The sequence below is a fragment of the Leucobacter sp. OH1287 genome (assembly GCF_003859945.1).
GTDB lineage: Bacteria > Actinomycetota > Actinomycetes > Actinomycetales > Microbacteriaceae > Canibacter.
Window position 1 is genome coordinate 115343 of record NZ_RQYM01000001.1, and the last position, 57671, is coordinate 173013.

At 59.3% G+C, this 57671-nt stretch carries 49 protein-coding genes and 3 tRNA genes (2 of these 52 running past the window's edge); 42 read left to right on the forward strand and 10 right to left on the reverse strand.

What is annotated here, in order from left to right:
• A protein-coding gene (locus tag EII30_RS00500) for an ATP-dependent helicase (protein ID WP_158608621.1) crosses the window boundary here: on the forward strand, positions 1-365 show its 3' end. 1315 nt of this gene lie to the left of the window's left edge; 365 of the gene's 1680 nt are visible here — the last part of the coding sequence; its start codon lies beyond the left edge, outside the window; the stop codon is at positions 363-365.
• On the opposite strand, the gene EII30_RS00505 is transcribed toward EII30_RS00500, so the two are convergent.
• Positions 301-1311 (reverse strand): hypothetical protein, encoded by a 1011-nt coding sequence (locus EII30_RS00505; RefSeq protein ID WP_124885373.1) that lies wholly within the window; start codon positions 1309-1311, stop codon positions 301-303. The genes EII30_RS00500 and EII30_RS00505 overlap by 65 nt on opposite strands.
• Before the next feature lie 70 nt (positions 1312-1381).
• Positions 1382-2860: a zinc-dependent metalloprotease gene (locus EII30_RS00510; protein WP_124885374.1), complete on the reverse strand. Its 1479-nt coding sequence runs from the start codon at positions 2858-2860 to the stop codon at positions 1382-1384.
• A 75-nt stretch (positions 2861-2935) separates the two neighbouring features.
• Between EII30_RS00510 and EII30_RS00515 the strand changes: the two genes are divergently transcribed.
• The 26 genes from EII30_RS00515 (at position 2936) to EII30_RS00640 (ending at position 33641) form a co-directional block, all read left to right on the forward strand.
• The gene (locus EII30_RS00515; RefSeq protein ID WP_124885375.1) at positions 2936-4057 is read left to right on the forward strand and encodes a PDZ domain-containing protein; all 1122 of its coding nucleotides are present in this window, start codon (positions 2936-2938) and stop codon (positions 4055-4057) included.
• Between the two features lie 91 nt (positions 4058-4148).
• The gene (locus tag EII30_RS00520; protein WP_255409805.1) at positions 4149-7211 is read left to right on the forward strand and encodes a UPF0182 family protein; all 3063 of its coding nucleotides are present in this window, start codon (positions 4149-4151) and stop codon (positions 7209-7211) included.
• A gap of 45 nt (positions 7212-7256) precedes the next feature.
• Positions 7257-8351 (forward strand): peptidoglycan bridge formation glycyltransferase FemA/FemB family protein, encoded by a 1095-nt coding sequence (locus EII30_RS00525; RefSeq protein ID WP_124885376.1) that lies wholly within the window; start codon positions 7257-7259, stop codon positions 8349-8351.
• Between the two features lie 11 nt (positions 8352-8362).
• Positions 8363-9343, forward strand: a complete 981-nt coding sequence (gene holA, locus EII30_RS00530) for a DNA polymerase III subunit delta (RefSeq protein ID WP_124885377.1) — start codon at positions 8363-8365, stop codon at positions 9341-9343.
• A 182-nt stretch (positions 9344-9525) separates the two neighbouring features.
• Positions 9526-9786, forward strand: coding sequence for a 30S ribosomal protein S20 (rpsT, locus tag EII30_RS00535; protein ID WP_124885378.1), 261 nt, complete (start codon positions 9526-9528; stop codon positions 9784-9786).
• 95 nt (positions 9787-9881) lie between these two features.
• Positions 9882-11735, forward strand: a complete 1854-nt coding sequence (gene lepA / locus EII30_RS00540; RefSeq protein ID WP_124885379.1) for a translation elongation factor 4 — start codon at positions 9882-9884, stop codon at positions 11733-11735.
• Positions 11735-12337, forward strand: a complete 603-nt coding sequence (locus EII30_RS00545) for a DUF1990 family protein (RefSeq protein WP_124885380.1) — start codon at positions 11735-11737, stop codon at positions 12335-12337. Before lepA ends, EII30_RS00545 begins: the two co-directional genes overlap by 1 nt.
• On the forward strand, positions 12337-13563 hold the full coding sequence (hemW, locus tag EII30_RS00550; RefSeq protein WP_124885381.1) for a radical SAM family heme chaperone HemW: 1227 nt from the start codon (positions 12337-12339) through the stop codon (positions 13561-13563). Before EII30_RS00545 ends, hemW begins: the two co-directional genes overlap by 1 nt.
• A 54-nt stretch (positions 13564-13617) precedes the next feature.
• Positions 13618-14721 (forward strand): molecular chaperone DnaJ, encoded by a 1104-nt coding sequence (gene dnaJ / locus EII30_RS00555; protein WP_124885382.1) that lies wholly within the window; start codon positions 13618-13620, stop codon positions 14719-14721.
• On the forward strand, positions 14721-15485 hold the full coding sequence (locus tag EII30_RS00560; RefSeq protein ID WP_124885383.1) for a 16S rRNA (uracil(1498)-N(3))-methyltransferase: 765 nt from the start codon (positions 14721-14723) through the stop codon (positions 15483-15485). Before dnaJ ends, EII30_RS00560 begins: the two co-directional genes overlap by 1 nt.
• Before the next feature lie 14 nt (positions 15486-15499).
• A complete protein-coding gene (locus EII30_RS00565; protein WP_124885384.1) occupies positions 15500-16768 on the forward strand; it encodes a sensor histidine kinase in 1269 nt (422 codons plus the stop codon).
• Between the two features lie 14 nt (positions 16769-16782).
• Complete coding sequence (locus EII30_RS00570) at positions 16783-17463, forward strand: response regulator transcription factor (RefSeq protein WP_124885385.1); 681 nt, start codon at positions 16783-16785, stop codon at positions 17461-17463.
• Positions 17464-17582: 119 nt separating this feature from the next.
• A complete protein-coding gene (locus tag EII30_RS00575; protein WP_124885386.1) occupies positions 17583-18371 on the forward strand; it encodes an ABC transporter ATP-binding protein in 789 nt (262 codons plus the stop codon).
• Between the two features lie 8 nt (positions 18372-18379).
• Positions 18380-19786, forward strand: coding sequence for an ABC transporter permease (locus tag EII30_RS00580; protein WP_124885387.1), 1407 nt, complete (start codon positions 18380-18382; stop codon positions 19784-19786).
• Positions 19787-19885: 99 nt separating this feature from the next.
• The gene (locus EII30_RS00585; RefSeq protein ID WP_124885388.1) at positions 19886-20233 is read left to right on the forward strand and encodes an HIT domain-containing protein; all 348 of its coding nucleotides are present in this window, start codon (positions 19886-19888) and stop codon (positions 20231-20233) included.
• Complete coding sequence (locus tag EII30_RS00590; protein WP_124885389.1) at positions 20226-21170, forward strand: PhoH family protein; 945 nt, start codon at positions 20226-20228, stop codon at positions 21168-21170. The genes EII30_RS00585 and EII30_RS00590 overlap by 8 nt, the downstream gene beginning before the upstream one ends.
• 61 nt (positions 21171-21231) lie before the next feature.
• Positions 21232-21699: an rRNA maturation RNase YbeY gene (gene ybeY / locus EII30_RS00595; protein WP_124885390.1), complete on the forward strand. Its 468-nt coding sequence runs from the start codon at positions 21232-21234 to the stop codon at positions 21697-21699.
• A gap of 10 nt (positions 21700-21709) precedes the next feature.
• Positions 21710-23143 carry a hemolysin family protein gene (locus EII30_RS00600; protein WP_124885391.1) on the forward strand — a complete coding sequence of 478 codons (1434 nt, stop codon included), beginning with the start codon at positions 21710-21712 and terminating at the stop codon, positions 23141-23143.
• A complete protein-coding gene (era, locus tag EII30_RS00605; protein WP_124885392.1) occupies positions 23136-24059 on the forward strand; it encodes a GTPase Era in 924 nt (307 codons plus the stop codon). The genes EII30_RS00600 and era overlap by 8 nt, the downstream gene beginning before the upstream one ends.
• Positions 24060-24232: 173 nt before the next feature.
• On the forward strand, positions 24233-25972 hold the full coding sequence (leuA, locus tag EII30_RS00610) for a 2-isopropylmalate synthase (protein WP_124885393.1): 1740 nt from the start codon (positions 24233-24235) through the stop codon (positions 25970-25972).
• Between the two features lie 156 nt (positions 25973-26128).
• Complete coding sequence (gene ruvA, locus EII30_RS00615; RefSeq protein WP_124885394.1) at positions 26129-26752, forward strand: Holliday junction branch migration protein RuvA; 624 nt, start codon at positions 26129-26131, stop codon at positions 26750-26752.
• Between the two features lies 1 nt (position 26753).
• Complete coding sequence (gene ruvB / locus EII30_RS00620) at positions 26754-27752, forward strand: Holliday junction branch migration DNA helicase RuvB (RefSeq protein WP_124885395.1); 999 nt, start codon at positions 26754-26756, stop codon at positions 27750-27752.
• A gap of 50 nt (positions 27753-27802) precedes the next feature.
• A complete protein-coding gene (gene yajC, locus EII30_RS00625) occupies positions 27803-28225 on the forward strand; it encodes a preprotein translocase subunit YajC (protein ID WP_124885396.1) in 423 nt (140 codons plus the stop codon).
• Positions 28226-28259: 34 nt separating this feature from the next.
• Positions 28260-30197, forward strand: a complete 1938-nt coding sequence (gene secD, locus EII30_RS00630; RefSeq protein ID WP_124885397.1) for a protein translocase subunit SecD — start codon at positions 28260-28262, stop codon at positions 30195-30197.
• 2 nt (positions 30198-30199) lie between these two features.
• Entirely contained in the window at positions 30200-31228 is a 1029-nt protein-coding gene (secF, locus tag EII30_RS00635) for a protein translocase subunit SecF (RefSeq protein WP_124885398.1), read from the forward strand.
• 154 nt (positions 31229-31382) lie between these two features.
• A complete protein-coding gene (locus EII30_RS00640) occupies positions 31383-33641 on the forward strand; it encodes a bifunctional (p)ppGpp synthetase/guanosine-3',5'-bis(diphosphate) 3'-pyrophosphohydrolase (protein ID WP_124885399.1) in 2259 nt (752 codons plus the stop codon).
• A gap of 81 nt (positions 33642-33722) precedes the next feature.
• Here the strand turns inward: EII30_RS00640 and EII30_RS00645 are convergent, their stop codons facing one another.
• From EII30_RS00645 to EII30_RS00665, 5 genes are all read right to left on the reverse strand, one after another.
• Positions 33723-35936: a glycosyltransferase gene (locus tag EII30_RS00645; protein ID WP_124885400.1), complete on the reverse strand. Its 2214-nt coding sequence runs from the start codon at positions 35934-35936 to the stop codon at positions 33723-33725.
• Positions 35936-36610 (reverse strand): hypothetical protein, encoded by a 675-nt coding sequence (locus EII30_RS00650; protein ID WP_124885401.1) that lies wholly within the window; start codon positions 36608-36610, stop codon positions 35936-35938. Before EII30_RS00650 ends, EII30_RS00645 begins: the two co-directional genes overlap by 1 nt.
• Before the next feature lie 137 nt (positions 36611-36747).
• Positions 36748-38262, reverse strand: coding sequence for a glycerol kinase GlpK (gene glpK / locus EII30_RS00655; RefSeq protein WP_124885402.1), 1515 nt, complete (start codon positions 38260-38262; stop codon positions 36748-36750).
• Between the two features lie 76 nt (positions 38263-38338).
• Positions 38339-39094 carry an MIP/aquaporin family protein gene (locus EII30_RS00660; protein ID WP_124885403.1) on the reverse strand — a complete coding sequence of 252 codons (756 nt, stop codon included), beginning with the start codon at positions 39092-39094 and terminating at the stop codon, positions 38339-38341.
• 96 nt (positions 39095-39190) lie between these two features.
• Positions 39191-40894, reverse strand: coding sequence for a glycerol-3-phosphate dehydrogenase/oxidase (locus EII30_RS00665; RefSeq protein WP_124885404.1), 1704 nt, complete (start codon positions 40892-40894; stop codon positions 39191-39193).
• A gap of 144 nt (positions 40895-41038) precedes the next feature.
• Between EII30_RS00665 and EII30_RS00670 the strand changes: the two genes are divergently transcribed.
• The gene (locus EII30_RS00670) at positions 41039-42013 is read left to right on the forward strand and encodes a sugar-binding transcriptional regulator (protein ID WP_233569216.1); all 975 of its coding nucleotides are present in this window, start codon (positions 41039-41041) and stop codon (positions 42011-42013) included.
• A 22-nt stretch (positions 42014-42035) separates the two neighbouring features.
• Here the strand turns inward: EII30_RS00670 and EII30_RS00675 are convergent.
• A tRNA-Arg gene (locus tag EII30_RS00675) sits at positions 42036-42111 on the reverse strand.
• A 44-nt stretch (positions 42112-42155) separates the two neighbouring features.
• Positions 42156-42722: a peptide deformylase gene (def, locus tag EII30_RS00680; protein ID WP_124885405.1), complete on the reverse strand. Its 567-nt coding sequence runs from the start codon at positions 42720-42722 to the stop codon at positions 42156-42158.
• A 60-nt stretch (positions 42723-42782) separates the two neighbouring features.
• On the opposite strand from def, the gene orn reads away from it, so the two are divergent.
• From orn to EII30_RS00730, 10 genes are all read left to right on the forward strand, one after another.
• A complete protein-coding gene (orn, locus tag EII30_RS00685; protein WP_124885406.1) occupies positions 42783-43415 on the forward strand; it encodes an oligoribonuclease in 633 nt (210 codons plus the stop codon).
• Positions 43416-43483: 68 nt separating this feature from the next.
• Positions 43484-43559, forward strand: a tRNA-His gene (locus tag EII30_RS00690).
• A 249-nt stretch (positions 43560-43808) separates the two neighbouring features.
• Entirely contained in the window at positions 43809-44030 is a 222-nt protein-coding gene (locus EII30_RS00695) for a DUF6704 family protein (protein ID WP_124885407.1), read from the forward strand.
• 3 nt (positions 44031-44033) lie between these two features.
• On the forward strand, positions 44034-44810 hold the full coding sequence (trpC, locus tag EII30_RS00700) for an indole-3-glycerol phosphate synthase TrpC (protein WP_124885408.1): 777 nt from the start codon (positions 44034-44036) through the stop codon (positions 44808-44810).
• Between the two features lie 34 nt (positions 44811-44844).
• Positions 44845-46050 (forward strand): tryptophan synthase subunit beta, encoded by a 1206-nt coding sequence (trpB, locus tag EII30_RS00705; protein ID WP_124885409.1) that lies wholly within the window; start codon positions 44845-44847, stop codon positions 46048-46050.
• Positions 46043-46846 carry a tryptophan synthase subunit alpha gene (gene trpA, locus EII30_RS00710; RefSeq protein WP_124885410.1) on the forward strand — a complete coding sequence of 268 codons (804 nt, stop codon included), beginning with the start codon at positions 46043-46045 and terminating at the stop codon, positions 46844-46846. The genes trpB and trpA overlap by 8 nt, the downstream gene beginning before the upstream one ends.
• Positions 46847-46918: 72 nt before the next feature.
• A complete protein-coding gene (gene lgt / locus EII30_RS00715; protein ID WP_233569217.1) occupies positions 46919-47833 on the forward strand; it encodes a prolipoprotein diacylglyceryl transferase in 915 nt (304 codons plus the stop codon).
• A gap of 22 nt (positions 47834-47855) precedes the next feature.
• Entirely contained in the window at positions 47856-49331 is a 1476-nt protein-coding gene (gene pyk, locus EII30_RS00720) for a pyruvate kinase (RefSeq protein WP_124885412.1), read from the forward strand.
• A gap of 67 nt (positions 49332-49398) precedes the next feature.
• Positions 49399-49483: transfer RNA gene (locus EII30_RS00725), tRNA-Leu, on the forward strand.
• 125 nt (positions 49484-49608) lie between these two features.
• Positions 49609-50208, forward strand: coding sequence for an ANTAR domain-containing response regulator (locus EII30_RS00730; RefSeq protein WP_124885413.1), 600 nt, complete (start codon positions 49609-49611; stop codon positions 50206-50208).
• Positions 50209-50394: 186 nt separating this feature from the next.
• Here the strand turns inward: EII30_RS00730 and EII30_RS00735 are convergent, their stop codons facing one another.
• Positions 50395-50868, reverse strand: coding sequence for a hotdog fold thioesterase (locus tag EII30_RS00735; RefSeq protein ID WP_124885414.1), 474 nt, complete (start codon positions 50866-50868; stop codon positions 50395-50397).
• Between the two features lie 138 nt (positions 50869-51006).
• Here EII30_RS00735 and polA point away from each other — a divergent pair, with 138 nt between their 5' ends.
• From polA to EII30_RS00755, 4 genes are all read left to right on the forward strand, one after another.
• On the forward strand, positions 51007-53781 hold the full coding sequence (gene polA, locus EII30_RS00740) for a DNA polymerase I (RefSeq protein WP_233569226.1): 2775 nt from the start codon (positions 51007-51009) through the stop codon (positions 53779-53781).
• Positions 53782-53869: 88 nt separating this feature from the next.
• Positions 53870-54499 (forward strand): TetR/AcrR family transcriptional regulator, encoded by a 630-nt coding sequence (locus tag EII30_RS00745; RefSeq protein WP_124885416.1) that lies wholly within the window; start codon positions 53870-53872, stop codon positions 54497-54499.
• A gap of 44 nt (positions 54500-54543) precedes the next feature.
• Positions 54544-57171 carry an MMPL family transporter gene (locus tag EII30_RS00750; RefSeq protein ID WP_124885417.1) on the forward strand — a complete coding sequence of 876 codons (2628 nt, stop codon included), beginning with the start codon at positions 54544-54546 and terminating at the stop codon, positions 57169-57171.
• 112 nt (positions 57172-57283) lie between these two features.
• Positions 57284-57671, forward strand: the 5' portion of a protein-coding gene (locus tag EII30_RS00755) for a choice-of-anchor M domain-containing protein (protein WP_124885418.1). 2708 nt of this gene lie beyond the right edge of the window; only the first 388 of its 3096 coding nucleotides appear in the window; its start codon is at positions 57284-57286; the stop codon falls past the right edge of the window.

Sequence of the window (57671 nt, forward strand, 5' to 3'; positions counted from 1 at the left end):
ACAGCCTAAAAACCCTCGACAGTCTAATCGTTGAACGGTTAAACAGCGGGAAAAAACTGCCCGAGATTGTCGCCGAGCTTAGCCGTATGCAACAGCAGCGACAGCAGCCGGAGAGCGAACAGGTGACACTCAGCACAGTCCACGCGGCAAAGGGTCTGGAGTGGCAGAGCGTCTACCTGATCGGTGTCACCGAGGGGCTTTTGCCCTATCAGGGTAGCGATGTCGCCGAGGAACGGCGACTGATGTATGTCGCGATCACGCGCGCCAAACAGCTGCTGCGGCTAAGCGGCAGCGCCGGGCTTAAACACAGTGCCCCCTCACGGTTTTTGGGGGAGGCAAAGATTCCACTGCTGCAGGTGACATAGCCGCGGCCGTAAGCCTTGTGCACCCGCACCCGGGAACGGCCTGAATCGCTCGCTTGCGCGGTGGGAGGAGGGATCCGCCATAGAAATCAAACACGAGCTCGTAGGCGGGGGAGTTTAACCCCGTGGGCGAGGTTGGGCCGGCGGGAGTGGTTAGAGCGGCGGGCGTGGCTGGGGTTGTGGGCGCGGCTGGGCTGGCGGCGGAGGTGAGACCGGCGAGTGAGGCGGTTTCGGCCGCGTGCTGCTGTATCAGCAGGCGAACAAACGGCAGCAGCAGACGCAGCGAGTCCGCGCTCTCGGTCGCCGGCGCCTCCTGTGAGAGCTGGCGGGCAAGCAGCTCGCGCTCGCCATCGGCCGAAAGATAGTGGTGTTCAACGCACTGCGCGCAGGGAGTGAAAGCGCCCGCGCGAAACGGCCCAAGCCGCACCCGCTGATCGCCGAAAATAAGCGGCAGCTCAGCAAGCTCCGGGCTGGTGTCAGCGGGCGTGTCCGGCAGCATCATAAACCGGTGCAAAACCAGTTGCACCGCGCACACCTCGCCGGAGCTCGCCGGTTTCGCGGTCACGCCCAGCTGCTGCAGTTGGCTGAGCACGGTCGCGGTTGTTTGTTTCGCGCTGCTGCCGCTCGCGGTGTTAAACACCTTGCAGCTAAGACCCTCGGTAAGGCTCAACCGGGCAAGCGACTCGGGACGGTTGCTGCGGATCAGCACCGGCTCCAGCGCGCCTAAAAGCTCCCGCAGCTCCTCCTCACACACGCGATAGCGGGCAGCGGATCGCTTCAGGGCACCGGCGGTGCAGCCGATCAGCAGCGAGCTGAGCAGCGCACAAATACCGTCGGAGGGGTTGCAGATTCGGCTGTGTTCCTCATCAAAACCGATTCTGATGGCGTTGTTTCCGACCCAGCTGACGGCCAGTGTCGGGTTTATTTGCAGAACAGACTGATTACTCATGCAACAAGTCTGATACACAAAACCCGTGCCGGGCGGGTTTTCCACAGCTTTGGTTGCGGCCGCAGCTGGGCTACGGGGCTGTCGGGGTGGATCCGCCCTCGCCGTCACCATCGCGCTCGCCGCCCGAGTCACAGGCGCCGTTGGATCCGCCAGCATCGCCAGCGTCGCCAGCATCGCCGGGCCTGTCGAACTCGCCCGCGAGCAGGCGCTCCAGGGCGATATCAATATCGTCGGACAGTTCCTCGGGACGCTGACCGGCGTGCCCCAGCCGCTCCAGCAGCTTGGCGGGGTGCTCAATCTCCTCCGCGGTCGGCAGCAGGTCGGGGTGCGACCACAGTTCGTCTCGGGCTTTATCGCCGCCGCGCTCAGCGAGCAGCTGCCACATCTTCGCCGCCTCACGCAGCTTCTGCGGACGCAACTCGAGTCCGATCAGCGTGCCAAATGTCTTTTCGGCGGGGCCACCGGTTGCGCGCCTGCGCCGCACCATCTCGGCGATGCTCTCGGCGCCCGGAAGTTTCTCGGTCGCCTTCGCGGTAACCGCGTCAACCCAGCCCTCAATCAGCGCGAGGGTTGTTTCAAGGCGCTCGTGAGCAGCCTCCTGCGCCGCGGTTTTCGGCGGAATTAGCGCGCCAGAGCTGATCATCTCCTGCAGCTGTTCCTGCTGTGACGGGTCGAAACTGTCGTTGACCGCGTCAAGCATTGTGATATTGAACTCGATCTCGCGAGCGTAATCGGTGATCGCGCGAATAAAATCGGTGCGCAGCCACTTGGCGTGCTTAAACAGGCGGGCGTGAGCGAGCTCGCGCACGGTGAGATAGAGCGCAACATCCTGCGGAGACTGGTCAAGATCGTTGGCGAACAGTGTCATGTTCTCCGGCAGCAGCGCACCGCCTGAGTGCCCCTCACCGGTGATCAGCGGGATCCCGATATCGCCGCCGCTGACAACCTGACAGGCGAGCTGCCCAACCGCGCTACCGAGCTGCATCGCAAACAGGGCACCGCCGATATTGCGGGTGACGCCCGCGAGCTGCGGCAGATTCTCCGCGATCTCCTCGGGCAGCTGCTCCCGCATGCCGCTCTCCAGCGCGTCCGCCATTGACTCCGCAACCGGTTTTGCCAGCTCAATCCAGGTGCTGAGGCTCTGTTCAACCCACTGCTCGCGGGTTAGCAGGCGCGGGGCGTCAGCGGTTGTTCCCATGGTTGTCACCTCGTCAAGCCACAGGGTTGCGAGCGTTATCGCCGCCTGGGAGGCGTTCTCCATCCCGCTGATCAGCTGTGCGCTGTCAGCATCTCGTTTGTCACTCTCACGGATTGTTTGCAGCGCCACCTCCCGGGTGTTATCCCAGTTGATTTCCACCTGCTCACCAGACATTGCGCGCTGGAACGCCATCATCGCGTGGTTTAGCTGGGCGGTGCTCAGCGGGATACCGGTTGCCTTCGCAATCTCCTCCGGGGTGATGGATCCGTCAGCCCCGAACATCTCACGCATCAGGCGCTGTAAATCCTCCGGATCAAAACCGTTGTTTGGGTTTGGTTGGTTATCGCTCATTTGCTGCTCACAATCTTTTCTCTTGCTAAAACGCTACTCGGAGTTGATAAAAAAGCTCTGATAAATTGGTTTGTTATGACAGATCCGTACACGCCAACAGCGAACAGCGGCCAGGGCGATCCCCAAAAAGCTGGCAGGCGTCACAAACGAGTGGTGATGATCCTGCTTTACGGGCTGCTTGCTGCGCTGCCGTTTCTGCCGTCGCCGTACCTGGTTGAGCAGCCGGGACCTGTGCTAAACACGCTCGGCGAGGTGGAGACAGAGTCGGGAACCGAGCAGATTCTACAGTTTGACGAGTCCGCGACGGTGTATCCGTCAGCTGGCACACTCAACCTGTTGACGGTGACAATCTCTGGCAACAAAGAGTATCCGCGCAGCTGGGGTTCGCTGCTGTTTGCGGCGTTCGATAAATCACAGCATATTGTCCCGGTCGCAGAGTATTACGGTGAGGACGAGAGCTCAGCGGATCGCGAAAAACTCAACAACGCGCTGATGGAGTCCTCGCAAAACTCGGCCGCCGCGGCTGCGCAGCGGGAACTCGGGATGGACGTGCCAACCAAGATTGAGGTGGTTAACGTCAACCAGGAGTTCGGCGCCGCAGGCCTGATCCACGAGGGAGATTTTATTACCGAGATCGCGGGCGAGCCGATTCTCGGGATCGCGCAGCTTCAGCAGCTGGTGCAGCAGAGCGCCGATAAACCCCTGGAACTAACCGTTGAGCGGGCAGAAACAAGGGAGGTTGAAACCGTTTCTGTAAAACCCCAGCTCTACGATGACAGGATCTGGCTGATCGGCGTCTCCGGGAAAAACGTCTACCAGGCACCCGTCACCGTGAAATACGCGATCGACCGGATCGGCGGCCCCAGCGCAGGCATGATCTTCAGCCTCGCGATTATCGACGAGCTCACCGAGGGGGAGCTGACCGGCGGAAAAATCGTCAGCGGCACCGGCACAATCGACGACACCGGCAGGGTCGGCCCGATCGGGGGGCTAACCCAGAAACTCTACGCGGCCAGCCGCGCCGACACCGATCTGTTTTTGATGTCGGCAGAAAACTGCCACGATCTGCCCGCTGAAATCCCCGGCGACATGGACATCGCGGTGGTCTCAACACTCCACGAGGCGCACGAGGCGGTAAAAAACTATGCTGCGGGCGGATCCACCCCCGGCATTGCTGCCTGCAAAACAACACCGTGAAAACGGGCACAAAAACCTTGAACCTAGCCAGATAACTTTTAACTCCACAGGCTAAAATAGCTAAACCAGTTAAAACCCCAGGAAGGCAGCCGTGAGCGCTAAAGCAACCGCAGCAACGCAAAAACGCCGATTTTCTCCGCTCGTCATAACCTCGGCAATCGTGATCGCACTGATTATCGCGTTCACGGTTTTCGCGGGCATTATGACCGACGTGCTCTGGTACGACCAGCTCGGGTTCATCCGAGTTTGGGCAACGCAGTGGATCGCGGCAGCAATCATGTTCCTGATCGGTTTCTTCGCAATGGCGATACCGCTCTGGCTGAACCTGGTTATCGCCTACCGGAAACGCCCGGTTTACGCGCGCATCAACTCACAGGTGGAGCGGTACAAGGAGGCGATTGAGCCGCTGCGGAAACTCGTCACACTCGGTGCCCCGGCAGCCGTTGGCGCGGTTGCGGGCGGTGCGCTCGCCGCGAACTGGCGTGACGTGATCCTCTGGCTAAACAGCGAAGCGACCGGTGTAACCGACCCACAGTTTGGTATCGACAACCAGTTCTACCTGTTTACCCTGCCGGTTTTGCAAGGCGCGATTGTGTTCGCGCAGACCGTGCTGGTTATTTCACTGCTCGGTGCGCTGCTCTTTAGCCTCGTGTTCGGCGGTATCGCAATCACCGGTAAAGACATTAAAATCTCGAAAGCAACAAGGGTGCAGACCGCGATTATTGCGGTGCTCTGGCTGCTGTTTGAGGCGGGGCGCGTTTGGGTTTCACAGTACGCAACCCTGACCAGGCCAACCGGTTTGATCACCGGTGCGTCATACACTGACGTGAACGCGGTGATCCCGGGTCTACAAATCCTCGCCGGTATTGTTGTGATTGTGGCGCTGCTGTTTGTGATAACCGCGGCAACCGGTAAATGGCGGCTGTCAATCACGGGCGCAGCGGTTTTGATTGTTGCCTCGATTGTGCTCAGCGGCGGCTACCCGTGGGGTGTGCAGGAGTTCCGGGTTAAACCGGATGAGAAGAGCCTTGAGGCCGAGTATATTGACCGCAACATTAAAGCAACCCGCGCCGCCTACGGCATCGACAAGGTTGAGACAGAACGCTACGACGCTGTAACTGACGCAACCGCGGGCGCGCTGCGTGATGACGCGGTTGCAACCGCGAACATCAGGATTATGGATCCTGCCGTGATCGCAACAACCTTCGCGCAGCTTGAGCAGAGCAAACAGTACTACAGCTTCCCAAACTCGCTGAGCGTTGACCGCTACAACATCGACGGCAAGATTGAGGACACCGTCTCTGCACCGCGTGAGATCAACGTTGAAAACCAAAACGGCTGGTACAACCAGACACTTGTTTACACCCACGGCTACGGCCTGGTTGCGGCATACGGTAACCAGCGTTCCGCGAGCGGTGAGCCGGTGTTCCTGGAGAACGGCATCCCAACCAGCGGTAAGCTCGGCGAGTTTGAGCCGCGCATCTACTTCGGTCTAGAGTCGCCAGAGTACTCAATCGTTGGCGGTAAGCGTGATAAACCGATCGAGGTTGACTACCCGGCAGATAACGAGCAGACCGCCGAGGCTGCCGCAACCGGTGAAACAAACGACAGTGAGGCAGCCAAGAACACCGAAACCAAGGATGTCTCGGGGGAGCGGCAGAACCTCACAACCTTCTCCGGTGAGGGCGGCCCAGTGCTGAACGGTGTCTTTGAGAAACTGATCTACGCGATGAAGTTCCAAGACCTGGAGGTGCTGCTGTCCGGTGCGGTTGTTGACGGATCCCAGATCCTCTACCAGCGCAACCCGGTTGATCGAGTGCAGGCGGTTGCGCCGTACCTGACAATCGACAAACAACCCTACGCCTCCGTTGTTGACGGGCGAGTTGTTTGGATTATTGACGGTTACACAACCAGCAGCAACTACCCCTACTCGAAGGTCACCGACATGAGCAGGGCGCTGATCGACGCTGACAACACAACCGTTGCACCGGAGAACCGGATCAACTACATCCGCAACTCGGTGAAGGCAACGGTTGATGCCTACGACGGTAAAGTAACCCTCTACGCCTGGGACACCGAGGATCCGCTCTTGAAAGCGTGGTCGAAGGTTTATCCTGACAGTCTCACCGGCGTTGAGGAGATGAGCGCGGAACTGCTCGCGCACGTGCGCTACCCGAACGACCTGTTTAAGGTGCAGCGTGAGATGCTCGGCGAATACCACGTCACAGACGCGGGCGCCTTCTACTCAAACGAGGATGCCTGGCGCACCCCGAGTGACCCGGTCACCTCAAAACTGACCAGTGAGCAGTCTGCTAGCCAGGAGGAGGCGGTTATTGCGAGCGCCAGCGCGCCAGCGCAGCCACCCTACTATCTGACGCTGTCACCGGGTAAGGGCGCGGAACCGAACTTCTCCATCTACTCGACCTACATCCCGAAACAGTCCGGTGACAACACAAGGGATATTCTGACCGGCTACCTCGCGGCCGACTCTAACGCGGGCGGCGAGGCCGGGAAGATCAACAAGAACTACGGCAAGTTGAAGATGCTTGTGCTACCAAAGAGCACAAACATTTACGGCCCGAGCCAGGTGCAAAACAGCTTCAACACCGACCCGAGTGTTTCGCAGGTGCTGAACATTCTGCGCCAGGGTGAAACAACCCAGGTGATCAGCGGCAACCTGCTGACCCTGCCAATCGGCGGCGGTCTGCTGTATGTGCAGCCGGTTTATGTGCAGGGTAAAACCGGCCGTGGCTTCCCGCTGCTGCAGAAGGTGCTTGTGTCATTCGGTGACAAGATCGCCTTCGAGAACACCCTCGATGAGGCGTTGGACAAGCTGTTTGAGGGTAACTCCGGTGCAAGCGCCGGCGACACTGACACGGTGGCAAGCGACGGGGCGGCAGACGGTGACGCTGCGCAGCCGACAGATCCGGGCGCGGCTAGCGGATCCGGTGACACCGCAAACACCGGCGACGCCGCAGACACCAAGCCCGCCGATGGTGGATCCGCCACGGACCTGAGCAGCGCCCTGCGCGCCATGCAGGACGCCCTGCTGGAGCGTGACGAGGCGATGAAGCGTGGCGACTGGACCGCCTACGGTGAGGCAGACGCGAAGTTGAAGGCCGCGCTGGAGCAGGCTCTGAAACTCTCAAACTAGCGGGTTTTAGCGAGCATTAGCGGCGGTTAAAGAAGAAAGGAAGCTGTGGTAGCGGCAACAACCAGGTTTGCGACACCCGTGGAGATTGCGGCGTGGGACGAGCACGTGACAGGCAACCCCGGCGGCGGCAATATGCTGCAGTCGGCGAGCTACGCTGCAACAAAACAGCTCGGCGGCGGTTGGCGTGCCCGCTATCTAGTGCACGAGTTCCAGGGCGAAAGCGCCGCCGAAAACTATCGCAGCTATAACCTGGTGTTGGAAAAACAGGTGCCGCTGCTCGGCAGATTCTGGTACATGATTAAGGGGCCGGCGCTAGCGGATCCCGCCCACATCGCCGCTTTTTGCGAGGCGAACAGGCGGTTTGTTGCGGATAAGCGGCTGCGGGTTTTCACCATCAAAATCGAGCCGGATATTCTCCTGAACGATAACAACCGGCAGCTGTTTAGCGCAGCGGGTCTGGTGAAAAGCGTTAACCTGCAGCCCAATGACCACACCGCGATTCTGCCGATTAAGACCACGGACGAGGAAGAACTGTTAAAAACCCTCGGATCCAGGTCGAGGAACGCGATCCGCAGAGCAGCCCGGGAGGGTTGCCGAGTGGAGCGGGTGAGCGCCAGCGACGAAAACATGCGTACAATGTACTCGCTGATGCAGAACGTCGGAGGTCAAAAACAGCTGATTCGGCCGTTTGAGTACTATAAAAAGTTCTGGTCAGAGTTCGCCGAAAAAGACCAGGGCCGCTTCTATTTCGCCTTCACCGACAACAAACCGGTTGTTGCCGCGTTCGTTGTCAGGTACGGCAAAAAAGGCACCTACAAAGACGGCGGATCCCTCTCTGAGGGCCGGCAGTACGGCGACGCCAACCTCGTACAGTGGCGGGCGATTACGGAGCTGATCCGTGATTTTGGGATCTCAGAGTACGACTTTTGCGGAACCCCACCGAGCGAAAAGATCAAGGACAAAACACACCCGCACTACGGGATGGGACTGTTCAAAACCGCGTTTGTGAAGCAGATAACCGACTATATCGGCGCCTACGAACAGGTGCTCAGCCCCGTAAAAACCCGGCTCTGGAACGCGGCGTTTGAACGACTGCTGAGACAGCTGTGGGTGCGTAAAACCGGGCAAAACTTCTACTAGAGGGCGGCGTTATGGCGACGGCAAGCAAACCCCAAAAACTGCGTTACAACGCGATAAAACCCGCCCCGGTTGTGCTTCTCTACGGCAAGGTTGATGCGCTTGCGGAGCGCGGCTACCAGGATCTTCGACAGCAGCTGAAAACCCAGCACCCGGACCTGCTGGTCACCGATATTGATCCGCTCAACTACCAGCCCGGGCAGCTGTTAACGGAGGCGAGCCCGTCACTGTTTGGTGAACCCCGGCTGCTGTTTGTGACCTCGCTTGAGAAGGCGGGGGCGCGGCTGATCAGCGACCTGAAGGAGGTTGTGCAGTTTCTGGATCCGCAAACAACCCTCGCGGTTAGGCACCGCGGCGGCAACACCGGGGCAGCGGCGTTAAAGGTTTTGCGCGCTGTTCCCGGCGCGATCGAGGTTGACTGCGCAGAGATGAAAGCGGCCGAGCGGGTCGGCTTCGTTACCGAGGTGGTGGATCGTGCGGGCGGCAAAATCTCGCACGCCGCCGTGCAGCTGCTCATTGATGCCTACGCTGACGATCTAGCGGAGCTCGCGTCGATTAGTGAACAGCTTGTGCGGGACACCGGCGGGGTTGTTACAGAGTCACATGTTGCGGTGATAACCGCCGGTCGGGTTGAGGTTAACGCATTTAAGATTGCCGACCATGCGTGCGCTGGCAGGCACGGTGACGCGCTTGTGACGCTGCGGCACGCGCTAGCAACCGGAGCTAACTGTGTGCAGTTGCTCGCCGCGATTAACCTGCGGGTGCGCAATATGGCGCGCGTGTTTGGCGCGGGGCAGTCGGGGCAGGCGGCGCAGATGGCTCCCTGGCAGCGACAGCAGGCGAAGCGTGACGCGAGCAGATGGCGTGAAACGGATCTGGCGCGCGCAATCGACCTGGCGGCTGAAACCGAGTGGTGTGTGAAGGGCGGCAGCAAGGATCCCGAGTTTGCGCTGGAGCGGTACGTCAGCTTCATCGCAAAACGCGGGCGAATCTAGCAGGGCCGTGCAGAGCAGCGAAACACCCCAGTGTTTGTGTGCCAGCTACTGTTTTCAGGCTCTGGTGTGGTAAGGTTTTTATTGGCTTGCGTGTGGTCACACCACACACTTCCGCGCTGGCAGCCCTCTCTTGTCTCGCGGTTAATAAACAGGTACGTATCTAAGCTATTTAAAGGACAAACGTGGCAAATATTAAGTCGCAGATTAAGCGCATTCGCACCAACGCGAAGGCAACCGAGCGCAACCGCGCATACAAGAGCGAGCTCCGCACCCTCGTGCGTAAGACCCGTGAGGCTGCTGCAGCTGGTGATAAGGCTGCCGCAACAGCTGCCCTGCAGCTGGCAAGCAAGAAGCTTGACAAGGCAGTTAGCAAGGGTGTTATTCACAAGAACCAGGCTGCTAACCGCAAGTCAAAGCTTGCTAAAAAGGTTGCCGCTATCTAAGCCCTCTTAATATCTTCAACACACGCGCAACCACTCTGGTTGTGCGTGTGTTTCTGTCTTACTAGCTTTCAGCACAGCATGGGATAATTACCTCTATGGCACCTCGCAGTAGCAATCCACCTGTTCCGGCTGCAACGCAGCCGAGTGTGATTCGCAACTTTTGTATTATTGCGCACATTGATCACGGCAAGTCGACGCTTGCAGACAGGATGCTGCAGATAACCGGGACCGTTCCCGACCGTGAGATGCGTGCCCAGTATCTTGACCGGATGGATATTGAGCGTGAGCGCGGTATCACCATCAAGTCGCAGGCGGTTCGCATGAACTGGCAGTACGACGGTGTTGACTACGCGCTGAACATGATCGACACCCCCGGTCACGTCGATTTTAGCTACGAGGTTTCTCGCTCCCTGGCGGCCTGTGAGGGCGCGATTTTGCTGGTTGATGCTGCGCAGGGCATTGAGGCGCAAACCCTCGCAAACCTGTATCTGGCGATGGAGCACGACCTGGAGATTATTCCGGTGCTCAACAAAATCGATCTGCCCGCGGCGGATCCCGAAAAATACTCGCGCGAGATTGCCGATCTGATCGGCTGCAACCAGTCTGATGTGCTCGCCGTTTCCGGGAAAACCGGTGACGGTGTTGCCGAGCTGCTTGACCGGGTAATCGAGGCTGTTCCCGCCCCGGTCGGTGAGGCGGACGCGCCAGCGCGCGCGATGATCTTCGACTCCGTCTACGACCCATACCGCGGTGTTGTCACCTATGTCAGAATGGTTGACGGGAAACTTACCCCGCGGGAGAAGATCCTGATGATGTCAACCGGCGCCGAGCATGAGGCGCTGGAGATCGGTGTCTCCGCACCGGAGCCGGTGCCGACCAAAGGCCTCGCCGTTGGTGAGGTGGGTTACCTGATCACCGGTGTGAAGGATGTGCGCCAGTCGAAGGTTGGTGACACGGTGACCGCGAAGGCAGCGCCGGCAACGGATCCGCTCGCCGGATACACCGACCCGAAACCAATGGTGTTCTCAGGACTCTACCCGATTGACGGCAGCGACTACCCGGTTCTGCGTGAGGCGCTTGACAAACTGAAGCTCTCTGACGCTGCCCTGCAGTATGAGCCGGAAACCTCGGTTGCGCTCGGTTTCGGGTTCCGCTGCGGCTTCTTGGGGCTTTTGCACCTGGAGATTATTAGCGAGCGACTGCGCCGCGAGTTTAACCTCGATCTGATTGCGACCGCGCCGTCGGTTGTCTATCGGGTTGTTCGAGAGGACGGCCTGGAGGTGACTGTGACAAACCCGAGCGAGTACCCGGACGGTAAAATCTCGGCGGTTTACGAGCCGATGGTGAAGTCCGCGATCCTCGCGCCGAAAGACTATGTTGGGCAGATTATGGAGCTCTGCCAGTCACGCCGCGGCACCCTGCTCGGAATGGAGTATCTGGGGACTGAGCGGGTTGAGCTGCGCTACCGGATCCCGCTCGGTGAGATCGTGTTCGACTTCTTCGACAGCTTAAAGAGCCGCACCCAGGGATACGCTAGCCTCGACTACGAGCCAGACGGGGAACAGCAGTCTGACCTGGTGAAGGTTGATATTCTGTTGCAGGGTGACAAGGTTGACGCGTTCAGCGCGATTGTGCACCGCGACAACGCTTACCACTACGGCACGATGATGGCTGAGCGGTTACGCAAACTGATTCCGAGGCAGCAGTTTGAGGTGCCGATTCAGGCGGCGATTGGTGCGAGGGTGATCGCACGTGAGACGATTCGTGCGATCCGCAAGGATGTGCTTGCGAAGTGCTACGGCGGTGACATCAGCCGTAAACGAAAACTGCTGGAGAAGCAAAAAGAGGGTAAGAAACGGATGAAGCAGGTCGGCTCAGTTGAGGTGCCGCAGGAGGCGTTTATTGCTGCGCTGTCCGGTGACGTCGAGGGTAAAGAGTCGAAACGGTAATGCGTATCAGCCGCAGGAAAACGTTTCAGCAGAGCCCGCTGGGCTATGCTGAGGTTGGCGCGAGCGCTGACCCAGACCTGCTTAGGTTCCCGCCCAACAAGGCGGTGGTGTTTGAGAAGCGGATCAAACTCGGCAGCTCCGAGGAACGCTTCGTCAGCGTTGTTAGTGCGCTAATGACCTGGCAGGCGCACAAACAGGCTGACTGTTTTGTGTCAGCAACCCCCGCTGCAACCGCGGCCCCAAACCAGGAGCAGCTGTTTAGCGCGACCGGTGAACCGTACGCGATGATCGGAGACCAGGTGTCTTTGCGAGTGCGTAAACAGACAGTTAATTGGAAGGTGCTCAGGGCAATCAGCGCCGCCCAGCGCGCGCAGCTGATGCTCGGGTCACTCGCCGACGAACCAATAACCGGGGAGCTGCTGCTCAGTGTTCACCTTCGGGAGGACGGCAGTGTCTGGGGTCTCACCCGTGGTTTTGTGCACCCGGAGTGGCGACTGTTCGCAATCGGTCGCAGTGCGCAGCTGAAAGCGATTGTCGCAACCAACCTAGAGGTGCTTGAGGCGCTGCGCCCGACCGCGGCCGCGGCCAGTGGTGAAGAATAGTGCCGAGCGCACTGCCGCCGGGCGACCCGGTGCCGTTCGACGGTTCGCTGCCGATGCAGGCCGCTAGCGGATCCGCAACCCGCAAATTTGGGGTTTATGTGCACGTGCCATACTGCCGCGTGCGCTGCGGTTACTGTGACTTCAACACTTACACAGCGGTTGACTTGGGAACAACCAACCGTTCCAGCTACGCGGGCGAGGCAATGGCGGAGATGCGTTTCGCGGGTGAGGTGCTGGATCGCGCGGGTGTTGCTGCAAGGCAGGCGAGCACCGTGTTCTTCGGGGGCGGCACCCCGACGCTGCTGCCCGCCTCAGACCTGGTGAAAATGCTTGAGCAGATTAAAACCACCTGGGGTTTGGCTCCCGGCGCGGAAGTGACAACCGAGGCAAACCCCGACTCGGTTGATCTGGCATATCTGACCGAGCTGAAAGCCGCGGGTTTTACCCGGGTGAGTTTCGGGATGCAGTCGGCTGTTCCCGAGGTTTTGGCGGTGCTTGATCGCACCCACAAACCCGAGCGGGTGCCGCAGGTGGTTGCCTGGGCGAAACAGGTTGGGCTCGATGTCAGCCTGGATTTGATCTACGGCGCACCGGGGGAGACAGTGCAGCAGTGGCGGGTTAGTGTTGCCGCGGCGCTCGCCTGCGAACCCGACCATATCTCCGCCTACGCACTGATTGTGGAACCGGGGACGAAACTTGCGGCTCAGATTAAACGCGGTGTTTACCCGATGCCGGACGATGACACACACGCCGAAATGTACCAGTACGCGGACGAGTGTTTCAGCGCCGCCGGCTACCAGTGGTATGAGATAAGCAACTGGGCTCGCGGGGAAAATAACCGGTCTAAACACAATCTCTCGTATTGGGAGGGGGCGGACTGGTGGGGTGTTGGCCCCGGTGCGCACAGCCACGTCGGCGGCGTCAGGTGGTGGAACGTTAAACACCCGCGCGCCTACGCGGATCGCATCGCAGCGGGTGGTACCCCGGCCCAGGCACGGGAGGTGCTCGACGAGGAAACCCGGCGCACAGAGCGGCTGCTGTTGGAGACCAGGATTGTGACTGGCCTTGACACGGCTGTTTTAACCCCCGATGAGAGGCGGCACGTGCCGGAGCTGATTGCGGCGGGGCTTGTTGATCCAGTCATCGCGATTAAACAGCGGCGGCTTGTGCCGACGCTGCGCGGTCGACTGTTGGCCGACACTGTGATTCACACTCTTTTAAAATAAAACCGGTAGATTAGACAGGTATAGACCTTTACCACAGCTAGGAGACACTGCCAGGTGGCTGACCATTATGAAGTGCTCGGCGTGAGCCGAGATGCAACTGACGAAGAGATTAAGAAGGCTTATCGCAAGCTCGCGACCAAGCTGCACCCTGACCGTAATCCGAGTCCCGAAGCTGCCGAAAAGTTTAAAGAGGTGACTCACGCCTACGATGTGCTGAGCAACCCGGAGGAGCGTCGCCGCTACGATATGGGGGGCGCCGAGGGGATGGGTGGATTCACCGACCTGGGCGACTTTCTCGGCAACATGTTCGGCGCCGGTTTTGGCTTTAGCGGATCCGGGCGCCCACGCAGTCGGGTGCAACCCGGTGATGACGCGCTGATCCGCATGGACGTTGAACTGCAGGAGATCGTGTTCGGCGCCTCCCGCGAGATCACAATCAACACCGCGGCGCTCTGCGACACCTGCAAGGGCAGCTGCTGTGCGGACGGCACCCAGCCACGCACCTGCGACATCTGCGGCGGCACCGGTCACGTGCAGCGGCAGGTGCGTTCAATCCTCGGCAACGTTGTCACCAATCACCCGTGCGGATCCTGCGAAAGCTACGGCACCGTGATCGACCGGCCGTGCCTCGACTGCGGCGGAAAAGGCAGGGTGCGGGAGCGTCGGGTAATTAACATTGAGATCCCCTCGGGGATCGAGGACGGCACCCGCCTGCAGATGCGCGGCGCCGGTGAGGTCGGCCCAGCGGGCGGACCAAACGGTGACCTCTACATCGAGTTCAAACTAAAACACAACGACATCTTCAGCCGCGACGGTTACGACCTGCTGTGCACACTGGAGGTGCAGATGGTCGACGCCGTGTTCGGCAAAAACGCGATCCTGCAGTCGCTTGACGGGGAGGTGCTCGCCGAAATCCCGGAGGGTGCACAGTCCGGCGACGTGCTAACCGTCAAGGGCCGCGGCATTACCGAGCTGCACGGCACCAGACGCGGCGATTTGAAGATCGCGCTGCAGGTTATCACCCCCGTGAAACTGAACAAAAAAGAGACCGAGATCCTGCGCGAGTTCGCCAGGCAGCGGCCAACCGAGGCACCGCAGCTTGGCCAGTTCCAGCGCGGCTTCTTCGGTAAACTCAGGGACCGCTTCTTCAACAGCTAATGGCGCACCTCTACTACGACGAAACACTCACCCCGGAGACACTAAAACCCGGCGCCGCACTCACCATCACCGGTGAGGAGGCTAGACACGCGGTTAGTGTTGCGCGCCTGCGCACAGGCGAACAGGTGCTTATCGGCAACGGCGGGGGAGAGATCGCCGTCACCCGGGTGAGTGACGTGGTGAAGGGATCCGCCCCCGCCTTCACCGCTGTTGTGAGTGAACTGCAAACCCCCGCCCCATCGGGGTTAAAAACCGTTTTAGTGCAGGCGCTCGCGCAGGGTGACCGCGACACCCGAGCTGTTGAACAGACAACCGAGTTCGGGGTTAACGCGATTATCCCGTGGGCGGCCAGCCGCTCCGTCTCACTCTGGCAAAACCAGACAAAACAGCAAAAGGGGCAGCAAAAATGGCAGCGGATCGCGAGAGAGGCCGCGAAACAGTCGCTCAGGGCTGTAATCCCCGAGGTGCAGCGGATCCACACAACAGCTGAGCTCGCAAGACTCTGCGGCGAGGCTGGCACGCTCGCGCTGGTGCTGGATCCACGCGCCGAAAACAGACTCAGCCGGGTGCTCGGGCAACTGCCCGCCGCAACAGACACCCTGCTGTTGATAGTCGGGCCAGAGGGCGGCATAACCGAGACCGAGACAACCTCCCTGACAGCCGCGGGAGCCGTGGGCGTTAGGCTCGGCGACACGGTGCTGCGCACCTCCAGCGCGGGCGCCGCAGCGCTCGCCGTCGCCAACACGGTTCAGGAACACTGGTGAGAGCGGGGAGTTAGATGTTACGGCAGCGAGTCAGAAACCTCGGGTTTAAAAGCAGCGACCTCTACCAGCCACTGCACAAAAGCGAGTGGACGCTGTCAATCCTGGGCGCTGTATTCGGTCTGCTGTTTTACCTCGTCGGCACCGTCAACATCCCCTCGACAACACAGCTAATCGCGTGGATCCTGTGCGGCGGCTGCCAGATTGCGGGGCTCGCGCTCGTCAGATTCTCGCCGTTTATTTCCCTGCTGTTAAGCTTCCTCTCGCTGATCGCCAGCTCCGTTGTTGCGATCCCGATGCCCGGCTATTTGGTCGTGCTGGTGCCGATTATCTACTGCGGGGCAGCGTTTTCCAGCCGGGCGTTTAAAAACCTCACCCTGGTTTTTGTGCTGCTCGCGGTGATTGCCGTGTCTATCCAGTTCTTAGTTTATGAGAGTGTCAGTCTGAGTCCTGTAGAAGCGGCATCAAACAGTCCTGTGCCACGCTGGCTTGTAACCGTTATCGCAGGCAGCCTTCTGTTTGGCTTTATCTACATCTCAACCTGGCTTTTGGGAGCGCTCGTCGGCGCCGGCAGAAGAGCAAAAGAGCTGGAGACACAGCAGACAATCGCGCTCGCCGAGATGCGCAGGCTTGAACACCAGACAGCGGTGGCCGCGGAGCGAGCCCAAATCGCCCGTGAAATGCACGACATTCTCGCCCACTCACTCGCCGCGATCGTTGCGCAGGCGGAGGGAACGCGATTCGCCGCCGCCGCGAAACCGGAGTTCGCCCAGCAGGCGCTCGCCGAGATCGCGGACGCGAGCCGCAGCTCACTGCGCGATATCCGCGCGCTGTTAGAGCGGCTGCGTCACCAGCAGGGGGATGGCCCCGGAGCCAGTCTCTCGGACATATCTGACCTGGTCCGCAGCGCTAAAAATGCCGGTTTTGAGGTGGATTTAAGAATCACCGGCGAGGCTGGCGGTCTTAGTGCACTGCAGCAGAGCGCCATCTATCGAATCGCACAGGAGAGTATCACCAACGCGATTAAATACGCGGATCGCTCAAAACCGATTCTGATTGTTGTCGACTGGCACACTTCACAGCTTCGTCTGAGCATCAGCAACCGGGTAGCGCCCGGGCAGCAGTGGAACCAGAAACAGTCTGAGACCGGCAGCGGTTTTGGCCTGATCGGGATGCGGGAGCGAGCGGCGGCGATCGGCGGTCAGATCTACAGCGGCGCGGATCCACAGCTTGGCGATAAAATGTGGAGGGTCACCGTCACTGTGCCGCTTGACCGGGACGCGTAACCGGGGGGAGAAAAATGGGTAACATGATCAGGGTCGCGCTGGTTGATGACCAGGCGATTTTTAGGACGGGCATCAAAATGGTGCTCGAGAGTCAGCCAGATATCACCGTTGTCGGTGAGGCAGAAACCGGGCTGCAGGCTGTTTCGGAATACAGCGGCTGGGACGCGGACGTGATTTTGATGGACGTTAGAATGCCCGAGCTTGACGGTATTCAGGCGACCGTGCAGATCCTCGCGGGGAGGGATTGCGAAAAACCGCGCATTGTGATGCTGACAACCTTCGACCTTGACGATGCGGTTGCCAGGGCGCTGCGTGCGGGCGCGAGCGGCTATCTGCTCAAGGACGCGCAACCGGAGATGCTGCTCGCGAGCATTCGAGCTGCGGCGAGCGGAGCCCCGATTATCAGCGCCAACGCGGCGATTGAGCTGCTGAAGCTGGAGGCGAAATCGCAAGCAACACAGGTGTCCAGGGAGGCCGAGTTTAGCGAGATCCTCACCGAGCGCGAATACGCAATCTTCAAACTCGCGGCGCAGGGTTTAAGCAACCAGGAGATAGCCAAACACGAGTTCGTCACCGAGTCAACCGTGAAAACCCACATCTCCCGGATCTTCCAAAAGCTCGGCTACCGGGATCGGGTGCAGCTGGTGATTGACGCCTACGAGGCCGGGATTATCTCCCCGGGGCAGGCGCTTTAGCCCCGATCAGCGGCTGTTTTAGGGCTGTTCTGTGGCTGTATCGCGAATCATACCAGGGGACGACCAACATCAAACCTGAGACTACAGCTGTTTTGTTGCGCTCTAAATAGACTGACAATATGGCTATTGTAAATCTACAGAACGTATCAAAGTACTACGGAACAGCGGAGACCAGGGTTGTTGCCCTCAACAACGTGACGCTCGGCATTGAGCAGGGCGAGTTCACCGCGATTATGGGCACAAGCGGATCCGGTAAGAGCACCCTCATGCACCTCGCCGCCGGTCTCGACTCGGTTAGCGAGGGCAGCATCTGGTACGGCAACACCGACATCACAAAGCTCGGTGACAAGTCGCTAACACTGCTGCGCCGGCGCAATGTCGGGTTCGTCTTCCAGTCCTTCAACCTCGTCCCAACCCTGACCGCGCTGCAGAACATTGAACTGCCCTTCGACCTCGACGGTAAAACCATCGACGCCACAACCCGGCAGCGAATCAACGACCTAGTGAACCTGCTCGGCCTCAGCGAGCGGATCCACCACACCCCGGATCAGCTCTCCGGCGGCCAGCAGCAGCGCGTTGCGATTGCCCGCGCGCTCGCCGGCAGCCCGGATGTGATCTTCGCTGACGAGCCAACCGGTAACCTGGACAGCCACAACAGCGCTGAGGTGCTGAGGATTCTGCGCGAGGCGGTAAAGAGGTACGGTCAGACGCTGGTGATGGTGACCCACGACCCGGCCGCTGCTGCGACGGCGGATCGCATTATCCACCTCCGTGACGGCGTTGTGATCTCGGATGTTCGTCAGCAGAACGGGGCAGGCGCCGCGGATCCAGCTGCCGCCGGTGCTAACCCGGTCGCCGGTGCTAACCCCGCTGCGGCCGGTGTTGCTGCCGACTCAACCGAGAAGTAGGTGCGATCATGGCAAATCCAGCACTGAAGTCGATTATTAAACCCGGCGATCTGACCGCCGTGGGCACTGTCTCGCTGATAGCAGCCGCGTTCTCAGCAGCAATCGCGAACATTGGTGCGAAGGCCAACGTGGTTGCAAAGCACCTCTCCGAGCAGGGTTTTTCTACCGGTGCCGAAACGGTGATGTCGTTTATTATTGTGGCGCTCGGTCTGTTTTCTGCGGCGGTTGTCACCTCAAACATTATGAACACGGTGGTCAGCTGCAACGGCAGGGCGATTGCGCTGCTCAGGCTGCTCGGGTATCAGAGCTCCCAATTGCGCACTAAACTGTCGCTGAAAGCGGTTGCGGCGAGCCTGATTGCCACGGTTATCGGTGTTGCCGCCGGCGCGGTTATCTCTAACCTGCTTGAGGAGCCGATGTTCGGTCAGTATGACATCGCGCTGCCGCAGTTTAGTGTTGAGTGTGTTGTTGTCGGAATACTGATTGTCGCTATCACCTTTATCAGCGCGTACCGGGGTACCAGGAGGGTGACGAAAATCACCCCGCTGCAGGCGCTCAGCCAGACCCACCTGCTGCAGCGGGAGCGCGCAACCCTGCTGCCGGCTGGCATCATTGGCGGACTCCTGCTGCTCGCTGCTGTTGTGCTCGCCTGGTTTGCGCTTGACATCGCATTCAACGAGGAGGCAACCGCTGAATCCAGTACTAGGGCGCTGCTGCTCGGCTTTAGCAGCGGACTGCTCGCGCTTATCGGCCTGCTGGTCGGCGCCTCCGTTGTGATCCCGGGTGTTATCCGTGGTGTTCTAAAACTCCTCGGCAACAAGCCGGCGGTGAGGATCGCGAGGCGCAACGCGGTTAGCGACCCGAAGCGCACCGGCCGCGCGGCAACCGGTCTGATCATCGGTATCACCCTGATCACCATGTTTGCAACAGCTGGTGCTACTCTTCGCCACAGTTTTGAGATTGAGAGTCAGGGTCGTGAACCAGAGCTGCGGGAGTTGATTTTACAGATGATGGATATGATAATCAGCATCACAATCGGCCTGGTTGCAATCTCCGCTGTGCTCGCGATTGTCGGCATTATCAACAACGCGATTGTTACCGCGGCCTCTCGGAAGCGCGAGTTTGGGCTGCTACGCTCCCTCGGTTTCACCAAGGCGCAGATTAGCCGGATGATGATTATCGAGTCGGTCGGTCTGTCACTCATCGCAACCACCTTTATTGGCGCGTTCGGTGTTGCATACGGCCTGATTGCAGCGAAGGTGGCACTGTTTAACAATATGCATGACCCGGTTATCCCGTGGCCGCTTTTGGGCGGACTGTTCGGCGGTGCGGTGCTGGTGACAGTGGCAGCCGCGGCGGTGCCAATCTACCAGATTAACCGTCTGGATCCGGTAAAGGCGCTCGCACAAAACTAGCGAGCAACACAGTCAGCGCAGCAATCGGGAGGGTGAACACGGTTGCTGCGCTGCTGCTTTTTCTGAGCGATTTTCAGTGTTGTTCGCTAGACTTATGGCATGGCAGCCGACACAGTTTTTACAAAGATTATCGCGGGTGAGATCCCCGCCAAGATTCTGGTTGAGACAGAGAACGTTATCGCTTTCCCAGACCTTAACCCGCAGGCTAAGGTGCACATTCTGGTGATCCCAAAAACCACCGAGTACGACAATGTTACCCAGCTTGCTGCGGCGGATCCGGCGCTGCTCGCCGAGATTGTCGGGGTTGCGCAAAAGCTCGCCTCCGAGCACGCAAACGGTGACTACCGTCTCATCTTTAACAGCGGAGCGAGCGCCGGGCAGACCGTGTTCCACGTGCACGCCCACGTGCTCGCCGGGGATCTTGAGGAGCGCAGCCTAGTTGGATAGCAGCGGAGTGCAAACCCGATCCATTCTGTTAAGCGGTGTCTACCTACCGGAGTTTCTCGGTGAGGGTGAGAAGCTGCTAAAAAGCATTGAGCGTGAACACCCCGGTGTGAAGTTTCACCTGCGCGACCACCTGCTCAGTCTCAGCGGCAGTGAGGCAGACATTAAAAAGGCTGAGGCGGTTGTGTTTGCGGCGCTGGAGATCGCCAGGAGACGGGGGATTCCAACCGGTCGGGACGTGCAAAACCTGAGCGGTGCAGGATCGCCGGAGGAGGGGGTGAAGCAGCTTGGAGAGCCGATTCTGACGGTGCGGGGTCGGGGGATCCGCCCACAAACCGAGGGGCAGCGGGAGTATGTGCAGGCGATTGAGAACTCGACGGTCACCTTCGGGGTTGGCCCCGCGGGAACCGGTAAAACCTACCTCGCGATCGCGGCCGCTGTGAGGGCGCTGCAGAAGCGGGAGATCGCGAAGATTGTGCTGACCCGTCCGGCGGTTGAGGCGGGGGAGCGGCTCGGGTATTTGCCCGGCAGCCTGGAGGATAAAATCGACCCGTATCTGCGGCCGCTGTTTGACGCGCTCAGTGCGATGCTGGATCCGGACGCGGTGCCGCGGATGCTGGAGAGCGGCACCATCGAGGTTGCGCCGCTTGCCTATATGCGCGGTCGCACACTAAACGAGTCGTTTGTGATCCTCGACGAGGCGCAGAACACAACAACCGAGCAGATGCGGATGTTCCTGACACGGCTCGGGTACGGATCCAAAATGGTTGTGACCGGTGATCTCACCCAGATCGACCTGCCGGTGAAGAACAGCGGACTCGCTGAGGCGGTGAGACTGCTTTCGGCGGTTGACGACATCTCGGTTGTTAACCTGACGGCGGGGGATATTGTGCGCAACGAGCTGGTTAGCAGAATCGTTGACGCCTACGCACAGCAGTAGTTGCTGTGATTGCAGAAGTGGCAGAAGAAGCAGTAGTAGCAGTAGTAGCGGAGTCCTAAAAGTGGCGATTGTATTTCAGAATGAATCAGACAGCGAGCTTGTTACCGGCAGGCTTGAAAGGCTTGCCGAATACCTCTTTAAGCGGTTGTATCTGCACCCGGAAACCGAGCTCAGCGTCAGTTTTGTGACACCTGAGGCGATGGAGAAACTGCACATCGAGTGGATGGACGAGCCCGGGGCGACCGACGTGATGAGCTTCCCGATGGACGAGCTGGTGCCCGGATCCGAGGGCGAGTTAACCCCGCCGGGAATGCTCGGCGATATTGTGATCTGCGTTGCTGTGGCGGCTGAGCAGGCGGATGCTGCGGGTCACAGCCTGCTCGACGAGTGCGCGGTTTTGCTCACCCACGGGGTTTTGCACCTGCTTGGCTACGACCACGCAACCCCGGTTGAGGAGGCTGAGATGTTCGGACTGCAGGGGCAGCTGCTCGCCGATTTTGCGGCGGCGGATCCGGACGGCGAGGCCTAGAGGTTAGCGGATGTCGATTGGTTTAGCTATCTCGCTGCTGTTTGCCGCGCTGCTGTCGCTGACGCTGGCGGGGCTCCTCGCCGCGGCTGATTCGGCGCTGCACGTCCGATCCCGCTCCGAGATTTACCGGATGGCGGAGGGGTCGCGCCGCAGTGACCGCTCGCTGCGCGCTATCGCCGACGACGAGCAGTCGCACATTAACGCGGTTAGCTTCACCAGGATTATTGCCGAGAGCCTCGCCGCCGTGTTCATCACGGTTGTGCTCGCCTACACAATCGATCAGCTGTGGCTGACACTGATCACCGCAACGCTTGTGCTGGTTGTCTCAACGCTGCTGCTGGTGGGTGCGAGTCCGCGCGCGTTCGGCGCCAACTATCCGGAGCGGGTTCTGCGGCTCACCGCCAACCTGGTGCGGTTCCTCGGGGTTCTGCTGTCACCGCTGTCGGCGATGATCTCAAACCTCACCGGCAGGGTTGCAACGAGGGCGGAGAACCTCGGGGAGTCGACGGAGGCTGATAAACAGATTCTCTCGCTTGTGGATCGCGCCGCGGAGAGGCAGCAGATCGAGGAGGACGACCGCAACTACATCCGCTCGCTGATGCGGCTCGGTGACACGCTGGTGCGAGAGCTGATGGTGCCGCGCACCGACATGCAGACGGTCGCCGCAACCGACACTGTGCGGCAGGCGCTGGAGCAGCTGCTGGCGTCGAGGCACTCGCGGATGCCGATTATTGCAACCGATGTGGACGATGTTCTGGGCATGGTTTATCTGCGTGACGCGAGCGGGTTTGTGCTGCGTTACGGCGAAACCGCTGAGACCGCCCATGCCACCCGGATTATGAAACCGGCGATGTTTGTGCCGGATCTGATGCGCGCCGACGATCTGCTGCAGCAGATGCAGCGCGAGTCACAGCATCTCGCGCTCACCGTTGACGAGTACGGTGGCATCTCCGGTCTGATCACGCTTGAGGACATCCTGGAGTCGCTGATCGGTGATATTAGCGATGAACACGACCGTGAGGATCCCGACACGGAGCTGCTGTCTGACGGCACCTTCGCGCTAAACCCGCGCGTCACCGTCACCGAGCTTGGTGAGCTGTTTGGCATCGAGATTGACGATGACGAGGTTGATACGGTCGCGGGTCTGCTGGTTAAAGAGCTGGGTAAACTCGCCGAAGCCGGCGACACGGTCGATGTTGCCGGGATCCGCCTAACCGTCACCGAGGCAGACAGACGCAACACCATCACCGCTATTAACGCGCGGTGGATCGGGGACGCCGAGGAGCCGGAGGCGGTCACCGCGCAGGCTGCCCGGGGTGCCGCGGAAGACTCGGGAGAGCGCACACCGGGCGCGGCAGAGAATCTCGGCGAGGCGCAAACAGCGCCGGCGGGTGGCGCAGCGCAAACTTTTGGGGAGCAAGGGAAAGGGGACAGCAATGACTAGCAGTTTTGGTGAGCCAGTCGAGGCGCAGGCAGACGACTTCCGCGCCGGCTTTATTAGCTTTGTCGGCCGGCCAAACGTCGGAAAATCAACTCTCACCAACGCCCTTGTTGGGGAAAAGATCGCGATCACAAGCCCGAAACCGCAGACGACGAGGCGGGTTATTCGCGGCATTGTGCACAGGCCCGCCGGGCAGTTGATTATTGTCGACACCCCCGGGATCCACCGCCCGCGCACACTGCTCGGGCAGCGACTGAATGACACGGTGAGCGCGGTGCTCGGTGACGTTGACGTGATCGGCATGTGCGTTCCCGCAACCGACCGGGTTGGCCCCGGTGACAGGTTTATCAGGGATCAGCTTGACCGCTTCAGGCACGCTAAAAAGGTTGCGATCGTCACGAAGATTGATGAGGCTGACAGTGCCACGGTGATTGAACGGCTCGCGGAGGTTGACGCGCTCGGTGACTGGGAGGCGGTTGTGCCGGTTTCCGCAGTTAAGGGCAGCCAGCTGGACACGCTCAGCGATGTGCTGATCAGTCTGCTGCCGGTTTCCCCGCCGCTCTATGATTTTGAGCAAAACACGGACGAGACCACAGAGGATCGGATCGCAGAGCTGATTCGTGAGGCCGCGCTCGACGGTGCTCGTGATGAACTGCCGCACTCCATTGCCGTCACAATCGACGACCAGGAGCGACGCGACGACGGGCTTTTGCAGCTTTTCGCGTCCATCTATGTTGAGCGTGACAGTCAGAAGGGCATTATTATCGGCAAGGGCGGATCCAGGCTGCAGCGGATCGGATCCGCAGCCCGCTCGCAGATTCAGGAACTGCTCGGTGAACGGGTTTATTTGTCGCTGCGGGTGAAGGTTATGAAGGAGTGGCAGCGGGACCCGAAAGCGCTCGGCAAGCTCGGTTTCTAGGGCGAAAGCTGGGTTGCCTGACACACCCTGCCAAAATATGTGGTGTAGAATAAAATCATGCACAGACCGCTAACGCTGCTTAGTAGCCGCGACGAGTCCTAAACTAGGCCTTACTCGTCGCGGGGTTTTGTATTGGGGTCACCCACCATTTTTTTCAGCGAAAGAGTTTAACAGTGCAAAACACACAGCAGGCATCGGGAATGCCGTTTCATCGTTACCGTCCGTTCCACGAACAGATTAAGGTAGACCTGCCAGACAGAACCTGGCCAAACAAGCGAATCACCAAGGCTCCGCGCTGGTGCGCCGTCGATCTGCGTGACGGCAACCAGGCGCTGATTGAGCCGATGAGCCCGGAACGCAAGCGTAAAATGTTTGATCTGCTGGTGCGGATGGGCTACAAAGAGATCGAGGTTGGGTTCCCGTCAGCGAGCCAAACCGATTTCGATTTTGTGCGTCAGCTGATTGAAGAGGACGCAATCCCGGAGGATGTCATAATCCAGGTGCTAACCCAGGCGCGTCAGCACCTGATCGAGCGCACCTACGACTCCCTGAAGGGCGCAAAACAGGCGGTTGTCCACCTCTACAACTCAACCAGTGTGCTGCAGCGCGACGTGGTTTTCAACAAGGATAAAGCGGGTATTAAGGAGCTGGCCATTGCCGGCGCAAAGCTCTGCGTCGCCAACGAGTATCGGGTACCCGGCACCAAGATCTTCTACGAGTACTCACCGGAGTCCTACACCGGCACCGAGCTGGAGTACGCGGCCGAGGTTTGTAACGCGGTGCTGGAGGTGTTCCAGCCGACCGCGGATCGCAACGTGATTATCAACCTGCCCGCAACCGTTGAGATGGCGACACCGAACGTTTACGCGGACTCGATCGAGTGGATGAGCCGCAATCTCAACCACCGCGAGAACGTGATCCTGTCACTGCACCCGCACAACGACCGGGGCACCAGCGTCGCCGCCGCGGAGCTGGGATATATGGCGGGCGCGGATCGCATCGAGGGCTGCCTGTTCGGCAACGGTGAGCGCACCGGCAACGTCGACCTGGTGACACTCGGCATCAACCTGTTCACCCAGGGCATCGACCCCGAGATCAACTTCAGCAACCTTGACGAGATTCGACAGGTCGCCGAGTACTGCAACCAGCTGCGCGTCCACGAGCGCAGCCCCTGGTCGGGTGACCTGGTCTACACCGCCTTTAGTGGATCCCACCAGGACGCCATCAAGAAAGGCTTCGAGCGCATGCAGCACGATGCCGAGGCAGCAGGGAAGTCGGTTGACGAGATTGAGTGGGCTGTTCCGTATCTGCCGGTGGATCCGAAGGATCTGGGACGCAACTACGAGGCGGTTATTCGGGTTAACTCACAGTCCGGTAAGGGCGGTGTTGCTTACCTGCTGAAGACCGATTACAGCCTCGATCTGCCGCGCCAGCTGCAGATCGAGTTCAGCGGGATTGTGCAGCGCCACACTGATGGATCCGGCGGCGAGGTGTCGAGCGAGAAGATCTGGGAGATCTTTGCCGACGAGTACCTGCCTGCCAAGGATGCCGCCGAGCGCTGGGGCAAGTTTGAGATCCTCAGCAAGGTTGCCGTTAGTGACGGCGACGGTGAAACCGATTTAACCGTGAAACTGCGCGTGGATGAGGACGAGACCGAGCTGAACGCCGCCGGTAACGGCCCGGTTGACGCCTTTATTCGCGGCTTAAACAAGCTCGACTCGGCGCTCTCCGTGTCACTGTTTGACTACGCCGAGCACTCAATGGGCGGAAACAGTGACGCGGTTGCTGCCTCCTACGTTGAGCTTGAGGTGCACGGCCGCAGGCTGTGGGGTGTTGGGATCGACTCCGACACCAGCCGTGCAACACTGAAGGCGATCACCAGCGCGGTTAACCGCGCCGAACGCGACCGCTAAAATAGGTTCTGTCCGCGGCAGCCGGTTCCGGTTTTTCCTTTACTCCCGGAGCCAGCTGCCGCGGACAGTTATTTCTGCTCCCTCCTGCCGTAAGTAGTTTTCCACAGGCTGGGCGATAAAGTCGAATATTTCTGCGAAACAGGGTATTGTGGCTGTGTGATATCTGCTTTAAAGGGTGAAGTGTTAAGTCGCGGCAGCGACTGGCTGATTGTGCTCGTTGCCGGGGTCGGCTACCGGGTTGAGGTGCCGTCTGCGTTTGCCGCGGCAAGCTATCAGGGTGATGAGGTGTTCCTGCACACTCAGCTGGTGCCGCGTGAGGATTCACTAACCCTGTTCGGTTTCCAAACCGAAGAGGAGCTCAGCGTCTTTAAAATCCTGTTAACGGTTAACGGGGTTGGCCCGCGCACCGCGCTCGGGATCCTCAACACCCTCAGCCCGCAGCAGCTCGCGGCCGCGGTTGCCGCCGAGGACGATAAACCGTTTAAAGCGGTCAGCGGCATCGGCCCGAAAACCGCGAAGCTGATCGTTGTTTCACTCGCGGGCAAGCTCGCGGGGATCGTTGCGGCGGAGGAGCCAGCGGCTGCGCAGGCAGCGGGATCCACCCCGGAGGTTGCATCACAGGTGATTATCGGGCTGGTCGGGCTCGGCTACTCTGAAGCTGATGCGGCGCAGGCGGTTGCGGACGCGGCGGGTGCGGGTGTGGACGCTGACTCTGCCCAGCTTCTGCGTGCGGCGTTGAAGCTTTTGCAGATCCCGAAGCTGAAACAGGGACAGAGGTAGTATGAATCGTGAACTTTCGCCGAGTGCGACCGAGTCCGAACTCAACTTTGAGGGCGCGCTGCGCCCCGCAAACCTGGACGATTTTGTTGGGCAGCAGAAGGTGCGTGAGCAGCTGCGGCTGCTGTTAAACGCCGCGCAGCTGGAGCAGCGCACCCCCGACCATATTCTGCTCGCGGGTCCTCCCGGGCTCGGCAAAACAACCCTGTCGATGATTGTCGCGGCTGAGCTTAACAAGCCGCTGCACCAGACCTCGGGCCCCGCGATCCAGCACGCCGGGGATTTGGCGGCGGTGCTCTCGGCGTTAACTCCCGGTGAGGTGCTGTTTATTGACGAGATCCACCGGATGGCGAGGGCCGCCGAGGAGATGCTCTATCTGGCGATGGAGGACTTCAAAATCGACATTATGGTCGGGAAGGGCGCCGGAGCAACCTCGATTCCGCTGGAGATTGCGCCGTTCACACTCGTTGGCGCGACCACCCGGGCGGGTCTTTTGCCGAACCCGCTGCGTGACCGTTTCGGTTTCACCGCGCACCTCGAGTTTTACAGTGACGGTGAGCTAGAACAGGTTGTGCGTCGGGCGGCAGGCCTTTTAAACCTCGACATCACCGCCGAGGCGGTCGCCGAGATCGCCGGCCGCTCCCGTGGTACACCCCGTATCGCCAACCGGCTGCTGCGGCGTGCGAGAGACTACGCGCTTGTGCACAGGGTGGATCCCGACGCCACCGCCGTCAGGAAGGCGCTTGAGCTCTACGATGTTGATGATCTGGGGCTTGACCGTCTCGACCGGGAGGTGCTGAACACCCTGGTCACCAGGTTCGGGGGAGGACCGGTTGGTCTTTCCACTCTCGCCGTCTCGGTTGGGGAGGAAGCCGAAACAATCGAGTCGGTTGTTGAACCGTTTTTGGTGCGCGCGGGGCTGGTCACAAGAACCCCGCGCGGCCGGATCGCAAGCTCAAAAGCTTGGCAGATCCTAGGTATTGCGCAGCCAGATAGCGTATAGTTATTAAGTTACTGCGTTTTTCGAAAAACCTCTAAGCTAAGGAGAACCCTATGGGCTCGGTAGATCCGACACTACTCATTATGATCGCAGCGATCGCTGTGCTCTTGCTGCTGATGTTCCGCAACGGAAAGAAGCGTCAACAGCAGCAGCGTGAGATGCGCGACAACATGGTGCCGGGCGTTGAGGTTATGCTCGGCTCGGGTCTCTACGGCACAATCGTTGAGATCGACCACGAAAACAACCGTGCAACCCTCTCATCCGGTTCTTCAACCATCGTTGTGCACCCGGGAGCGATTGCGCAGATTGTGCCCGACGACACAGCAGCCGACAGCGAAGAGGTAGCGCCTGCCCAGCCGAGCGACGATATTGCGCCGGATGATGATCCAGAGTTTGGCGAGCGGCTCGCAAAGGGTGAGGCAGCGCTTGACGCAGAAAAGCAGAACAAAGACAGCGAAAACGAAAACGAAAAGTAGTTTCTAAATCCCCTAAGACAGGAATACAAAACAAGTGGCTTCTACACCAGCGGTTAGAAAGGCGCGTAAGTCAATTGGGTGGCTTTTTGCGCTTATCGTCGTGCTGGTCGGTGTTATTGGCATCGGCATCGGGCAGGGCGAAGCAACTGTAACACCAAAACTCGCTCTCGATCTGCAGGGCGGTACCCAAATCCTTCTAGCACCAAAAACCGATAAGGGTGACAGTATTTCGCCCGAGCAGGTTGAACAGGCTGTTGCGATTATTCGACAGCGTGTTGACGCCGCCGGTGTTTCTGAGGCTGAGGTAACAACCCAGGGTGGATCTAACATCCTGGTTGCGATCCCGGGCAAGGTTGATGACGCGACCATGCAGCGGATCGAAGCCTCCGCGAGGTTGGATTTCAGGCCGGTGCTCAGCATCGGCGCGGGTATCCCGATCCAGACAACAGCTGAGGGCGAAAACGCCGCTGGTGAGAGCGGATCCACTGACGAGGCCGCTGACGGAGCAGCCGACGCCGCAGCAACCGACGCCGGTGAGGCAACCGCTGACACCGCAACCGGTGATGCCGCAACCGGTGATGCCGCAACCGCTGACACCGCAACCGGTGATGCCGCAGCTGACGAAGCCGCCACTGACGATGCTGACGCGAGCGGTGACGCGGCAAGCACTGACGCGGCGGGCACCGTCACAACCGTGGGTGGCAAGATCCCGAACCAGGATGACAGCTACTGGCCTGAGACCCTGCCGAAAGAGCCGGGCTCAACCGAGTGGCTGACCCCGCAGATTCTTGCCGCGTTTGAGCAGTTCAGCTGTGCGGACGAGAACATCGCCGATGTTGGCGAGTCCGACGCCAAACGACCACTTATCACCTGTGATCTCACAAAAGAGGTGAAGTACATTCTCGGCCCGGTTGAGATGAACGGTGACGCAATCTCTGATGCGTCCGCGGGACTCGTCACAACCCAGACCGGTGGCAGCACCGGCACCTGGGCGGTAAACCTGGTGCTCAACGCTGACGGCACCAAGAAATTCACCGAGATCAGCCAGCGCCTCTACGGTGCAACCGAGCCGCTTAACCAGTTCGCGTTCGTGATTGACGGTCGTGTGCTGTCAGCCCCGGCAATGCAGGGTCTGATCACCGACGGACGCCCACAGATCACCGGTAACTTCACCCAGGAGGGTGCTGAGGCGGTAGCGGATCAACTGAAGTACGGCGCGCTGCCGATCAGCTTCACCGTGCAGAGCCAAGAGGACATCTCCGCAACACTCGGAACCTCACAGCTCAGCGCCGGTCTGATCGCCGGTCTGATCGGTCTGGTTATCGTTGTTATCTACTCAATCTTCCAGTACCGCGGTCTTGCGGTGCTGACGGTTGCGTCCCTCGCGGTTGCGGCGCTGCTAACCTACCTGCTGTTGACGCTGCTGTCGTGGCGTCAGGGATACCGTCTGTCGCTCGCCGGTGTTGCCGGTATTATCGTGGCGATCGGTTTCACCGCAGACAGCTTCATCGTTTACTTCGAGCGTGTACGCGACTCACTGCGTGACGGTTTCCGACTCTCGGAGGCTGTTGAGCAGGGCTGGAAACAGGCGATCCGCACCATCCTCGCATCTGACGGTGTTAACTTCCTGGCAGCGGCTGTGCTGTTCGCTCTCGCGATCGGTAACGTGCGCGGTTTCGCGTTCACCCTCGGTCTGACAACGCTTATCGACCTCGTGGTTGTTGCGCTGTTCACCCACCCAATGCTGACGCTGATGGCTAAGACCCGCTTCTGGGGTGGTGGCCACCGCTTCAGCGGCCTAAACCCTGACAAGCTCGGTGCGGTCTACCGCGGTCGCGCACAGTTCAGGGCGCAGGCACCAAGCTCCGCTAAGCAGGAGCGGAAACAGCGGGGAGGCAGAAAAGAAGCACAGCGCCGGCAAACAATCGCCGAGCGGAAAGCACTGGCGGCAGCAGAGAGCAAGGAGGGATAGCAGTGGCGAAACGGTCTTTTAGCCAGCTCGGTAATGATCTATACACCGGGGAGAAATCCTTCAACTTTGTTGGCAAGCGTAAAACCTGGTACCTGATTGCGGCGATCGCGATTGCGATCTCGATTATCGGCCCGTTCCTTCGCGGCGGCTTCTCACTCGGTATTGAGTTCACCGGTGGTAGCCAGTTCCAGGTGCACACCCAGGCGGGTCAAGATCGTGACCTGTCCCGCGCAACAGCCGCAGTGAAAGAGGTGCTGCCAAACTCTGAGCCGCGCGTCACACACGTTGGCCAGAGCGATATTCAGGTGCAGACAGAGCAGCTGGAAACAGCCGAGTCTGACAAACTGCGCGGCCTCCTGGCTGAGGCTTACGGCGTTGACGAGAGCGAGGTTACCGCATCCTACATCGGTGCCGTCTGGGGTCAGGACGTAACAAGGCAGGCGATTATCGCGCTGGTTGTCTTCCTCGCCTTTGCCGCACTGGTGATGACGGTCTACTTCAGAACCTGGAAGATGTCGCTTGCGGCGCTGACCGCGCTGATGCACGACCTGATCATCACAGCTGGTATTTACGGCATCAGCGGGTTTGAGATCACACCGGCCGCTGTTTTGGGCTTCCTCACAATCCTCGGCTACTCCCTCTACGACACGGTTGTTGTGTTCGACAAGATTCGTGAAAACACTAAACCGGAGCAGATGGAGGGACGCAGAACCTTCGCTGAGGCGGTTAACCTCGCCGTTAACCAGACCCTTGTGCGATCCATCAACACCTCGGTTGTAGCGATCCTGCCGGTTGCCTCAATCCTCTTCATCGGTGCGTTTGTGCTCGGTGCGGGAACCCTGCGCGACATCGCTTTGGCGCTGTTCATCGGTATTTTGGTTGGTGCCTACTCAACCATCTTTATTGCGGCCCCTGTTTACGCCCAGCTGCGGGCGGGTGAGCCAAAGATTAAGAAGGCTGACGAGCATCTGCTGGAGCAGCGTGCGAAGGCTAGCTCCGACAGCGCTGCACCCGTGACGGCCGTAGGCTAAACACGGGAGCGTGCAATGAATTTGGCTGCGGGTTGTGTAGTAACACCCGCAGCCATTTTTATTGCTAGTCTTTAAGCTAAAGCAAATCTTTATCGGCCACACTGTGCACAGCATGGTGTGAGCGACCCTCAATATTTACTGGTTAGGAGCTACAATGACTGAGTTTGAGCAGAGCAACGGCTCAAGCACACTGCGCCGGTTGATGCCGCGGGTATTTGCGCGCGCCAGTGCTCCTGACTGTTTAAGCAAGCTGCTGCGCACCGTTCGCGGCAACCACCCAAAGTCGGATCTGTCGATTATCACCGAGGCCTACCGTGTCGCCGAGCACGCCCACCGCGACCAGACCAGACGCAGCGGCGAGCCATACATTACACACCCGATCGCGGTTGCCCAGATTCTAGCGGATCTCGGTGTTACCCCGCCGGTTGTTGCTGCGGCGCTGCTACACGACACCGTTGAGGACACCGACTACACCCTCGAAGAGTTAACCGAGCAGTTTGGTGATGAGATCGCGCTGCTGGTTGACGGCGTCACCAAACTGGATAAGGTGCAGTACGGGGATTCTGCGCAGGCGGAGACGGTGCGCAAAATGATTGTCGCGATGACCAAGGACATCAGGGTGCTGGTGATTAAACTCGCCGACCGTCTCCACAACGCGCGCACCTGGGGTTTTATGCCGCAGGAGAAAGCAAAATCGAAGGCGCAGGAAACCCTCGAAATCTATGCGCCGCTGGCTCACCGGCTAGGTATTCAGCCGATTAAAACGGAGCTGGAGGATCTCAGCTTCGCGGTGCTGAAACCAAAGCTGTACACCGAGATTGAGAACCTGGTTAACCGCAGAAGCCCAAAACGGGAAGAACTGGTTCGGACTGTCACCGACGCGATCGAGGAGGATCTGCGTGAAACCCGCGTCCGAGGCACCGTCTCCGGCAGGCCAAAAGAGCTCTACTCGATCTATCAGAAGATGGTTGTTCGTGGCAGAGACTTTGACGACATCTACGACCTGGTCGGGATTCGCGTAATCGTTGAGTCGATTCGGGACTGTTACGCGGTTCTGGGTGCCGTCCACGCGCGCTGGACGCCGATCCCTGGTCGTTTTAAAGACTATATTGCAACGCCGAAGTTTAACCTCTATCAGTCGCTGCACACAACCGTGATCGGTCCCGAGGGTAAGGCGGTGGAGATTCAGATCCGCACAACCGAAATGCACCAGCGGGCAGAGTACGGTGTTGCCGCGCACTGGAAGTACAAGCAGCGTGCGAAGGACGGCAGCCCCGCGAAGGTTGCAACCAAGTCGTCAGAGATGGCGTGGCTGTCGCACATTAACGACTGGCAGGCGGAGACGGAGGATCCGGGCGAGTTCCTGGATGCGCTGCGCTACGAGATTGGCGCTAAAGAGGTTTATGTTTTCACGCCGAAGGGCAGGGTTATTGGTTTGCCGGCGAAGGCAACCCCGGTCGATTTTGCCTACGCGGTGCACACCGATGTTGGGCACCGGACGATGGGTGCGCGGGTTAACGAGCGGATGGTGTCGCTTGCGACTGAGCTGGTAACCGGTGACGTGGTTGAGATCTTCACCTCGAACGATCCCAACGCGGGACCAAAGAAGCACTGGCTGAACTTTGTTAAGAGCCGCCGTGCGCAAAACAAGATCCGCAACTGGTTCACAAAGGAGCGACGCGCTGACGCCGCCGAGCGCGGCAAGGAGCTGATGCTGAAGGAGCTGCGTAAACAGCAGCTGCCGGTGCACCGGATTATGCAGTCTGAGGCGCTGCAGCAGGTGGTTTTGCAGCTGCACTACGTCGATATTGAGGGGCTCTACGCCGGTATCGGCGAGAACAAGGTTTCGGCGCAGTCGGTTGTTGAAAAGATCTCAACCCTGCTTGATAAAGCCTACGGTGACGCCTCCGAGTCGGTTGACCACTCGATTCCGGCGGCGAGTTCGTCACAGCAGCCGAGCTCTGACAGCGGTGTGACCGTGATCGGTGCGTCAGATGTGCTGGTGAAACTCGCAAAGTGTTGCACCCCGGTTCCCGGTGACGAGATTAAAGGCTTTGTCACCAAGGGGATGGGTGTTTCTGTGCACCGCACCGACTGTAAGAACTTCCAGACGCTGATGCAGGCGACCGAGCGACTCACCGATGTGCAGTGGGCACCGAACGCGAAGAGTGTGTTCCTGGTGCACATCCAGGTTGAGGCGCTTGACCGGGCGAGACTGCTCTCTGACGTGACCAACGCGCTCAGTGAGCAGCACGTGAATATCCTGTCGGCGTCGCTGCACACCTCCAACCAGCGTCTCGCGATCTCTCGTTTCACCTTCGAAATGGCGAACGCAACCCACCTGGAGCAGGTGTTAAACGCCGTCCGCCGAGTGGACGGGGTCTACGACGCCTACCGCGTGAACTCGCTGTAGCGCGCTGCTAACCTCGCTGGCTGGTTTGGCCGGTCGCGGCCGCCGCCAGTCTGGCTGGCTTTGGCCAGTAGCGTTGCGCTATCAGCGCTGGTCAGGCTCTGCCTGCAGCGCGTCGGCGAGCTCCGCGGCAACCTGCTCCCAGCTGCGTGACAGGGCTGCCCTGCGCGCTGTTCTGCCGACGCTTTTCAGCAGGTCAGGGCTTGACAGATAGAGCTCTATCTCGGCGGCCCAGCTCTCCGGATCCCGATTTTCAAGCAGCGAACCGGTCGGGCAGACGTTACACTGCCCAGATTTTTGCGCCGCGGCGGCAAGCGCGATTGCGTCCCTGCCGCTTAGATAGTCTGCGAGGTCCTTAACCGACTCCCGCATCCCCGATGAGCGGTGCGCAATAACCGGTGTGCCACAGGCGGCAGACTCCAGGTTGATAATGCCGTAGGTTTCAGAGTAGCTGGGGTTGATCAGCAGGTCTGCGCGGCAGAGCGCGCGGGCAAGCTCCTCACGGTTTTTCGCACCGGCCCAGTTAACCCAGGCGGCAACACCGAGAGAGTCAGAAAGCTGTTTCAGTTCCTGTTCATACCACTCGTAGTCCTTTGAGAAGGCACCGATCATGGTGAGTTTTGGGCGGATCCGCTCGGGAATGTGCGCGAGCACTCGCAGCGCAAAATCGGGGGCTTTCAGCGGCTGCATTCGTCCGGCAAACACGATCTCCGGGGCCCTCACCTGTGCAGCTTCTGGGTTCGGTGCTGCGGCGTGAGCTGCTGCATGCGCTGCTGTCTGTGCGGTCGTGGCGTGCGCTGCACCAGATCGTGACTCGCGGTGATCCACCGGGGAAAACAGCGCGGTGTCAACACCCGGCATCACGATTTTGATCTTTCCTGGATCCGCCCCGTAGCGATCAATAATGGTCTGCTTTTCAGTGTTGCTGACCGCGAGGATCAGGTCGGCGTTGTCGGCGCAGAATTGCTCACCGGCGATACGGCCGGACGATTCCGGTTGCTCACCGAGGGAGATCGCGGCGCCCGGCGGGGCTGCAACCGAGTGGTAGGAGTGGGCGGTTAGTGCGCCGTGCTGTTTCGCGGCGGGCAGGCAGGCAACGCCGGAGAACCAGTGGTGTGTGTGCACAACGGTTGTGTCGGGGGCGATTGTTTTAAGCCAGGTTGTAAACGCCTTTGCAAAGGGCTCAAGCAGCGATTCAGCCTGGCTTTTGGCGACGGTCTCCCACGGTCCCGCGTCTAAAAAGTGCGCGGTCACGCCCGGGGCTACGCTCGCGAACTCAGGCAGTTCCGGGTGATCCTTGCGGGTGACAAGATCCACCTGCCAGCCGCGGGCAGCGAGTGCGATCGCGGTTTCTTTCACCATCACGTTCATGCCTCCGGCGTCGGCCGACCCGGGGTTTGCGAGCGGTGAGGTGTGCACGGTGATCATCGCGATCCGCTGCTTCACCGACCCGTCTGGCTCACCGGGGCTGTAGCTGCGCAGCTGATAGTCGGTTGCGATCCGCTGCTCTTGGCCGCCAACGTGGATCACGCTGGTTTCGCCTACTCGCAGCTGCGTCCGGTAACAGCTGAGCGCGTCACGGGTTTGCTCCAGCATCTCCGGGAAACTCAGTTCGGTGAAGTGCGCAGGGTCGCTTTTCACGCCGGGGGAGGCGATCTCGGTAAACGGCAGTGACAGGATTTTCGCCGCGTGTTTGGCAATGTGGTGCGCCTTCACATGGTCAGGGTGACCGTAGCTGCCGTGTGAGTCGTAGCAGACTATCTCGGTTGCTTGGAAACGCTTCGCGATCGCAACAATATCCGCGGCCGCGTCGGCGATATCGGCTGCGAAGAGGGTGCCCTTGCTGTTTTCTGCGCTTGTGTCTGGCCCGGCGATTGTGGGTGTCACCCACTTCATTCCCGAGTCACGGTAGCGGGTTTCAGGGCTGCCACCGCAGCTTGGCTCGCCGAGGAAGAAATGCTCGGTCACACCTAGTTTTGTGAGCGCGCAGGAGAGTTCCGCGAGCCGGGTTGGCACCAGCTCGTCCGCCGAGGAAAGCGACCCGGCAATAAACTCACCGGCCTCACCGCGTGTGCAAGTGACAACCCCAACTGTGATGCCGGCGGTGGTTGCGGCGGCGGTGAGTGCGCCGGCCTGCAGGCTCTCGTCATCGGGGTGAGCGTGAATAAACAGTGGGCGGATCCGCCCCAGCTGCTGCTGTGGCGAGTGAGCGGCGATATCCTTTAACGCGTCTTTTAACAGCGGGGCTGGTTTGCTAGTAATTGTGATCTCGTCTCTGTCAAAACAAATACCGGTCATTACAAGCTTATCGGTGCTGCCTGAGATTGGGGGAGCGGCCGGAAGCCAGATTGCGTTTTATGACACGCCGGGGTGGGAAGCGGTGAGGGCTCGGGCGCCGCAGGCTCAGGGTTAAGCCCCAAAAGCTCGGCGAAGCTTAGCATCGCTGCGCTGCGTTTCGGGTGGCGCTTGTTTTGCAGCTGGATCCGCACCGTCTTTGCCCCGCCCGGAATCAGGGTGAGCAGCGTTTTGCAGGCGGTGAGCAGCTCCGGGGTTATGGGATCCTCGAAATAGAGCAGGTCAAGCAGGGTGCGCAGCGGGGTTGTCACAAAATACTCGCCGATTGACACAACATCGGTTTTTTGTAGACGACAAAAACTCAGTTCGACGTTGTTGGTTTCGCTGGGGAAGCGGACGCTCGGCAGCACATTCGCGTGGACGTGGACGCCGTCGCTTTCCATCGCACCCCACACCCAGGCGGCGGTTTTCCCTGACGCTGTGGTTTTGTGACCTATCCTATCGCCGATTGCATAAAGGCGCACCGCCGGGCACTCTTGCCAGCTGATGTGCCGGTAGCCGGGGCCGCAGCGCACCAGGTTACCGCGCAGACACTCGGCGCTCAGCACCGCCCGGGGGAGATGGTTGATCTTCGGCGGGACGGTGCCGTAGCGGCTGGCGCGGTTGTGGGTTTTCATAACAGCATTGTCTAGCACGGTTGCGGGTTAGCAAACAGCTTCCGGAAATCTGTGGAAAAGTGCCCGCGCGGAGCACAACAAAAGCGGGGTGTGGAAAACCCACACCCCGCCTGTTACGGTCCTCTGACGGCCGTTAGCTAGTTGATGTCCTCATCAACCCAGTCCATTGACTTGTTTACCGCTTTCTTCCAGTTGCGCAGCAGACGGTCACGCTCTGCAGCGTCCATCTCTGGCTCCCAGCGGCGATCCTCCTGCCAGTTGGCAGACAGCTCGTCACGGTCTGACCAGAAACCAACCGCGAGACCGGCCGCGTAGGCGGCGCCGAGCGCGGTTGTCTCAGCAACAACTGGACGCACAACCGGCACACCGAGAATGTCTGCCTGGAACTGCATCAGCGTGTTGTTGGCGATCATACCGCCGTCAACCTTCAGCTCGGTGAGGTCAACGCCGGCGTCAGCGTTAACCGCGTCGAGCACGTCGCGGGTCTGGTAGGCAACAGCCTCCAGCGCGGCACGCGCAATGTGGTTGCGGTTTGAGTAGCGGGTGAGGCCAGCGATAATACCGCGGGCGTCTGGACGCCAGTACGGTGCGAACAGGCCAGAGAACGCTGGCACAACGTAAACGCCGCCGTTGTCCTCAACCTGCTGTGCGAGCTCCTCAACCTCTGGAGCGTCCTTGATGATGCCGAGCTGGTCACGCAGCCACTGAATCAGCGAACCGGTTACCGCAATGGATCCCTCCAGCGCGTAGTGCGCTGGCTGGTCACCGAGCTTGTAACCAACGGTTGTCAGCAGGCCGTTCTTTGAGTGGACGATTTCCTCACCGGTCTGGAAGATCAGGAAGCAACCGGTACCGTAGGTGTTTTTGCTCTCACCGGCGCTGAACGCTGCCTGGCCGAAGGTTGCTGCCTGCTGGTCGCCGAGGATACCGGAGATTGGCACCTCGCGCAGCAGTGAGCTGTCTTTTGCGTAGCCGTAAACCTCGGAGCTGGAGCGGATCTCCGGCAGCATTGAGGCAGGCACATCGAAGTCGGCGAGGATCTTTTCATCCCAGCTGAGGGTTTTCAGATCCATGAACAGGGTGCGGCTCGCGTTGGTGACGTCGGTTGCGTGCACACCGCCGTCAACACCGCCTGACAGGTTCCACAGCACCCAGCAGTCGGTTGTGCCGAACAGCAGGTCGCCAGCCTCGGCCTTCTCGCGTGCTCCCTCCACGTTATCGAGGATCCACTTGATTTTGGTGCCTGAGAAGTAGGTTGCCAGCGGCAGACCAACGGTCTCTTTGTAGCGCTCTACGCTCTCGTCGCCGGCCAGCTCATCAACGATTGCCTGGGTGCGGGTGTCCTGCCAAACGATTGCGTTATAGACAGGCTCACCGGTGTTCTTGTCCCAGACCACGGCTGTTTCGCGCTGGTTGGTGATACCGATTGCAGCGATGTCATGGCGGGTGATGCTTGCACGGCTGAGTGCCAGGCCAATAACCTCTTCGACATTGCGCCAGATTTCTACAGCGTTGTGCTCAACCCAGCCAGCCTGCGGCATGATCTGCTCGTGCTCCTTTTGACCGACTGAGACAACATTGCCAGCCTTATCAAACACAATTGCACGGCTTGAGGTTGTGCCCTGGTCAATTGCGATTACGTATTTTGACATTATGTTCCTTATAACTGTTTGTGATTAGGTACAGGAGAGGGGGCGGAGATCATCCGCCCCCTCAGGGATAAAGTGTTTAGCCGAGGCTTAGCAGAACCGGTGCCAGCACAGCGGCGAGAGCACCACCGATCAGCGGGCCAACAACCGGAACCCAAGAGTAGCTCCAGTCGCTTGAGCCCTTACCCTTGATCGGCAGGATTGCGTGAGCGATACGTGGGCCGAGGTCACGGGCTGGGTTGATGGCGTAACCGGTTGGGCCACCGAGTGAGGCACCGATACCAACGATCAGCAGCGCTACTGGAACAGCGGTCAGACCACCGAGTGCGCCAGGTACGCCGATCTCTGCTACACCGTAGTCAGCGAAGGCGAAGATGACGAACACCAGCACGAAGGTGCCGATGATCTCGGTAACCAGGTTCCAGAAGTAGTTGCGGTTTGCTGGGCCGGTTGCAAAAACACCGAGCTTGCTTGCAGCCTCTGGCTCCATATCAAAGTGCTCTTTGTAGGTGAGCCAGGTGAGGAAAGCACCGATGATCGCACCAACGAACTGCGCAGCAACAGCCACGAAGAACTGAGCGACGGTGATTTTTGCGGCGATCAAAAGACCCAGGGAAACAGCTGGGTTAAGCTGTGCACCCGAGTATGCGGAGGCGATAACACCGGCAAACACTGCCAGGCCCCAGCCCCAGTTAACCATCAGGAAACCGCCGCCATTGCCCTTGGTTCCCTTCAGTACAACGTTCGCAACAACACCGCAACCGAGCAGGATAAGCAGCGCGGTTCCGACGGTCTCTGACACAAAGTAGAGACCGAGGTTGATGGATTCGTTCATTTTTTAGTCGACCTTTCTAGTTGGATGTCGATGTTATAGAGTTGTAGATTTTACTCTTAATCACTCATACTACCTGAGATTCATCAGATGAAGTGGCTATTGTTCTGGGTTTCCAATATCAGCAACACCCGGTGACCCCAGCAAAACTCGGTGTGAGTCGTGGAGCAGCTGGGTTGCGCGGTTAATCTCGCTCGTAACCCTGTCGGCATCCCAGCCGAGCGGATCCGCAATCGCCTGAGCAACCTGCTTAAGCGTTTCAGCTGTCATGCCGCCGACGAACGCGATCGCAGTGCGGCGCAGCAGCACATCGTCAAGGTGAACAACCTGCTCTGTGCTTGCGAGATGGCGAAGCTCTTCGGCAGAGTATCCCGGTGCGGCGCTGAGCAGCTGCTCACCGTCTGTGAGGCTGCGGATCACCTCGGCAGCTCTGGTGCCGTAGCGCTCTAGCAGCTGGGAGGTGCGATCCGCGCTGAGAGGACCGCGGTTTTCTGCGATCCACTGCTCTTTATCTGTTTTGCTGACCGGGTAGTGCCTGCCACCGCCGATTGCGAGGTTTTCGGTGCTGACGGTGCGCTGTTTACCGAGTTCCTTGAGTGCATCGTCGGCGAGGTTCTCTGCGAGGGCGCGGAAGGTTGTCCACTTGCCGCCAACCAGGCTGAGCACCGGGGTTTTGCCGAGAGAGTCGCGCTCGATGCGGTAGTCGCGGGAGACGAAACCGGGTGCGGTGTCGTCGATGCGGGGCAGCGGGCGGATCCCGGAGAAGGTGTAAACGATCTGGTTGCGGTCGAGTTTGATCTTCGGGAAGACGTGGCGCACCAGGTCAAAGAAGTAGTCGATTTCGTCGTCGGTGCAGACCGTTGGTTTTGACGGATCCGCGTAGCTGTCGGTTGTTCCCACCAGGACGCGATCCTTCAGCGGGTAGATCAGCACAATACGGCCGTCAGAGTGTTCAAAGAAGATTTCGTTGCCGCCGGTTGCTGCGAGCAGCTCCTGATTGTCGAGGACAATGTGTGAGCCCTTGGTACCGCCCATAAAGCGGGTGTTTTTGCCGAGGGCGTCGTTGGTCAGGTCCGTCCAGGAGCCGGAGACGTTCAAAATAACCTTGGCGGTGAAGTCGAATTTGTCGCCGGTCCGCTTGTCGAGCAGGGTAACCTTGTCGCCCGCTGTGCCAACCGCCTCAACATAGTTTGCGGCGCGGGCCTTGTCGCCACCCGCCTGCAGGCCGTCAGCGAGCACATCCAGCGCGATCCGCTCGGGATCGTGCATTGAAGCATCGAAGTAGGTGGCGGTGTATTTTACGTCCTTGCGCAGCTGCGGGAAGCGCTGCAGTGAGCGCTTCTTAGCGACAAAGCTGTGGCGGGGAACCTGGCCGCCATCGCGGGAGAATGTGTCGTAGATTACCAGGCCGGTTTTAATCAGAACCGCGCCGCGCTCCTTGGGTTTGCCGCTGCCGTGGGTGACAAGCAGGCGCCAGGGGGCGGCGAGGATGCCGGAGAAGGTTGAGAAGATCGGGATGGTTGTGCGCAGCGGCTTTACATAGTGGGGCGCGTTTTTGAGCAGCCGGTTGCGCTCAACAACCGCCTCTTTAACGAGCCGGAACTCACCGTTTTCGAGGTAGCGGATGCCGCCGTGCACCATGTGGCTGGAAGCGGATGACGCGCCCGAGACATAGTCGCCGCGCTCAACGAGTGCAACGTCAACGCCCTGCAGCGCTAAATCACGAAAGGTTGCGAGGCCGTTGATGCCGCCTCCGATAATTAACACGTCGGCGCTGGGTCGTGATTTGAGGCTGTCAGCCATCGTTAACTCTCCTGAATGTGTAGCAAGTTTGTTACTGCCTACTTTTGCGCATCACGCGGCAAAGTTACAAGCTAAATGCACATATGTGCAAGAATTAAGCTGTGAGTCTTGAATTTGCAGCGGAGTTGGGGGTGGATCAGCGCTGTGACCAGAAAAATAAATGAACATTTGCGCACAAAAGATGCCTTGTTGGCGGCTTCCCTCTACTATCAACAGCACGAAAAGATGGAGGCGATCGCAAGCCAGCTGGGAACCTCAAGGTCGACGGTTTCCCGGCTTTTGCAGTACGCCAGAGAGACCGGGCTGGTGAAGATTGAGATCCACAACCCGCGGGACACAACGAACTCGGTTGCGATGCGGCTGAGCGAGCTGTTTGATATTAAGGCGCACGTTGTTGCAACCTCGTCTCGGCTAACCGAGCTGGAGCGGTTGGATCGCACCGCCAAGGTCGCTGCGCAGATCGTTGCCGCCTCTATTGATTCCCGGTTGACGGTCGCGGTTGCCTGGGGTGCGACGCTTTCGGCAATCACTAAATCACTGCCGAGCAAGGATGTCTATGATGTGAACGTTGTGCAGATGAACGGCGCCGCAAACGTCCGCACCAGCGGCATGAGCTATACGGGCGGTATTCTCGGCCGTTTCGCCCAGTCCTTCGGGGCGAGCCTGCACCAGTTCCCGGTTCCCGCGCTGTTTGACGACCCAGCAACGAAAGCGGCAATGTGGCGGGAGCGTTCTGTGCAGCGGGTGCTCGACCTGCAGCGCCGCGCAGGCCTGTTTGTTTTTGGCCTGGGAGCCCCTGCCGCGGGCATCCCATCGCATGTTTTCGCCGACGAGTATCTCGATGAGGCGGATCGCAAAACCATCGCCGACGAGCAGATCGTGGGGGACTGCGCAACCGTTTTCTACCGGGCTGACGGATCCAACAACGATATCTCGCTGAATGCCCGCTCAAGCGGCCCGTCATTTGAGCAGATTAGGGCGATCCCGCGCAGGCTCTGCGTGGTTGCAAGCCCAACCAAGCGGCACAGTCTGTTGGGTGCGCTGCGTGCGGGGTTGATAACCGAGCTGGTTGTTGACGAGCAGTGCGCGAGGGCACTGCTGGATGAGCTAAACCCGTAACAGCATCGGCTGAGCCCGTAAATGGTGCCCCCAGCAGGACTCGAACCTGCAACCTACGGATTAGAAGGCCGTTGCTCTATCCATTGAGCTATGGAGGCGCTCAAGTAATAATACCGTAAAACCGGCCAGTCATCCGGCGCGGCTACCCCTCCAGGTTGTCGACGCCCGGCAGCCAGGTCAAGCCCGGCTTACCCCACTTGTTCTTCCGTTTTGCTCGCTGCGCCTCACGATATTCGAGGTCGAGCAGGCGATCCACATAGAGATACCCCTGCAAGTGGTCGTACTCGTGCTGCAGAATCCTCGCAAACCAGCCACTCGTTTTAATCTCAAACGGCTCCCCGTTAATATCCTGCGCTTGCAGCCACGCCCGCTCACTGCGGCGCAGCGCAAACCGCTCACCGGGGAACGACAGGCAGCCCTCAACCTCGGTGTGCGGATCCGGATCACCCGGTTCAGCGGGACTCAGCCACAGCGTCGGATTAATCGCAACTCCCTGAGCGGGCGCGTCATCCTGATCCGCATAGTCCCAAACAAAAACCTGCAACCCAACTCCAACCTGCGGAGCAGCAAGCCCCACACCGGGAGCAGCCTTGCACGTCTCAAACATGTCAGCAACCAGCTGCCTCAGCTCATCATCAAACTCGGTTACGGGGTCGCTAACACGGTGTAGCACAGGCTCGCCGCTGATTGTAATTGGTAGAATTGCCATACCCACAATCTTACTGTGCTGGCTGCGCGCACGGTTCGCAAAATAGCTGTCTGGAGAGAGATGTCAAACACACCCGCTGAGTATATTGTTTGGATTGACTGCGAAATGACGGGCCTTGACGTCGCAGTCCACGGGCTCACCGAGGTCGCCGTGATCATCACAGACTTTGCGCTTTCCCCGGTGGATCCCGGCATCTCCCTCGTTATCAACCCCGGCAGCGAGGCACTCGCCCAGATGGACGATTTCGTAAAAAACATGCACGAAGAATCCGGGCTGCTGCCGCAGATTAAAAACGGTTTGAGCCTTAACCAGGCAGAAGAGAAACTGATCGAGTATCTTGGTCGGTTCATCCCGGCGGGGGAGAAGCCACTGGTTGCGGGCAACACAATCGGAATGGATCGCCGCTTCATCAGCCGCTACCTGCCAGCCTTCGACGACCTGCTGCACTACCGCAGCATCGACGTTTCCACGATTAAGGAATTGGCGAGACGCTGGTATGAGCCCGCGTTTTGGGCTGCTCCCGCGAAACAGGGAGGGCATCGAGCGCTCGCCGACATCGCCGAGTCCATTCAGGAGCTCGCCTACTTTAGAGACACCGTGATGGTCGCATCTCCGGGCCCTGAGCAGGCCGAGGCGCAGCGGGTGAGTGAGCGGATCGCCGAGGCCTACGCGCCGTTTGTGCAAGCGGGCTAAAAATAGTGTATGCTAACAGGGTTGCTTAGTTAAACAATCGCATAAGCGGCTGGTTTAACTTGCGCATGGTGGCTATAGCTCAGTCGGTAGAGCATCGGCTTGTGGTGCCGAGGGTCGCGGGTTCAAGTCCCGTTAGCCACCCCAATGGATTTTTTAGGCGTTCTGCTTGCAAAAGCAGTGTAAGGGCTATCTTTTGTCTTTGCTTTTGCGAGCGCTAGTAAGACGTAACTCACAGTCGCATAAGCTGCTTATCTTCAGGCTGTCTCTGTCGTCGACCGCTTTAGTCGCTAACGACCGGCGGGATTCTCTGCGCACCACCGGGGGCAATTTGTGCGCACACCGCCAACACCGTCTACAATGATATGTAAGTATCGCTAATTTTTGGAGGAAGCGTTGACTAAACCAGAGTATGACCCTGGGCACGGAGATTCGGTTGCTGCATGGGTTACCGTATCAATTATGCTGCTGGCTATCACAGCGGGAGCAGTGTTCTTCTACCTTGACCTGGCTGTAGCTGTCTACGCCTGCGTTGCTGTGCTTGTGATTGCTCCGGTGATTGGCTGGGTGCTTTCAAAGGCAGGCCTGGGCGCTAAGAGTCACGCGAAGCAGCACTAAGTTTTGCTTAGCGACTTATATCAGGGCGCGCTGCAGGACGCAGCAGCCCGACAGGAAGAGGTAAGTGTCGCGGCGCTGGAGGCAATTATTGCTGAGCGGCCGGATCCGCTCGACGCGCTAGAGTTTCTTGCGCCCGCAGACATGATTAAGGTTATCGCCGAGGTGAAGCGAGCGAGCCCCTCAAAGGGTGATCTCGCAGACATCGCTGACCCGGCTGTTTTGGCGAGGCAGTACGAGGCGGGCGGTGCCAGCGCGGTTTCTGTGCTGACTGAGCAGCGCCGGTTTAAGGGATCCCTTGAGGACCTGCGCGAGGTGCGCCGTTCAGTAAGCATCCCGGTGCTGCGCAAAGACTTTATCGCAAGCGAGTATCAGATCCTGGAGGCGCGAGCCGCGGGAGCTGATATTGTGCTGTTGATTGTCGCAGGACTTGAACAGCCGAAACTTGAACAGCTGTTCAACTTCGCCGGATCCCTCGGGCTAACCGCGCTGGTTGAGACACACAGCTCTGCGGAGGTTGAGCGGGCGGTTGATCTCGGAGCCGAACTGATCGGTGTAAACGCTCGCGACCTAAACACTTTTGAGCTAAACAAAGACCTGTTTGGGTCTGTTGCGGACCAGATGCCCGCCGGTGTTATCCGGGTCGCTGAATCAGCTGTGCAGAGCATCAGCGATGTTGAGCACTACCGGGCCGCGGGCGCAGACGTTGTGCTCGTTGGTGAGGCGCTTGTGAAAGACGGCGACCCGGTTGCCGCGCTAAACGCCTTCACGGCTGTGCAGTAGCCAGCGAGCCACCAGAGAGCTAGTAGGAGAGCCGATGAAACTGAGTGAAGCGTCCGGGCCGTACTTTGGCGAGTACGGCGGCCGGTTCATGCCGGAGTCGCTGATCGCGGCAATTGACGAGCTCACCGCGGCTCACGAGGCGACCAAACAGGATCCGCAATTTCAGGCAGAATTGCAGTCGCTGTTGCAACACTACGCTGGCAGGCCCTCAATTATCACCGAGGTGCCGCGCTTTGCCGCCGACCTAAACGGTGTGCGGGTGTTCTTGAAGCGAGAGGATCTCAACCACACCGGTTCTCACAAGATCAACAACGTAATCGGCCAGGCGCTGCTCACTAAAAAACTCGGCAAAACCCGGGTTATTGCGGAGACCGGAGCAGGCCAGCACGGTGTTGCCACGGCAACCGCTGCCGCGCTGCTCGGTCTTGACTGCACCGTCTACATGGGCGGTGTGGACACCGAACGGCAGGCACTCAACGTCGCTAGGATGCGGCTGCTGGGCGCTGAGGTGGTGCCGGTAAACATCGGATCTAGAACCCTAAAAGATGCGATCAATGAGGCGTTTCGTGACTGGGTTGCGAGCGTTGCAACAACCAACTACGTGTTCGGCACAGCGGCTGGACCGCACCCGTTCCCGACGATTGTGCGCGACTACCAGAAGATCATCGGCGAGGAGGCTCGCGAGCAGATCCAGGAGCTAACCGGTAAACTGCCGAACGCGGTTGTTGCCTGTATCGGCGGCGGCTCAAACGCAATCGGAATGTTTAATGCGTTTTTAAACGACGAGGACGTTGCCATCTACGGTGTTGAGGCGGCAGGTAAGGGTCTCGACAGTGGCAGCACAGCAGCGTCGATTGAGCGCGGCCGGCCGGGTGTTTTACACGGCGCTAAAACCTACGCGCTGCAAGACGAGGACGGTCAAACCCTGCAGTCACACTCGATTTCTGCGGGTCTTGACTACCCGGGAGTGGGGCCGCAGCACGCCTGGCTGAACGACATCGGCCGGGTCAGCTACATCGGCGCAACCGATGACGAGGCGATGCAGGCGTTCCGTCACCTCAGCGAAACCGAGGGGATTATTCCCGCGATTGAGTCAGCCCACGCGCTTGCCGGGGCACAGCAGATCGCGAAACAAATGCAGCCGGGGGATGTGATCCTCGTTTGCCTGTCAGGCAGGGGTGACAAAGACATGCACACCGCCGCAAACTACTTTGGGCTTGTGGAGGAGTCAAGTGAGTAACAACGGTCAAAGCCGGGTCGTCGCAGCGATCGACGCGGCAAATCAGGCGGGGCGTGCAGCCTTCATCGGCTATCTGCCGCTCGGCTTCCCCGACATCGAAACCAGCATCGACGCGGCGGTAACCCTCGCCGCTGCCGGCGCAGACGTTTTAGAGGTCGGCCCGCCCTACTCTGATCCGGTGATGGACGGATCTGTGATCCAAGAGGCAACCAAGATTGCGCTTCAGAGCGGGTTTAAAACAGCCGACCTGTTTCGAGCCGTGAAAGAGATCACGGCAAAAACTGACGTGCCGGTTTTGGTTATGACCTACTGGAACCTGGTTGTGCAGCACGGTGTTGACGAGTACGCGAGGGATCTTGCTGCTGTCGGCGGTGCGGGGCTTATCACCCCTGATATCACCCCTGAGGAGGCAGACGAGTGGCTTGCCGCGTCCGAAAAATACGGCCTTGACCGCGTGTTCCTCGCCGCACAGACCTCGTCCACTGAGCGTCTAAAAATGATTGTTGAACACTCTCGCGGGTTTGTTTACGCCGTCTCAACGATGGGAATCACCGGTGAGCGCAGTGAACTTGACGAGAACGCGCGGGAGTTAGTGTCTCGGCTGCGAGAGGCGGGCTGTCAGCGCAGCTGCGTCGGGATCGGAATCTCACTGCCTGAGCATGTTTCGGCCGTTGCCGGTTACGCGGAGGGCGCGATCGTCGGCAGTGCGCTCGTGCGGGCGCTGCGTGACGGCGGTGTTTCAGAGCTTGAACGGGTTGCGAAAGCGCTTGTGTCAGGCACTGTGCGCCCCAGCTAACCAGGCTGTCACACTACCAAAAGACCGCAATAAACCGATAACATAGATACGCTAAATATCGAAAGAGGCGTGATGTTCCCAGCAAGTATCCCAAGCCCACCAATCCAGTTCTTTGAGATTGGTCCCTTCCGCATCTACATCTATGCGCTGTGCATCATAACCGCGATCGCAATCGCCGGGTTTGTGACCGCGCACCGCATCGGTAAGCGGGGAGGCGAGCGGGCCGCCGTGCTCGACTTTGTTGTCTGGGCGACCGTTTTTGGGATTATCGGGGCACGCGCCTACCACGTTGCCACACACCTCGGTGACTACTTCGGTGAGGGCAAGGATCCACTCGAGGTGCTCTACATCTGGAACGGCGGGATCGCGATCTTCGGCGCGCTGCTCGGCGGTGCGCTCGGTGTGCTGCTCGCGTCACGGCTGTTGACTGGGATCCGCTTCTGGTCACTCGCTGATGCGCTGGTTCCGGGGATTTTGCTTGCACAGTCGTTTGGCCGACTCGGTAACTACTTCAACCACGAGCTGTTTGGCACACCAACCTCGCTGCCGTGGGGGCTGGAGATTGAGTCAGCAAACGCGGCCTTCCCGATCGGGCTCGCTGAGGGGACGCTGTTCCATCCAACCTTCCTCTACGAGATTCTTTGGAACCTGACCGGTCTGTTTGTGCTGCTACAGCTGGAGCGAAAGTTTAAGCCGCGCTGGGGCAAGTTCTTTGCGATGTACCTGGTTTGGTACGGCATCGGTCGTTTCTGGATTGAGGGAATGCGACTGGATCCGAGCTACGAGATCCTCGGTTTGCGCTCCAACCAATTGACCGCACTGCTGGCGATTCTCCTCGGTGTTGTTATCTATATTGTGCAGTCTAAACGCCACCCGGGTGTTGAGAACTCTGTTTATCTGCCGGGCAAACAGCGCCCCGGTAAGAGTGTTTTAAAGCAGACAGCGGAGGCTGACCGCTACTATCACGTGCTGAATCACTCGAGTTAGTGAAGGTTAAGAAGGGCAAAACATGCGTCACGCGAAAATCGTTGCAACCTGGGGTCCAGCTGTTGCGAGCTACGAAAAAACCCTAAAGCTGATAAACGCGGGCGTTAACGTTGCCCGGCTGAATATGTCTCACGGCACCCACAACGTGCACGAGGGAATCTTCCGCAACATTCGGCGCGCAGAACTGGATGTTGACCGGCCGATCGCGGTGCTCGCCGACCTGCAGGGGCCAAAGATTAGGCTCGGAACCTTCGAGGCGGGGCCGTACGAGCTCGCAGAGGGTGACGAGTTTGCGATCACCACAAAAGACATTGTCGGCACAAAAGAGATCTGTGGCACAACCCACAAAGGTCTGCCTGGCGATGTCTCGCCCGGGGATCAGCTACTAATCGACGACGGCAAGGTTGTGCTGCGCGCAACCCGGGTGACCGAGGACACCGTGCACACGGTTGTTGAAATCCCCGGCGCTGTCTCAAACAGCAAGGGCATTAACCTGCCGGGGGTTGCGGTTAACGTGCCTGCGCTTTCAGAGAAAGACGAAACAGACCTGCGGTTCGCGCTGGAGCTCGGCGTTGACTACATCGCACTGTCGTTTGTGCGCAGCGCCGACGATATTAAGCGCGTACACGAGATTATGGACGAGGTGGGTAAGCGCCTGCCGGTTATCGCGAAGATTGAAAAACCGCAGGCGGTTGAGAATCTCGCCAGCATTGTTGAGGCCTTCGACGGGATTATGGTTGCCCGCGGTGACCTCGGTGTTGAACTGCCGCTTGAACAGGTGCCGCTTGTGCAGACTGAGGCGATTGCGCTCGCACGCCGCAACGCGAAACCGGTTATTGTGGCAACCCAGGTGTTTGAGTCGATGATTGAAAACCCGCGCCCGACCAGGGCCGAGGCATCCGACTGCGCTAACGCTGTGCTCGACGGCGCGGACGCGGTTATGCTGTCGGGTGAAACGAGCGTTGGACTCTACCCGTATGAGGCGGTTGAAACGATGGCGAAGGTTATCGCCGCAACCGAGTCACACGCGCTCGATCGGGTTGAACCAATCGGTGTCACCCCGCGCACCCAGGGTGGCGCGCTAACAATGGCGGCCGCAGAGGTTGCCGGGTTCGTTGACGCCAAGGTGATTGCCGTGTTCACCGAGTCCGGTGACACAGTGCGCCGCATGTCACGGCTGCGCAGCCCACTGCCGATTATCGGATTCGCGCCAACACAGGAGATTAGGCGCCGCATGGAGCTCACCTGGGGCGCAAGAAGCTACCTGGCACCGCGGGTTAGCAACACCGACAAGATGTTCGCTCAGGTGGACGAGTACCTGCTGGGCCGTAATCGCACCCCGCTCGGTTCACTCGCGATTGTGATCTGTGGCAGCCCTCCGGGGATCACCGGTGGCACCAACACCCTGCGGATCCACCGCATGGGAGAAACAACCGGTCAGTTACCTGATGCTCAGCCTCGTAGCTATATTAAAGCCCTTGGCGAGCATGAGGTATAGCAGCCCAAACTGTTTCGTTTGGTCGCGTAAAATGCGCTAGAATAGTCTAGCCTGCGTTTTACGCAGCGCCGGATTGGTGGAATTGGTAGACACGACGCACTCAAAATGCGTTGCCGCAAGGTGTGAGAGTTCGAGTCTCTCATCCGGCACCAAAACCCCTGAAAAAGCAGGGGTTTATGTGTTTTAAGCTCGGGGATCTTATGTCAAGCTGCGACACTGAGGCAGTTTGTATAAAATTTTCGGCTAATCCATTGCCAACAATTGATATTATGAAATTATGATTGAGGAAACAGTAGCTAAGCGTCGAGTTGTCGTAGCCGAGGATGAATCTCTGATTCGTCTCGACATCGTAGAGACCCTAAAAGACAATGATTACGATGTTGTTGGTGAGGCTGGTGACGGGGAAGAAGCCGTAAAGCTGGTTGAGGAGCTGCGTCCGGATGTTGTTGTGATGGACGTGAAAATGCCAAAGCTTGACGGAATCTCAGCTGCCGAGCAGATCAACAAGCTGCACGCTGCCCCGGTTGTGTTGCTCACCGCGTTCAGCCAGCGCGAGCTGGTGGAGCGAGCAGCAGACGCCGGCGCACTCGCTTACGTTGTAAAGCCGTTCACCCCGGATGACCTGCTGCCTGCGATGGAGATTGCAATCTCACGTTTTCAGCAGATTACACAGCTTGAGAACGAGGTTGCTGACCTCGCTGAGCGGTTCGAGACCCGTAAGCTGGTGGATCGCGCGAAGGGTATCCTGAACGAGAAGATGGGTCTTAGTGAGCCAGAGGCATTCCGGTGGATCCAGAAGGCGTCAATGGATCGCCGTCTGACCATGCAGGACGTGTCAAAGACAATCATCGACCAGCTCGGTCCAAAGAAGAATTAGTGGCGAAAGCTCCGCTTGGCGGAGCTGGCTACGGCGGATGTGTGGCGGCTAACCAGCTCGGTTAGCCGCCACAGGTGTTTCCGCAGGGGGCGGCGGATCCATCGCCCCTGACTGGTGTGCTGCGACGCTGGCTGGTGCGCCACCGCGCCAGTGGGACACTGCGGTGCTGGCTGGTGCACTGCGGTGCTAGGCGGCGCGCTTGGCGGCCTCAGCGAGCTTCAGCAGCGGGTCATTCGGATCCAGCCGCTTATAAAAATTGGTGATTCTCACCGTTGAGCAGCGTTTCCCGTCGGAGTCGCGGGTGATGATGATCTCGTGCACGGTCGTCGATTTGCCGACGTGAATCGGGGTGCAGACCGCTGTGACGGTGCCGGAGGCGGCGGATCCCGAGTGGGTTGCGTTGATGTCAACACCGACGGCGATGTGCCCCTCGGGTGCGATGAAGTTGGCGTGCATGGATCCGAGGGTTTCTCCGAGCACAACGTTCGCGCCGCCGTGCAGCAGACCAACCGGCTGGGTGTTGCCTTCAACCGGCATGTGTGCGACAACCCTGTCGGCGCTGAACTCTGAGCAGGTGATTCCCATGGTGTCGGCGAGTTTACCGAGCGTTCTTGCTCGCACAAACTCTAGACCGGCTTCGTTGGAGAGATCTTTTGCCATAGTATTCTCTTTCGTTCGTTGAGGTTTTGGATTAAATCCTACCGTTAGCCCACCGGTTTTAAGTGTCTTTGACTAAATACGAAGCAAAATGTCCGCCTGAAACGATACGCTAGTTAGGTGTCTAAGAAGCAAACCCTGATGGTGATTGACGGCCACTCGCTGGCGTTCCGAGCATTCTACGCGCTACCCGTTGACAGCTTTGTTAATCAGAGCGGTCAGCACACAAACGCGATCCACGGTTTTATCGCGATGCTGCTGAGTCTGCTGCAGCAGGAGAAACCTGACGCAATCGCCGTCGCCTTTGATATTTCGCGCCACTCGTTTAGAACCGATGAATACCCCGAATATAAGGGCAACCGCGGCGAGACACCGGCGGAGTTTAAGGGGCAGGTGCCGCTTTTGCAGGAGGCGCTGCAGGCGCTCGGGATCCGCACCTTTGAGAAGGTTGGTTACGAGGCTGACGACATTTTGGCGACCCTCGCAACCGAGGGGGAGAAGGCCGGCTATGAGGTTTTGGTTGTCAGCGGTGACCGCGACACAATCCAGCTGGTGACGCCGACGGTGACGCTGCTGTATCCGGCATCGCAGGGGGTTAGCAAGCTGAAGCGCTACACACCGGAGACCGTGTTTGAGCGCTACGGTGTTGAGCCATACCAGTATCCGGAGATTGCGGCGCTGGTTGGTGAGACCAGCGACAACCTGCCGGGCATCCCAAAGGTTGGCGAAAAAACCGCGGTGAAGTGGATCAACCAGTTCGGTTCCTTCGAAGAGATTATGGCTCGCAAAGACGAGATTGGCGGCAAGGTCGGTGAGAACCTGCGAGAGTTTGCTCACCTCGCGGAGCGCAACCGCAAACTCAACCAGCTGGTGCGTGACGTGGATCTCGGTGTCACCCTCGATGAGCTCGCGCGGCAGCCGATTGACCTGTCACGGGTTACCGACGTGTTTGCGAAGCTCGACTTTAGAACGCTTCTCACCCGGGTAAAAAAGCTCGCCGCCGCTAACGGTGAGGTAAACGGTGAGACTGCAATCTCGGGGGCAGCCGAGGGCGCCGTGGGTGGATCCGCTCGCACCGCAGCTTCGAACTCCGCCGCCGCAGCGACCGGCGAAGGGGGCGCAGCAGCTGCCGGGCAGGGCACCGCCGCAGGTGAAAACTCTGGGGCTGGCGCTAACGGCCTTGCCGGAGGGGCAAAGCTCACCCCGCCAGCGCCTGTGCACCTGGTTGATGAGGAGCTTGCCGCCTGGCTGGCGAAACAGGAAAATCCGGTTGTTTGCTTTGAGTTCGTCGGCGGCGACGCGATCCCGGTTGGGGTTGCAACAGAGACCGAGGCTGTTGAGTTCGTGTGGCAGCCGGGGAAGCGAGACTTTGTCGATTTTGAGGCGTGGCTTGCCGGATCCGCCGCGAAATCGGTGTGGGATTTGAAGGTGACAAGCAAACAGTTCGCAGGGCTTGATAAAACCCTCGCGGGCGTGGTTGATGACGCAACGATTGCGCTGCACGTTTATGCGCCGCACGCGCCGCAAAAAACAGTCGCTGACGCGGTCCTCACCTTCCTCAGCGAGGTGATTCCGCAGCCTGACACCGAAAAGCTGCTGCCGGAGGAGGATGAGACGCTCAGCCTGAGCGCGCAGGCGTGGTACATTAAGCGGGTAATTACCCGGGTCAAGTCACTGTTTAGCGAGGGCACGCAGCGGGTTTACGAGCAGATTGAGCTACCGCTCGCGCCCGTGCTCGCAAAGCTTGAGCTGCGCGGTGTCGCAATCGACAGGGCGGCGCTGGAAGCCCAGCTGGCGGACACAACCGCGGAGGTTATGCGACTGCAGGACGAAGCCTTTGCGGCGATCGGTCGGCAGGTGAATCTCGCATCGCCAAAACAGCTGCAGGAGGTGCTGTTTGAGCAGCTGCAGATGCCGAAAACCCGCAAGATTAAAAGCGGTTACTCAACCGATGCGACCTCGCTGACCGAGCTGCACGCAAGTCACCCGCACCCGTTCCTGGAGGCGCTGCTGGCTCACCGCGCGGCAAACAAGCTGAAGCAGATTATTGAGACGCTGTTGAAGGCAATCGACGATGACGGGCGGATCCACACAACCCTGCTGCAGCTCGGTGCACGCACCGGGCGCATGGCGTCGGCGGATCCAAACCTGCAAAACATCCCGGTCAGGAGTGAAGCGGGGAAGCGGATCCGGGAGGGCTTCACGCACGGGGAAGAGTTTGAGAGCCTGTTCACCGCCGACTACTCGCAGATTGAGATGCGGATTATGGCGCACCTCTCGGGTGACGACGATCTGATTGCGGCGTTCCGCTCGGGTGAGGATCTGCACCGCTACGTCGGCTCCCGAATCTTCGGCGTAACACCGGCAGAGGTGACTCCGGAAATGCGCGCAAAGGTAAAAGCGATGTCATACGGCCTTGTTTATGGGCTTAGCGCCTACGGTCTCGCAAAACAGCTCGGGATCAAACCCGAGGAGGCAAAACAGCTGATGACTGACTACTTCAAGCGTTTCGGCAGAGTGCGTGACTTCCTGCGCGCGGTTGTAGCCGAGGCAACCGAGGTGGGCTACACCGAAACAATCAACGGCAGACGCTGCCCGTTCCCCGACCTGGCAAGCCCAAACCGAGTAATCAGGGCGAACGCGGAGCGTGCAGCGTTGAACGCACCAATCCAGGGCAGCGCCGCAGACATTATCAAAATTGCGATGATCGACATCGAAAACCAGATCACAGCAGCCGGTCTGAAATCACAGATGGTGCTGCAGATCCACGACGAATTAATGTTTGAGGTGGCTCCCGGGGAGCGCGAACAGCTAGAAGAGATTGTGCGCAAAGCGATGGGCAACGCACAAGAGCTGCTGGTGCCGCTAGAGGTGTCAGTCGGCGCGGGTAACAACTGGGAACAGGCCGCACACTAGCACCCGCCGTTGCCAGCCTGCCGCTCGGCACAACACGCCACAGAAAAAGACTTGCACTTAATGCAAAATTGCATGTAGTGTAAATCTTGTGACTACCTCGAAACCCCAAACAGCCAGGGAACGTAACCGGCAGCGAATCATAAACGCCGCCGAGGAGGTTATGCGCGATCCGCAACAGGTGTTTAGTGCTGAGAGCGTTGCCGCAGCAGCGGGTGTTTCAAAGCGGTCCCTGTTCAACCACTTCGGCACACTCGAGGAGCTGCGTGCACAGGTGTGTATCGCGCAGATTGACGACTTCGTTAAACAGTTCGAGACAAAACTCCTTGAGTCTGCGCCGCTAAACAGCCTGGATGCTGTCTTAACACTGATCGAACCGCACCTCATCGACAAACAGTTCTGCGACGCTGTGCTGCACAACATTGTGATGTCTGAAACCGAACAGCTGTGGTGGCAACACAATGCGGCTACGGCGCCTTACGTCTATGCGTTCGGGGGGATCGCGATCCGCCTCGCAACAGTGCTGCGCCAGATCGTGCCGAGCGTTAACGCTCAAGACCGGGACTCCTTTGCAATTATCGTGTTCAGTTCTATCCGGGTTGCGGCAGAGCACTGGTATTTAAGCTCCGGCAAACAGTCCGATAAGAAACGCTACCGGTCGTGGGAAGAACACATGGGGGCGGCGCTTGAACGGATCCGCACCGGCTACGGAAATCTTTAACCCAGCAAACCACTAAACCAGCAGACAGGAAGAGAGAAAACACAATGGCAAAGCTGCTCTACAGGCTAGGACGCGGCAGCGCGAACCGGCCGTGGTTCGTGATAATCGGCTGGCTGCTGGTTTTAGCGATCACCGTTACCGCCTTCTTTGCGTTCAGCGGCAGGCTGAACGAGTCTGTTTCAATCCCGGGAACCGAGACCGAGCGTGTCACCGACGAACTCGCTGAGGCGCTGCCGGAAGCGGCAGACGGTGTCGGCGGAGTTGTGCTGGTTAGCGACTCGGGGGAGTTTAACCAGGAGCAGCGGGACGGGATCGCGCTGACCCTCTCCAAGGTGTCAGAGGTTGAGGGCGTAACCGGCACACTCGATCCGTTTGTGACACAGGCGCAGCTGGAGGGCAAAGCAGCAGAGCTGGCAGAGAAACAGCGGCAGCTTGACACCGCAGAGGAGCAGTTGACCGCCGGTAAACAGCAGCTTGATGCGGCTGAGCAGCAGCTCGCCGCTGCCGAAGCACAGCACGCTGAGGGGAATAAACAGCTGGCTGACGCAATAACCCAGGCGACCGCTGGCGGACTAAACCCCAACGAGCTGACACAGATTCTTGCGCTGCGGACGCAGCTTGAAGAGGCCGGTACTGCGCTGGAGCAGCAGCGGACACAGCTAGACACTGCAAAACAGCAGCTCACCGACTCTGAACTGGAGCTCGCTACAGGGAAGCAGAAAATCGCGGCCGCAAACAGTCTGCTGGAGTACGCGGGGGAGATCCGCCTGGTTTCTGAGGACAGCACGGCGGCGCTCGCGTCTGTGATGGTTCGCGGCGAGTTGCACGAGGCAAACCCGAACCTGAAAGAGCACATTATTAACGCGTTCAACGACAACCTGCCGGCGGGTGTGACAGCTGAGTTCTCCGCCCAAATCACACAGGAGGTGCCGTCAGTGCTCGGCTCGGGTGAGCTGGTTGGTCTCGCGCTTGCGCTGCTTGTGATGCTGATTCTGATGCGCGCGATAATCCCGGCGACCATCCCAATCGCAACCGCTGTGACGGGTGTTGCAATCGGTGTCACCGCCACGCTGTCGCTTTCCGGTGTTGTCGATATGATGTCGGTGACCCCGATTCTCGGCGTGATGCTGGGGCTTGCGGTTGGTATCGACTACTCACTGTTTATTATCAACCGGCACCGGAAACAGCTGCGCCGCGGCACCGAGGTTTACGAGTCAATCGGGCTTGCAAACGGCACCTCCGGTAACGCGGTTGTGTTTGCGGGAATTACCGTGATTATTGCGTTGCTCGGACTGAACGTCACCGGTGTGCCGTTCCTTGCAACAATGGGAACGGTTGCGGCGTTCTGTGTGCTCGTCGCGGTGCTGCTCGCAGTCACCCTCGTACCGGCGCTGCTCGGACTCGCCAAAATGCGGGCGCTGTCAAGGCGAGAGCGACAAAGACTCGACGAACAGAACCCGGCAGAGCGGGAAGCGGCGCTGCAGAAAGCAGCGGAGCGGGCCAGCGCGATCCGCCCAATGCCAACCTGGCGGGCGATTATTACCGCGGTTGCCGCGGTTGCCCTGCTCGTGACAGTCGCAATCCCGGCAGCCGGAATGCGGCTCGGATTCCCAACCGGTAAAGAAGAGCCGATCGACTCGACCGCGTACCGTGCCTACATGATCGTTGACGAAAAGTTTGGTGAGGGCGCAAACGGGCAGCTGCTCGCGGTTGCGAAACTGCCCGCTCCGGAGGCGGCAGCGGGTGAGGATCCAGCCACCAGCGAGGCAACGCTGTCGGCGCAGGCGTCTGTTGCGGGGGAGATCTTCGAGCAGGACGGTGTGCGCGCTGTCGCCCCGATCGGGGTTAGTGAAGACGGCACCGTCGCGGCATTCCAGGTTATCCCCGATAGCGGACCAGACACCGCCGAGACTACTGAGCTTGTGCACACACTGCGCCAGCTTGAACCAGCTGAGGCTGACGGGGTTTTGGGCGTTGCCGGAAACACCTCAGCGGTGATTGACGTTGCCCAGAAACTACAGGACTCACTGACCGTCTACCTGCTGCTCGTGGTTGGCCTGTCGCTTTTGATCCTCATCATTGTGTTCCGTTCGATTCTGGTGCCGCTGCTTGCAACGGGTGGTTTCGTGCTGTCGTTGCTGGCAACCTACGGCGCGATAACCGCGATCTACCAGAACGGTTTCCTGGGGCAGCTGTTTGGGGTTAACGAGCCGGCGCCGATTCTCGCGTTCCTGCCGACGCTTGTGCTCGGGATCCTGTTCGGACTCGCGATGGACTACCAGCTGTTCATCGGCTCGGGAATGCGGGAGGCGTATGTGCACGGTGATAGCGCAAGGCACGCGGTGCAGCACGGGCTGAAGGCGGGCAGGGCGGTTGTTATCGCGGCGGCTTTCATTATGATCGCGGTGTTTGGATCCTTCATCTTCAGCGAGAGCAACATGATCCGCCCGATCGGTTTCGGCCTTGCCTTCGGTGTGTTGATCGACGCCTTCGTTGTGCGGCTTTTGCTGCTGCCCGCGATTATGCACCTGCTAGGTAAATCAGCGTGGTGGATCCCGGGTTGGCTGGATCGGATCCTGCCAAACTTCGACGTTGAGGGTGCGTCGCTGGAGCGGCAGCACGCGAAACCGGCCGTTCACGGTGGGGAGGCGGATCCGCTAGACGACAAGTAACCAGCGGCTGTTTATGGCCGTAAATGGGCGGGGAATCGTGTAATTTTCACGAAACCCCGCCCTGATTTTATGCAGATTTTGCAAATTAGATGATAACGATTATCATTAGTCTGTGACTAATACCACTCTGCTGAAAAAACAAAGATTCTTTAGCTTTGCAGCGCTTCTTCTAGTCGCTGCAATCGCTTTTGCCGGGGTTGGACTCCGCTTCGCCCCTCTCGCGTACGCGCTCGACGATAAAGAGCTGACGGTCGCGACCAAAATCCACGTCGACAGTCCCAAGATCCACTGGGAGAACGATGCGCTGACGCTGAAGTCGAAGATCGGGCACGACATCGTGCCGCTCGAAAAGAGCATCAACCACTTCAAAGAGGCGTACAACCGACGCGGGCAAAACTTTATCTTCACAATCCCGGAGGACTCACCGGAGCTGCAGTTTATGGGCCAGTCCGGTGAAAACTGGTACATGGCCGACTACAACACGCTCGGTGAGCCGGTAA

What these genes read in the sequence shown, in the direction of transcription:
- glpK (WP_124885402.1), bottom strand. Translation starts at nt 38,262, where the DNA reads ATGTCAAAATACGTAATCGCAATTGACCAGGGCACAACCTCAAGCCGT.
- EII30_RS00665 (WP_124885404.1), bottom strand. Translation starts at nt 40,894, where the DNA reads ATGGCTGACAGCCTCAAATCACGACCCAGCGCCGACGTGTTAATTATC.
- EII30_RS00580 (WP_124885387.1), top strand. Translation starts at nt 18,380, where the DNA reads ATGGCAAATCCAGCACTGAAGTCGATTATTAAACCCGGCGATCTGACC.
- trpB (WP_124885409.1), top strand. Translation starts at nt 44,845, where the DNA reads ATGAAACTGAGTGAAGCGTCCGGGCCGTACTTTGGCGAGTACGGCGGC.
- lepA (WP_124885379.1), top strand. Translation starts at nt 9,882, where the DNA reads ATGGCACCTCGCAGTAGCAATCCACCTGTTCCGGCTGCAACGCAGCCG.
- orn (WP_124885406.1), top strand. Translation starts at nt 42,783, where the DNA reads ATGTCAAACACACCCGCTGAGTATATTGTTTGGATTGACTGCGAAATG.
- ruvB (WP_124885395.1), top strand. Translation starts at nt 26,754, where the DNA reads ATGAATCGTGAACTTTCGCCGAGTGCGACCGAGTCCGAACTCAACTTT.
- EII30_RS00645 (WP_124885400.1), bottom strand. Translation starts at nt 35,936, where the DNA reads ATGACCGGTATTTGTTTTGACAGAGACGAGATCACAATTACTAGCAAA.
- EII30_RS00565 (WP_124885384.1), top strand. Translation starts at nt 15,500, where the DNA reads ATGTTACGGCAGCGAGTCAGAAACCTCGGGTTTAAAAGCAGCGACCTC.
- EII30_RS00585 (WP_124885388.1), top strand. Translation starts at nt 19,886, where the DNA reads ATGGCAGCCGACACAGTTTTTACAAAGATTATCGCGGGTGAGATCCCC.
- EII30_RS00735 (WP_124885414.1), bottom strand. Translation starts at nt 50,868, where the DNA reads ATGGCAAAAGATCTCTCCAACGAAGCCGGTCTAGAGTTTGTGCGAGCA.
- holA (WP_124885377.1), top strand. Translation starts at nt 8,363, where the DNA reads ATGGCGACGGCAAGCAAACCCCAAAAACTGCGTTACAACGCGATAAAA.
- EII30_RS00515 (WP_124885375.1), top strand. Translation starts at nt 2,936, where the DNA reads ATGACAGATCCGTACACGCCAACAGCGAACAGCGGCCAGGGCGATCCC.
- EII30_RS00510 (WP_124885374.1), bottom strand. Translation starts at nt 2,860, where the DNA reads ATGAGCGATAACCAACCAAACCCAAACAACGGTTTTGATCCGGAGGAT.
- EII30_RS00505 (WP_124885373.1), bottom strand. Translation starts at nt 1,311, where the DNA reads ATGAGTAATCAGTCTGTTCTGCAAATAAACCCGACACTGGCCGTCAGC.
- EII30_RS00730 (WP_124885413.1), top strand. Translation starts at nt 49,609, where the DNA reads ATGATTGAGGAAACAGTAGCTAAGCGTCGAGTTGTCGTAGCCGAGGAT.
- EII30_RS00570 (WP_124885385.1), top strand. Translation starts at nt 16,783, where the DNA reads ATGGGTAACATGATCAGGGTCGCGCTGGTTGATGACCAGGCGATTTTT.
- EII30_RS00560 (WP_124885383.1), top strand. Translation starts at nt 14,721, where the DNA reads ATGGCGCACCTCTACTACGACGAAACACTCACCCCGGAGACACTAAAA.
- polA (WP_233569226.1), top strand. Translation starts at nt 51,007, where the DNA reads ATGGTGATTGACGGCCACTCGCTGGCGTTCCGAGCATTCTACGCGCTA.
- EII30_RS00545 (WP_124885380.1), top strand. Translation starts at nt 11,735, where the DNA reads ATGCGTATCAGCCGCAGGAAAACGTTTCAGCAGAGCCCGCTGGGCTAT.
- EII30_RS00650 (WP_124885401.1), bottom strand. Translation starts at nt 36,610, where the DNA reads ATGAAAACCCACAACCGCGCCAGCCGCTACGGCACCGTCCCGCCGAAG.
- EII30_RS00575 (WP_124885386.1), top strand. Translation starts at nt 17,583, where the DNA reads ATGGCTATTGTAAATCTACAGAACGTATCAAAGTACTACGGAACAGCG.
- era (WP_124885392.1), top strand. Translation starts at nt 23,136, where the DNA reads ATGACTAGCAGTTTTGGTGAGCCAGTCGAGGCGCAGGCAGACGACTTC.
- EII30_RS00640 (WP_124885399.1), top strand. Translation starts at nt 31,383, where the DNA reads ATGACTGAGTTTGAGCAGAGCAACGGCTCAAGCACACTGCGCCGGTTG.
- lgt (WP_233569217.1), top strand. Translation starts at nt 46,919, where the DNA reads ATGTTCCCAGCAAGTATCCCAAGCCCACCAATCCAGTTCTTTGAGATT.
- yajC (WP_124885396.1), top strand. Translation starts at nt 27,803, where the DNA reads ATGGGCTCGGTAGATCCGACACTACTCATTATGATCGCAGCGATCGCT.
- pyk (WP_124885412.1), top strand. Translation starts at nt 47,856, where the DNA reads ATGCGTCACGCGAAAATCGTTGCAACCTGGGGTCCAGCTGTTGCGAGC.
- EII30_RS00660 (WP_124885403.1), bottom strand. Translation starts at nt 39,094, where the DNA reads ATGAACGAATCCATCAACCTCGGTCTCTACTTTGTGTCAGAGACCGTC.
- EII30_RS00600 (WP_124885391.1), top strand. Translation starts at nt 21,710, where the DNA reads ATGTCGATTGGTTTAGCTATCTCGCTGCTGTTTGCCGCGCTGCTGTCG.
- EII30_RS00750 (WP_124885417.1), top strand. Translation starts at nt 54,544, where the DNA reads ATGGCAAAGCTGCTCTACAGGCTAGGACGCGGCAGCGCGAACCGGCCG.
- def (WP_124885405.1), bottom strand. Translation starts at nt 42,722, where the DNA reads ATGGCAATTCTACCAATTACAATCAGCGGCGAGCCTGTGCTACACCGT.